53 protein-coding genes, 1 tRNA gene, 1 other RNA gene, 1 pseudogene and 1 riboswitch (1 of these 57 running past the window's edge) are annotated in these 55,662 nt (G+C 63.4%); of the genes and pseudogenes, 35 read left to right on the forward strand and 21 right to left on the reverse strand.

What is annotated here, in order from left to right; genetic code table 11:
- Both B5525_RS13460 and B5525_RS13465 read left to right on the forward strand, forming a co-directional pair.
- On the forward strand, positions 1 to 791 hold the 3' portion of the coding sequence (locus B5525_RS13460; RefSeq protein ID WP_079566440.1) for a DUF4118 domain-containing protein. The gene continues 58 nt to the left of window position 1, outside the view; 791 of the gene's 849 nt are visible here — the last part of the coding sequence; the start codon falls outside the window, past its left edge; it ends in the stop codon at positions 789 to 791.
- Between the two features lie 196 nt (positions 792 to 987).
- Complete coding sequence (locus tag B5525_RS13465) at positions 988 to 2,823, forward strand: ankyrin repeat domain-containing protein (RefSeq protein ID WP_172899868.1); 1,836 nt, start codon at positions 988 to 990, stop codon at positions 2,821 to 2,823.
- Positions 2,824 to 2,935: 112 nt separating this feature from the next.
- Here the strand turns inward: B5525_RS13465 and pobA are convergent, their stop codons facing one another.
- The 4 genes from pobA to B5525_RS13485 form a co-directional block, all read right to left on the reverse strand.
- Positions 2,936 to 4,129 (reverse strand): 4-hydroxybenzoate 3-monooxygenase, encoded by a 1,194-nt coding sequence (pobA, locus tag B5525_RS13470; protein WP_079566442.1) that lies wholly within the window; start codon positions 4,127 to 4,129, stop codon positions 2,936 to 2,938.
- Between the two features lie 38 nt (positions 4,130 to 4,167).
- Positions 4,168 to 5,604 carry a glutamine synthetase family protein gene (locus B5525_RS13475; RefSeq protein ID WP_079566443.1) on the reverse strand — a complete coding sequence of 479 codons (1,437 nt, stop codon included), beginning with the start codon at positions 5,602 to 5,604 and terminating at the stop codon, positions 4,168 to 4,170.
- A 133-nt stretch (positions 5,605 to 5,737) separates the two neighbouring features.
- Positions 5,738 to 7,096, reverse strand: coding sequence for an aromatic ring-hydroxylating dioxygenase subunit alpha (locus tag B5525_RS13480; protein WP_079566444.1), 1,359 nt, complete (start codon positions 7,094 to 7,096; stop codon positions 5,738 to 5,740).
- A gap of 86 nt (positions 7,097 to 7,182) precedes the next feature.
- Complete coding sequence (locus tag B5525_RS13485) at positions 7,183 to 8,091, reverse strand: helix-turn-helix transcriptional regulator (RefSeq protein ID WP_244567892.1); 909 nt, start codon at positions 8,089 to 8,091, stop codon at positions 7,183 to 7,185.
- A 155-nt stretch (positions 8,092 to 8,246) separates the two neighbouring features.
- Between B5525_RS13485 and B5525_RS13490 the strand changes: the two genes are divergently transcribed.
- The 4 genes from B5525_RS13490 to boxB all read left to right on the forward strand — a co-directional run bounded on the left by B5525_RS13490 (position 8,247) and on the right by boxB (position 14,135).
- Positions 8,247 to 9,785 (forward strand): benzoate-CoA ligase family protein, encoded by a 1,539-nt coding sequence (locus B5525_RS13490; RefSeq protein WP_079566446.1) that lies wholly within the window; start codon positions 8,247 to 8,249, stop codon positions 9,783 to 9,785.
- A gap of 147 nt (positions 9,786 to 9,932) precedes the next feature.
- On the forward strand, positions 9,933 to 10,751 hold the full coding sequence (locus tag B5525_RS13495) for an alpha/beta fold hydrolase (RefSeq protein WP_079566447.1): 819 nt from the start codon (positions 9,933 to 9,935) through the stop codon (positions 10,749 to 10,751).
- A gap of 144 nt (positions 10,752 to 10,895) precedes the next feature.
- The gene (gene boxC / locus B5525_RS13500; RefSeq protein ID WP_079566448.1) at positions 10,896 to 12,584 is read left to right on the forward strand and encodes a 2,3-epoxybenzoyl-CoA dihydrolase; all 1,689 of its coding nucleotides are present in this window, start codon (positions 10,896 to 10,898) and stop codon (positions 12,582 to 12,584) included.
- A gap of 99 nt (positions 12,585 to 12,683) precedes the next feature.
- Complete coding sequence (boxB, locus tag B5525_RS13505) at positions 12,684 to 14,135, forward strand: benzoyl-CoA 2,3-epoxidase subunit BoxB (protein WP_079566449.1); 1,452 nt, start codon at positions 12,684 to 12,686, stop codon at positions 14,133 to 14,135.
- Between the two features lie 67 nt (positions 14,136 to 14,202).
- On the opposite strand, the gene B5525_RS13510 is transcribed toward boxB, so the two are convergent.
- Together B5525_RS13510 and B5525_RS13515 are read right to left on the reverse strand one after the other, a co-directional pair.
- On the reverse strand, positions 14,203 to 15,009 hold the full coding sequence (locus B5525_RS13510) for an SDR family oxidoreductase (RefSeq protein ID WP_079566450.1): 807 nt from the start codon (positions 15,007 to 15,009) through the stop codon (positions 14,203 to 14,205).
- Between the two features lie 195 nt (positions 15,010 to 15,204).
- Complete coding sequence (locus B5525_RS13515) at positions 15,205 to 16,263, reverse strand: polysaccharide deacetylase family protein (RefSeq protein WP_079566451.1); 1,059 nt, start codon at positions 16,261 to 16,263, stop codon at positions 15,205 to 15,207.
- A 167-nt stretch (positions 16,264 to 16,430) separates the two neighbouring features.
- On the opposite strand from B5525_RS13515, the gene B5525_RS13520 reads away from it, so the two are divergent.
- The 11 genes from B5525_RS13520 (at position 16,431) to phoB (ending at position 26,748) form a co-directional block, all read left to right on the forward strand.
- Positions 16,431 to 17,825: an OmpA family protein gene (locus B5525_RS13520; protein ID WP_079566452.1), complete on the forward strand. Its 1,395-nt coding sequence runs from the start codon at positions 16,431 to 16,433 to the stop codon at positions 17,823 to 17,825.
- A 4-nt stretch (positions 17,826 to 17,829) separates the two neighbouring features.
- Positions 17,830 to 18,126 (forward strand): hypothetical protein, encoded by a 297-nt coding sequence (locus B5525_RS13525; RefSeq protein WP_079566453.1) that lies wholly within the window; start codon positions 17,830 to 17,832, stop codon positions 18,124 to 18,126.
- A gap of 32 nt (positions 18,127 to 18,158) precedes the next feature.
- Complete coding sequence (locus tag B5525_RS13530) at positions 18,159 to 18,674, forward strand: DinB family protein (protein WP_079566454.1); 516 nt, start codon at positions 18,159 to 18,161, stop codon at positions 18,672 to 18,674.
- Between the two features lie 257 nt (positions 18,675 to 18,931).
- On the forward strand, positions 18,932 to 19,990 hold the full coding sequence (locus tag B5525_RS13535) for a lysylphosphatidylglycerol synthase domain-containing protein (protein ID WP_079566455.1): 1,059 nt from the start codon (positions 18,932 to 18,934) through the stop codon (positions 19,988 to 19,990).
- A gap of 35 nt (positions 19,991 to 20,025) precedes the next feature.
- On the forward strand, positions 20,026 to 21,327 hold the full coding sequence (locus B5525_RS13540; protein WP_079566456.1) for an ATP-binding protein: 1,302 nt from the start codon (positions 20,026 to 20,028) through the stop codon (positions 21,325 to 21,327).
- A 140-nt stretch (positions 21,328 to 21,467) separates the two neighbouring features.
- Entirely contained in the window at positions 21,468 to 22,478 is a 1,011-nt protein-coding gene (gene pstS, locus B5525_RS13545; protein WP_079566457.1) for a phosphate ABC transporter substrate-binding protein PstS, read from the forward strand.
- Between the two features lie 159 nt (positions 22,479 to 22,637).
- Positions 22,638 to 23,627 (forward strand): phosphate ABC transporter permease subunit PstC, encoded by a 990-nt coding sequence (gene pstC / locus B5525_RS13550; protein WP_079566458.1) that lies wholly within the window; start codon positions 22,638 to 22,640, stop codon positions 23,625 to 23,627.
- Positions 23,628 to 23,631: 4 nt separating this feature from the next.
- Positions 23,632 to 24,477, forward strand: a complete 846-nt coding sequence (gene pstA / locus B5525_RS13555; protein WP_079566459.1) for a phosphate ABC transporter permease PstA — start codon at positions 23,632 to 23,634, stop codon at positions 24,475 to 24,477.
- Positions 24,474 to 25,295: a phosphate ABC transporter ATP-binding protein PstB gene (pstB, locus tag B5525_RS13560; RefSeq protein WP_079566460.1), complete on the forward strand. Its 822-nt coding sequence runs from the start codon at positions 24,474 to 24,476 to the stop codon at positions 25,293 to 25,295. The genes pstA and pstB overlap by 4 nt, the downstream gene beginning before the upstream one ends.
- 11 nt (positions 25,296 to 25,306) lie before the next feature.
- Positions 25,307 to 26,023 carry a phosphate signaling complex protein PhoU gene (phoU, locus tag B5525_RS13565; RefSeq protein WP_079566461.1) on the forward strand — a complete coding sequence of 239 codons (717 nt, stop codon included), beginning with the start codon at positions 25,307 to 25,309 and terminating at the stop codon, positions 26,021 to 26,023.
- A 23-nt stretch (positions 26,024 to 26,046) separates the two neighbouring features.
- On the forward strand, positions 26,047 to 26,748 hold the full coding sequence (phoB, locus tag B5525_RS13570) for a phosphate regulon transcriptional regulator PhoB (protein WP_079566462.1): 702 nt from the start codon (positions 26,047 to 26,049) through the stop codon (positions 26,746 to 26,748).
- A gap of 148 nt (positions 26,749 to 26,896) precedes the next feature.
- Here phoB and B5525_RS13575 read toward each other — a convergent pair whose 3' ends face one another.
- The gene (locus B5525_RS13575) at positions 26,897 to 27,406 is read right to left on the reverse strand and encodes a GcrA family cell cycle regulator (protein ID WP_079566463.1); all 510 of its coding nucleotides are present in this window, start codon (positions 27,404 to 27,406) and stop codon (positions 26,897 to 26,899) included.
- A 460-nt stretch (positions 27,407 to 27,866) separates the two neighbouring features.
- Between B5525_RS13575 and B5525_RS13580 the strand changes: the two genes are divergently transcribed.
- The 3 genes from B5525_RS13580 (at position 27,867) to B5525_RS13590 (ending at position 31,240) form a co-directional block, all read left to right on the forward strand.
- Positions 27,867 to 29,078 carry an aspartate aminotransferase family protein gene (locus tag B5525_RS13580; protein WP_079573327.1) on the forward strand — a complete coding sequence of 404 codons (1,212 nt, stop codon included), beginning with the start codon at positions 27,867 to 27,869 and terminating at the stop codon, positions 29,076 to 29,078.
- On the forward strand, positions 29,075 to 30,016 hold the full coding sequence (gene argF, locus B5525_RS13585; protein WP_079566464.1) for an ornithine carbamoyltransferase: 942 nt from the start codon (positions 29,075 to 29,077) through the stop codon (positions 30,014 to 30,016). The genes B5525_RS13580 and argF overlap by 4 nt, the downstream gene beginning before the upstream one ends.
- 219 nt (positions 30,017 to 30,235) lie before the next feature.
- Entirely contained in the window at positions 30,236 to 31,240 is a 1,005-nt protein-coding gene (locus B5525_RS13590) for an Hsp33 family molecular chaperone (RefSeq protein ID WP_079566465.1), read from the forward strand.
- 755 nt (positions 31,241 to 31,995) lie between these two features.
- Here B5525_RS13590 and B5525_RS13595 read toward each other — a convergent pair.
- The gene (locus tag B5525_RS13595; RefSeq protein WP_079573329.1) at positions 31,996 to 32,292 is read right to left on the reverse strand and encodes a hypothetical protein; all 297 of its coding nucleotides are present in this window, start codon (positions 32,290 to 32,292) and stop codon (positions 31,996 to 31,998) included.
- Positions 32,293 to 32,543: 251 nt separating this feature from the next.
- Positions 32,544 to 32,936, reverse strand: coding sequence for a Co2+/Mg2+ efflux protein ApaG (gene apaG, locus B5525_RS13600; protein ID WP_079573331.1), 393 nt, complete (start codon positions 32,934 to 32,936; stop codon positions 32,544 to 32,546).
- Between the two features lie 256 nt (positions 32,937 to 33,192).
- Between apaG and B5525_RS13605 the strand changes: the two genes are divergently transcribed.
- From B5525_RS13605 to B5525_RS13615, 3 genes are read left to right on the forward strand one after another with little or no spacing between them, the layout of a single operon-like run.
- The gene (locus tag B5525_RS13605) at positions 33,193 to 34,461 is read left to right on the forward strand and encodes an OpgC domain-containing protein (RefSeq protein ID WP_079566466.1); all 1,269 of its coding nucleotides are present in this window, start codon (positions 33,193 to 33,195) and stop codon (positions 34,459 to 34,461) included.
- Positions 34,461 to 35,225 (forward strand): SGNH/GDSL hydrolase family protein, encoded by a 765-nt coding sequence (locus B5525_RS13610; RefSeq protein WP_079566467.1) that lies wholly within the window; start codon positions 34,461 to 34,463, stop codon positions 35,223 to 35,225. The genes B5525_RS13605 and B5525_RS13610 overlap by 1 nt, the downstream gene beginning before the upstream one ends.
- A 13-nt stretch (positions 35,226 to 35,238) precedes the next feature.
- The gene (locus B5525_RS13615; RefSeq protein WP_079566468.1) at positions 35,239 to 36,270 is read left to right on the forward strand and encodes an SGNH/GDSL hydrolase family protein; all 1,032 of its coding nucleotides are present in this window, start codon (positions 35,239 to 35,241) and stop codon (positions 36,268 to 36,270) included.
- Positions 36,271 to 36,345: 75 nt separating this feature from the next.
- On the opposite strand, the gene B5525_RS13620 is transcribed toward B5525_RS13615, so the two are convergent.
- Complete coding sequence (locus B5525_RS13620; protein ID WP_079566469.1) at positions 36,346 to 37,551, reverse strand: O-succinylhomoserine sulfhydrylase; 1,206 nt, start codon at positions 37,549 to 37,551, stop codon at positions 36,346 to 36,348.
- Between the two features lie 84 nt (positions 37,552 to 37,635).
- Positions 37,636 to 37,715: riboswitch (SAM riboswitch) on the reverse strand.
- A gap of 112 nt (positions 37,716 to 37,827) precedes the next feature.
- Here B5525_RS13620 and B5525_RS13625 point away from each other — a divergent pair.
- The 3 genes from B5525_RS13625 to B5525_RS13635 all read left to right on the forward strand — a co-directional run bounded on the left by B5525_RS13625 (position 37,828) and on the right by B5525_RS13635 (position 41,706).
- A complete protein-coding gene (locus tag B5525_RS13625) occupies positions 37,828 to 38,934 on the forward strand; it encodes a 2'-deoxycytidine 5'-triphosphate deaminase (RefSeq protein WP_079566470.1) in 1,107 nt (368 codons plus the stop codon).
- A gap of 134 nt (positions 38,935 to 39,068) precedes the next feature.
- Positions 39,069 to 40,121 (forward strand): hypothetical protein, encoded by a 1,053-nt coding sequence (locus tag B5525_RS13630; RefSeq protein ID WP_079573332.1) that lies wholly within the window; start codon positions 39,069 to 39,071, stop codon positions 40,119 to 40,121.
- Between the two features lie 130 nt (positions 40,122 to 40,251).
- Positions 40,252 to 41,706 carry an MATE family efflux transporter gene (locus B5525_RS13635; RefSeq protein ID WP_079566471.1) on the forward strand — a complete coding sequence of 485 codons (1,455 nt, stop codon included), beginning with the start codon at positions 40,252 to 40,254 and terminating at the stop codon, positions 41,704 to 41,706.
- 54 nt (positions 41,707 to 41,760) lie between these two features.
- Here the strand turns inward: B5525_RS13635 and B5525_RS13640 are convergent, their stop codons facing one another.
- The 6 genes from B5525_RS13640 to B5525_RS13665 form a co-directional block, all read right to left on the reverse strand.
- The gene (locus B5525_RS13640; RefSeq protein WP_079566472.1) at positions 41,761 to 42,225 is read right to left on the reverse strand and encodes a hypothetical protein; all 465 of its coding nucleotides are present in this window, start codon (positions 42,223 to 42,225) and stop codon (positions 41,761 to 41,763) included.
- 242 nt (positions 42,226 to 42,467) lie between these two features.
- Positions 42,468 to 42,998, reverse strand: a complete 531-nt coding sequence (locus tag B5525_RS13645) for a hypothetical protein (protein ID WP_079566473.1) — start codon at positions 42,996 to 42,998, stop codon at positions 42,468 to 42,470.
- Positions 42,995 to 43,396, reverse strand: a complete 402-nt coding sequence (locus B5525_RS13650) for an SRPBCC family protein (RefSeq protein ID WP_079566474.1) — start codon at positions 43,394 to 43,396, stop codon at positions 42,995 to 42,997. Before B5525_RS13650 ends, B5525_RS13645 begins: the two co-directional genes overlap by 4 nt.
- 147 nt (positions 43,397 to 43,543) lie before the next feature.
- Positions 43,544 to 43,903, reverse strand: coding sequence for a VOC family protein (locus B5525_RS13655; RefSeq protein WP_079566475.1), 360 nt, complete (start codon positions 43,901 to 43,903; stop codon positions 43,544 to 43,546).
- A 57-nt stretch (positions 43,904 to 43,960) separates the two neighbouring features.
- A complete protein-coding gene (locus tag B5525_RS13660) occupies positions 43,961 to 44,800 on the reverse strand; it encodes a helix-turn-helix transcriptional regulator (protein ID WP_079566476.1) in 840 nt (279 codons plus the stop codon).
- Between the two features lie 9 nt (positions 44,801 to 44,809).
- Complete coding sequence (locus B5525_RS13665) at positions 44,810 to 45,391, reverse strand: methylated-DNA--[protein]-cysteine S-methyltransferase (RefSeq protein WP_079573333.1); 582 nt, start codon at positions 45,389 to 45,391, stop codon at positions 44,810 to 44,812.
- Positions 45,392 to 45,540: 149 nt separating this feature from the next.
- Here B5525_RS13665 and B5525_RS13670 point away from each other — a divergent pair.
- The 4 genes and pseudogenes from B5525_RS13670 to ssrA all read left to right on the forward strand — a co-directional run bounded on the left by B5525_RS13670 (position 45,541) and on the right by ssrA (position 46,643).
- Positions 45,541 to 45,614 (forward strand) — tRNA-Gly (locus B5525_RS13670).
- Between the two features lie 119 nt (positions 45,615 to 45,733).
- Complete coding sequence (locus B5525_RS46255; protein WP_244567893.1) at positions 45,734 to 46,084, forward strand: type II toxin-antitoxin system HicB family antitoxin; 351 nt, start codon at positions 45,734 to 45,736, stop codon at positions 46,082 to 46,084.
- Positions 46,075 to 46,185 (forward strand): annotated as a pseudogene (locus tag B5525_RS46260) (type II toxin-antitoxin system HicA family toxin); the annotation flags it as partial. The gene B5525_RS46255 and the pseudogene B5525_RS46260, both read left to right, overlap by 10 nt.
- Before the next feature lie 97 nt (positions 46,186 to 46,282).
- Positions 46,283 to 46,643: a transfer-messenger RNA gene (ssrA, locus tag B5525_RS13685) on the forward strand.
- Positions 46,644 to 46,804: 161 nt separating this feature from the next.
- On the opposite strand, the gene B5525_RS13690 is transcribed toward ssrA, so the two are convergent.
- Positions 46,805 to 47,653: a 3-hydroxybutyryl-CoA dehydrogenase gene (locus B5525_RS13690; protein ID WP_079566477.1), complete on the reverse strand. Its 849-nt coding sequence runs from the start codon at positions 47,651 to 47,653 to the stop codon at positions 46,805 to 46,807.
- A gap of 182 nt (positions 47,654 to 47,835) precedes the next feature.
- On the opposite strand from B5525_RS13690, the gene B5525_RS13695 reads away from it, so the two are divergent.
- Entirely contained in the window at positions 47,836 to 48,408 is a 573-nt protein-coding gene (locus tag B5525_RS13695; protein ID WP_079566478.1) for a hypothetical protein, read from the forward strand.
- 74 nt (positions 48,409 to 48,482) lie between these two features.
- Here the strand turns inward: B5525_RS13695 and B5525_RS13700 are convergent, their stop codons facing one another.
- From B5525_RS13700 to B5525_RS13715, 4 genes are all read right to left on the reverse strand, one after another.
- The gene (locus tag B5525_RS13700) at positions 48,483 to 48,848 is read right to left on the reverse strand and encodes a nuclear transport factor 2 family protein (RefSeq protein ID WP_079566479.1); all 366 of its coding nucleotides are present in this window, start codon (positions 48,846 to 48,848) and stop codon (positions 48,483 to 48,485) included.
- A gap of 240 nt (positions 48,849 to 49,088) precedes the next feature.
- A complete protein-coding gene (locus B5525_RS13705; RefSeq protein WP_079566480.1) occupies positions 49,089 to 49,439 on the reverse strand; it encodes a RidA family protein in 351 nt (116 codons plus the stop codon).
- Positions 49,440 to 49,542: 103 nt separating this feature from the next.
- Positions 49,543 to 50,790: a serine hydrolase domain-containing protein gene (locus tag B5525_RS13710; protein ID WP_079566481.1), complete on the reverse strand. Its 1,248-nt coding sequence runs from the start codon at positions 50,788 to 50,790 to the stop codon at positions 49,543 to 49,545.
- Between the two features lie 136 nt (positions 50,791 to 50,926).
- Entirely contained in the window at positions 50,927 to 52,585 is a 1,659-nt protein-coding gene (locus tag B5525_RS13715) for an FAD-binding dehydrogenase (protein WP_079566482.1), read from the reverse strand.
- 285 nt (positions 52,586 to 52,870) lie between these two features.
- Between B5525_RS13715 and B5525_RS13720 the strand changes: the two genes are divergently transcribed.
- The 4 genes from B5525_RS13720 (at position 52,871) to B5525_RS13735 (ending at position 55,534) form a co-directional block, all read left to right on the forward strand.
- Positions 52,871 to 53,413, forward strand: coding sequence for a hypothetical protein (locus tag B5525_RS13720; RefSeq protein WP_079573334.1), 543 nt, complete (start codon positions 52,871 to 52,873; stop codon positions 53,411 to 53,413).
- A gap of 72 nt (positions 53,414 to 53,485) precedes the next feature.
- Positions 53,486 to 53,692, forward strand: coding sequence for a hypothetical protein (locus B5525_RS13725; RefSeq protein WP_079566483.1), 207 nt, complete (start codon positions 53,486 to 53,488; stop codon positions 53,690 to 53,692).
- A 26-nt stretch (positions 53,693 to 53,718) separates the two neighbouring features.
- On the forward strand, positions 53,719 to 54,309 hold the full coding sequence (locus B5525_RS13730; protein ID WP_079566484.1) for an SCO family protein: 591 nt from the start codon (positions 53,719 to 53,721) through the stop codon (positions 54,307 to 54,309).
- A gap of 325 nt (positions 54,310 to 54,634) precedes the next feature.
- Positions 54,635 to 55,534 carry a transporter substrate-binding domain-containing protein gene (locus B5525_RS13735; RefSeq protein ID WP_079566485.1) on the forward strand — a complete coding sequence of 300 codons (900 nt, stop codon included), beginning with the start codon at positions 54,635 to 54,637 and terminating at the stop codon, positions 55,532 to 55,534.
- Positions 55,535 to 55,662 lie beyond the last annotated feature (128 nt).

The following is a 55,662-nucleotide window of genomic DNA, read 5'->3' on the forward strand; positions in this document are numbered from 1 at the left end:
CCTTTCAGGTCTTGCGACTGTCAAGCGCTCCGATCGCGGTGCGATATCTTGCTGCAGTTGTCATGACCGCCTTTGCAACAGTTATCGCCGTCGGGTTGGACAGCAAGGTAAGCATACCGAACTTGTCCCTGGTCTATGTCATACCCGTCGTCATCGCTGCCGTCGCTTTCGGGTTGGGACCGTCGCTTTGCTCAGCAGTTGTCGGAGCACTCGCGTACAATTTCTTTTTCACAGAGCCGCGTTATTCACTTATGGTCGATGACCCGGCGAACGTTTGGGCTATTGGGCTGCTTTTCGTTGTCGGATGTATTGCGAGCGGCGTGGCCTCAATCGCCAGGCGCAGGGCGGACGACGCGGCGCTCCTGATGCGGCAGGCAAAAATTCTGCAGCTCTATAGTCACGATGTCGTCGGTGCCGACGATGGAAGGGAAATCGTCTCTCTCGCGGCCAGCACTCTTGAAGCGCTCTTCCACGTTCCTGTTGTCGTGATGCTCATGTCGGAGACTAAAGTAACGTTCATGGAGAGGCGCGGCGAAATCGAGCTCCTCGATGTGGAGATGGAGGCCGCGCAGTCTTCACTGACGACTGGTCGGCCAGTCCCTGCAGGGATTTACCCATTCGACGCCTCGCGCCTCGACTTCTGGCCGGTGTCGACACCTACGGGACAATGGGCCGTCATTGGGTTGGCGTTCGACCCCGATGAGCGTCCATCCAAGCCCGCCACTCTGGTTGAAACCGTGGGAGGCCTCGTCGCTCTCGCGCTCGATCGCCAGCATTTCCGCACCGGGTAGGTGATGACCGCTCCTGGCACGTTTGAGACGTCCTGGAAGGCTCTGAGGATGTCCATTTCGGAGGCAAGACCGGAAGTAGTTGGCGTACGGTCAAACCGACGCGTTTGACGGACATTCTAAAAAATCCGAGCTCAGTCGCTTGAACTCTCTCTGTGGTTGCGATTTATTATCATTATGCTCAATGGCGGGAATACTGATGTCGCAGCTCGTTGACTGTATTTTTGTCTCGACGGAGCCGTATACGGAGCAAGGTCGTCGTGATCGGTCGCCCGAGGAATGCTTTCGCTTTTGCTTAGAGGTGAATGTCTACGCTGAACGCCTCGTGCAATTTGGCTTTAGTGAGCAGGAAATACCCAGGCCACTCATTCACGTGCATCGTGTTACCGAGTTGGTTCTTCGATCGGAGCCGTCTGACGATCTGGAGGACTTTTTGGCCGAGATCGAATGGTCGAGAGCGGTGATGGAAGAAACGATTGATGCGCTGGAAACGGTCGGAGCCGATGCACACGCGCGGTTTCTTGCAGCCGTGCATAATGATCTTGATGGCTTTGAATATAAGGTCAGAAGTTCAAATCTAGGTTCGATACGAGAAGTCATCGCCAAAGCAGTTGAGGAACATCTCTCGGCCGACGCTCTGGCGAAACGCTATGGAGATTTTGGAGTAAGCGAGGGCGACGATTTGGATCGCAGATGGCGCTCTATTTGCTTGCAAGCTGTGAGGTACATGGACGGCTGGACGAATATCAAGAGAGTACCTAACGGTCCCTACAACGATGCTGAACTCAAAAGGTATTTCGACTCCAGGCTGGAATTTGCTCGGCGCCTGGCGGCAGAGGGCGAAGGTAAACGGCCGAATGTCGTCTCGATCAACGACACAAAGGCGTTTGTGATGGCTTCGCTGAACGGTGACGTCGAAGCTGTGCAGGATATGTTGGCCGCCGGCGCGGACATCGATGCTCGGATGACAGGCGGTACAGCTTCACTGACCCACGGCGCGACAGCGTTGATGACAGCCGCCGCGCAGGGGCACATTGAGGTCATCAGGGTTCTGCTCGCTGCAAAGGCCCGTGTTAACACTCGCAGAGCCAAATACGGCGAGACGGCGCTAATCCTGGCTGCTCAGGAGGGGCGCCTCGAGGTAGTTCGGATCCTGCTGAGCGCAAGGGCCAATATCAATGCCAAGACGGCCGGCGGCTATACGGCCTTAATGGCTGCATCGCGTAATCTCCAACTGGAGATGGTGCAAACCCTGATTGCAGCCGGAGCCGATGTGAACGCCAAAACTAAAGACGGCCAAACGGCCCTGTTGTATGCCTGTGGTCGGCCTGTCGATCAAGCGTCCACCAGCGGAGCCCCCGTCAACCAGTCAGGTCACATCGAAGTGGCGCGAGCGTTGCTTGCAGCCGGTGCCGACGTGAATGTATCTAATTCCGAAGGTTGGACTCCGTTGACCCATGCCTCACGGGATGGCCTTTCAGAAGTGGTTAAGGACTTGCTTGCCGCCGGTGCGAATGTGAATGCACGAACCGACTACGGATTCACCGCGTTGATGGTGGCGCTATCCTGGAAACGAGCCGAAATAGGGCGGCTGCTGCTCGCGGCGGGGGCCGACGTGCACGCGGCAACCAAGAGTGGCCAGACAGCTTTGATGGGGGCCGCCGGAAGCGGCTTTTTGGACTTGGTGCAAGCCTTGCTCGACGCTGGCGCGAGCGTGAACGCGAGAGAGGGACACGGCTCCTCGGCGCTGATCATGGCTGCGGGCAGTGGCCATCTCATGGTCGTGGAGGCTTTGCTCGCCGCGAACGCCGACGTCAATGCCAGAATCAAATTCGGCAGAACGGCGCTATGGTTTGCATCAATGAACGGTCACCTGGAAGTTGTCCAAGTGCTTGCGGCGGCGAATGCCGACGTGGACGTGAAGGACGCTGAGGGGACCACAGCATTGATGATCGCCTCAAAAAATGGGCATCATGACGTCGCGCGGTTTCTAGAGTCGTTGCGTCCGCCGTCAGGAACTGCTGGTGCGAGCTAGTTTGCTGCGGATTAATGTCCGTTTCTGGCACGTAACGTCGTTTCGTCGCGATGCAACACTACGTCGGCTATCGGGGGCATAGCGGGCTCTGGCGACCATTCGCCCGGCGCATTTATGGGTTCGCGGCCAAATCTTCGAATGGCAACCCGACATATTGCTCCGCGAGCGCCGCCTGGGCGGCGGCGGACGCCTGCAGGTGATCGAACTCGTTGAGATTGACGCGCCTTGTGAAGTCGTCGTCGTCAGGAAAAACGTGCAGCAGTTTGGTCAATTGCCAGGACAGCCGCTCTGCGCCCCACACCCGGCGAAGCGCCGTTTCCGAATAGCGCTCCAGATAGCGACCGTCGTTCCGCCTGATCTGCGCGACCAACCCCCGATGCAGATAGAAGACGTCGGAAACCGCGAGGTTCAGGCCTTTTGCGCCGGTCGGCGGGACGATATGCGCGGAGTCGCCGGCAAGGAACAGGCGGCCGTAGCTCATCGGCTCGGCGACGAAGCTGCGCAGCGGCGCGATCGATTTTTCGATCGAGGGCCCGGTGACGATCTTGCGCGCGATGTCGGGCGGAAACCGGCGCTTCAGCTCCTCCCAGAACCGGTCGTCCGGCCAATCCTCCAGTTTTGTCGCGAGGTCGCACTGGATGTAATAGCGGCTGAGCATGGCGTTGCGCTGGGAGGCCAGCGCGAAGCCGCGTCTGTGCTGGGCATACATGATGTCGCCGAGCGGCGGCGTCTCGGACATCACGCCGAGCCAGCCGAACGGATAGGCCCGCTCGAAGGTTCGCAGCAGTTCGCCGGGAAGGCTGCCCCGGGACACGCCGTGAAAGCCGTCGCAGCCCGCGACGAATTCACATTCCAGTCTCTGCGCCGCGCCGTCCTTCTCGAAGCCGATCCAGGGCCTGTCACCCGTCAATTCGTGAAGCACGACCTGCCCGGCGTCGTCGATCAGGCGGCCGCCGTCGCGTGCTCTCACCCGATAAAGCTCCTCGGTAATGGCCGTCTGGCCGAACGACCACATCTGCTTGCCGGTATGCCGTTTGGTGTCGATCAGAAACGGCTCGCGGTCTTCCCATGCGATCCAGGTGCCATCGTGGGCATGGCCTTCCCGCGCCATTCGTTCGCCGAGCCCTACGTCCCGCAACAGCTTCACGGTGCCGTGTTCGAGCACGCCGGCGCGGATGCGCTTGAGGACGTGATCCCGCGGCTGGCGCTCCAGCACGACGCTGTCGATGCCGTCCAGATGCAGCATATGGGACAGCAGCATGCCGGCCGGTCCGCCGCCGATGATTGCGACTTGCGTGCGTTCCATGTTGGATTTCCCCAAAGCCGCCGCCGAATCTAACGGACTCAAAACATCTCGAAATATTCGCGCTGTTCCCAGTCCGACACCTCGGCCTGGAAGCGCTCGATTTCGGCGTTCTTGATACGGACGTAGTAGTCGACGAAGCCCGAGCCGAGCGCGTCGCGGAAGAACGGATCGTCCTTGAGCGCGAACACCGCTTCGCGCAGCGTCTTCGGCAACAAGGCGGCCTGCGTCTCATAGGGCGTGTCCGCCGACGGGCCGGGATCGAGCGCGCGGTCGACGCCGTCGAGGCCGGAGAGAATCTGGGAGGCCATGTAGAGATAGGGGTTGGCGGCGGGCTCGCCGATGCGGTTTTCAAGCCGCGTGGCGGCATCGCCGGGAGCCCCGAGCACGCGCACCATCACGCCGCGGTTGTCGCGGCCCCAGATCGCGCGGTCCGGCGCCAGCGAATAGGAACGGTAACGCTTGTAGCCGTTGATGGTCGGCGTGGTGAACACGGTCGAGGCGCGGGCGTGCTCCAGCAGCCCCCCGAGATAGTGGCGGCCGAACGGGCTCAGGACCTCGCCGGTTTCCCTGGCCATGAACGCGTTCTCGCCACTTCCGCGCGCAACGATCGACTGATGCAGATGCCAGCCGGAGGCGAACGCGTTCGGCAGTTTTGGGCGGCACATGAAGGTCGCGTGATAACCGTGGCGGTGGGCGATCTGCTTCACGGCGCTGCGAAACAGGATCATGTTGTCGGCAGGCTCGAGCCCTTTCCTCGGCGCGAACGTGAATTCACACTGGCTCGGGCCGAACTCGACCTCGATCGAGCGCAGCGGCAGTCCGAGCGCGAGGATGTCGCGCCGGATGATTTCCAGCACCGGCTCCATCTGGTCGTAGCGCTGCTCGGTGAGGTATTGATAGCCGTGCGAGAGCAGGCTGACATCGGGCGGGGTGCCCGGCTGCCCGGCATGCTCCGGCGACATTTTTGCGTCTTCGAGTTTGAAGATGTGGAATTCGACTTCAAGGCCGGCGACGAAATCGTAGCCGTGTCTTGCAAGTTTATCGAGTACCGACCGATAGAGATGGCGCGTCGCGAACGGCACCGGCCGCCCGTCGGCGAAGTAGACATCGCACAACAGCCAGCCGGTCGCGGGCGACCACGGCAGCACGCGGAAGCTCAGGGGATCCGGCACCATCAGGACGTCGGCGGCGCCTTCCATTTCGCGCATCCCGAACCCGCCGCCGGAGGTGAACACCGGAAACACCGTCTTGTGCGAAGTGTCCTTGGCGAACATCGTGGTGGTGATGGTGCAGCCGCTCTCCAGCGACGCAATCGCTTCGCTCGCCACCAGCGTCTTGCCGCGAAGGATGCCGTGCTGGTCGGGGAACGACAGCCGGATGACCTCGAGGTTCTGCTCCTCGACGATGCGCTTGAGGCGAGCGGTCGCTTCCTGCTGTTCGTCGGACCAGAGGCCGTGACGTCTGACAAAACTCAACGCATGGCCCCCGCAAAAGATCGACTCGAAGTATGGCCGTCATTGCGAGGAGCGAAGCGACGAAGCAATCCATTCTTTCTTTGCGCGGCGAGATGGATTGCTTCGCTGCGCTCGCAATGACGAGGAAACATCATCACTTGACCGCCTTGAGGTGACGCACCTTGTCGGCGATCTCGGCCGGCACGGGTGCTGCCCATGGCGCGCCGCGGCGACGCTTGACGTCGACTTCCATCCAGAAGGCTTCCCAGCCCCGCGTCGGGCCGATGCCGTCCATGGTCGCCGGTCCCTGGATGCTCTTCGCATGCGCGGCGTCCAGGAACATGAAGGGTTTTGCCCCCGAGGCCGCCTTCTCGATCTCCTGCCGCAGCAGGCGGCGATATTGCACGATGGCCTTGTCGGCAGAGCCGAGATGCTCGCGGGTGCGGTCCTGGATCGGGCCCATCGATTCCACCGCCCACTGGTCGTGCACGTTGATGTCGTTGCCCATGCCGGTGTAGGTCGCGCTCAGTTGCTCCTGCGCATCGAAGCCGTAGTCGTTGGATTTGTTCTTGCGCGAGCGATAATCCGGCAGCTCGTAGAGTTCGAGGCGCTGGTCGCGCATCTTCTTCTTGTCCACCGGCGTCGAATAGCTGGTGAAGATCGCGTACCAGTAGCAGTTCTCGTCGTCGATCGGCACGTGCCACTGCGAAATCGTCATCTCCGTGCTCATCGGAATCACGAAAGCGTGCGGGAACAGTTGGTTGGTGACGCGGACATGCGTCCGCTCCTCGTCGATCTCGCGCAGCGCGATCAGCCGCAGGCCGTATTCGGTCTGCTCGACATTGATGATGGGGCGGTCATATTCGCGCAGGATTTTCGTCATCGGCAGGTCGGTGCCGGCGGACGCGCCGCGGAACTGCTTGCCGTAGGCGCCCGACGTATCCTCGTCCTCGAAGAAGCGATGCAGGAACGAGGCATGCGACGGATCGATGCCGACTTCCAGCGCCTGCAGCCAGTTGCAGCTGATGTGGCCCTTGAATGCAAAGGTGTGGCTGTCGGGGGCGACGAAGCAGTCGATCTCCGGAAACGCCGGCGGCTCGCCTTCGCCGAGAAAGGCCCAGAGGATGCCGCTCTTCTCGATCACGGGATAGGCGCGCTGCCTGATGCCCTTGCAGAGCGGCGAGTCCTTCGGTTCGGCCGGCGTTTCCAGGCACTGGCCGGACGCGTCGAACAGCCAGCCGTGGAAGGCGCAGCGCAGGCCACCATTTTCCAGCCGCCCGAACGCAAGGTCGGCGCCGCGATGCGCGCAATGCCGTTCGATCAGGCCGTACGATCCCGCTTCGTCGCGAAACAGCACCAGATCCTCGCCGAGCAGTTTGACCGGCCGCACCGGACGCGGGCCGGCCAACTCGTCGACCAGCGCCGCCGGCTGCCAGTACATCCGCATCAGTTTTCCGCAGAGGTCTTTGGACCCGGTACGGGTGATCAGGTCGTTCTGTTCCTGGCTCATCATGGCGGGGCGTCCTTCTCGGAACTGTCGCAGCCACTCTATACAAAGCAGCTTGTTGCGGAAGTCGGAATTGCGCGCAACCGAACCCGTTACGAGGCTACGATGCGCAGCCCGAACGCCTGCGCATCCTGCTTCAGCACCGGCGCCACCGCCTCGTTCAAACGCACCGCCGCCGCGTCCACGCTCAGCCCCGCGGTGTCGACCACGGCGTTGGCGCGGGCATAAAGCGGTTCGCGGCTCTTGAGGATGGTGCGCAGTTCCGCCATCGCCGAGCGGTCGTCGGCCATCGGGCGCAGATCGCCCTGGCGACGCACCCGCGCCATATGTTCTTCCGGCTTGGCCTTGACCCAGATGGTATAGAACGACGTCAGGATCAGGTCGAAGGTCAGCGGTTCGGAGACGATGCCGCCGCCGGTCGCCAGCACCATCAGTTCTTTCCGCGCCAGCAAGGCCGTCAGCGCGGCCTGCTCCATGCGCCGAAAACCCTCCTGGCCGTACAGCGCGATGATCTCGGCGACCGAAAGCCCGTTCTGCGCCTCGATCTCCTTGTTCAGTTCGACAAAATCCCAGCCGATCGTCTTCGCCAACATCTTGCCGAGCGTGGATTTGCCGGCGCCGCGCAGGCCGATCAGGGCGATGCCGGAAAACGACATCCGCCGCTGCGCCGAGGCGCCTTGGCCTGAAAGGATATCCTTGACGTGCGCGATCTGGTTCGGCGTGGCTTGGCGCAGGAGGTCGCGGATGACAGGCCAGTCCGGCGACGGTTCGCCGACGGGAATGAGGTCTTCGAGATGTGCGCCCATCGCACCCGACACCCGGCGCAACAGCACGATCGAGACGTTCCCCTTGCCGCTTTCGAGCTGGGCGATATAGCGTTCGGAAATGCCGGAAACTTTTGCGAGCACCTTGCGGGACATGCCGCGCAGTGCGCGCATGGTGCGGACGCGATGGCCGAGTTGCTCGAGAAAAGCGGATTCGGGATCGGGCTGTTCGGTCATATCCGCTGTTCTATTTCCACCGCGACGCGCGCGCATCCGGAAACATAATGCCGAGGAGGATTGACAGCAAGCGCGTGTAGTGCCTTTCTATGAATTATAATTCTTAAAAACCGGAGAGGAGGAGGCGTGACACGCTTGGCTGATGAGGGCGGGGCATGAGCACCTACAACGCGGTGACCTGGCTGCTCGACCGCAATATCGATGAGGGCCGCGGGGCAAAACTCGCCTTCACCGACACCGTTTCCGAACTGACCTATGGCGAACTGCAGACGCAGAGCCGCCGCGTCGCCAACATGCTGCGCCGCCTCGGCGTCCGCCGCGAGGAACGCGTCGCGATGATCATGCTCGACACGGTCGATTTTCCGGCCGTGTTTCTCGGCGCGATCCGCGCCGGCGTGGTGCCGGTGCCGCTCAATACGCTTTTGACCTCGGATCAATACGCCTATGTGCTGGCGGATTGCCGCGCGCGGGTGCTGTTCGTTTCCGAAGCGCTGCTGCCCGTGGTCAAGGACATGATCGGGCGGATGGCCGATCTCGATCACGTCATCGTTTCCGGCAACGACGCGCATGGCTACAAAAAATTGTCCGACGAACTCGCAGGCGAGAGCGATGCTTTCGCCACCGTCGCGACCCATGCCGACGAGCCGGCGTTCTGGCTGTATTCCTCGGGCTCGACCGGGATGCCCAAGGGCGTGCGGCACCTGCATTCCAACCTCGCCGCGACCGCGGACAGCTATGCGAGGCAGGTGCTCGGGATTCGCGAGGACGATGTCGGGCTGTCGGCGGCAAAATTGTTTTTCGCCTATGGCCTCGGCAACGCGCTGACCTTCCCGATGTCGGTCGGCGCCACCACGGTGCTCAATTCCGAGCGTCCAACACCGGCTTCGATGTTCGGGCTGATGAACAAATACAATCCCAGCATCTTTTTCGGCGTACCGACGCTGTTCTCCTCGATGCTGCACGACGACGCCTTGAAGCATGAGCGCGGCGGCTCGCGCTTGCGCATCTGCACCTCCGCCGGCGAGGCGCTGCCGGAATCGGTCGGCAATGCCTGGAAGGCGCGCTTCGGCGTCGATATTCTCGATGGCGTCGGCTCGACCGAACTGTTGCATATCTTCCTGTCGAACTCGCCCGGCGACATCAAATACGGCACTGCGGGCCGCCCCGTTCCGGGCTATCAGGTGCGGCTGGTGAACGAGGCCGGCCAAGAGGTGGCCGACGGCGAAGTCGGAGAAATGCTGGTGCACGCGCCCTCGGCCGGCGAGGGCTACTGGAACCAGCGCAGCAAGACCCGCTCGACCTTCGAAGGCAACTGGACCCGCACCGGCGACAAATACATTCGTGACGCCGACGGCCGCTACACCTTCTGCGGCCGCAGTGACGATATGTTCAAGGTCTCCGGCATCTGGGTGTCGCCGTTCGAAGTCGAGAGTGCGCTGATCACCCATCCCGCGGTGCTGGAAGCCGCCGTAGTGCCTGAAGCCGATCCGGAAGGACTCTTGAAACCGAAGGCCTATGTGGTGCTGCGATCGGGCGCCGACACCGACGGCCTGCACGAGGCGCTGAAGGAGTACGTCAAGCAGAAGATCGGGGTGTGGAAATATCCGCGCTGGATCGATGTCGTCGAATCCCTGCCGAAAACCGCGACGGGGAAGATACAAAGGTTCAAGCTGCGGGAAGGCGCAGGCGGATGATGCTTCGTCATTCCGGGGCGCGCGCCAGCGCGAACCCTGATGTGCAATTGCACATCGGGGAATCTCACGCAACAAAATCATCTCGAGATTCCGGATCAGTTCGCTTCGCGAACTGTCCGGAATGACGACGTACGACGGAAGCACGACATGACCACCCTCTCCCCCACCGGCTTCCTCACCATCGGCGCTTCCGATCTCGAATACCGCATGATCGGCCCCGCGCCCGAGGACGCGCCGACCATCGTCATGCTGCACGAAGGGCTCGGCTCGGCCGGGCTGTGGGGCGATTTTCCGGATAAGCTCCAGGCGGCGACCTCAACCGGCGTGTTCGTCTATTCGCGCGCGGGGTACGGCGCTTCAACGCCGGCAAAACTGCCGCGGCCGCTCGACTACATGCATGTCGAGGCGCTCGAAGTGCTGCCAAGGCTGCTCGACCGGATCGGCTTTCGCCGCGGACTGTTGCTCGGCCATTCCGACGGCGCCTCGATCGCGACGATCTATGCCGGCGGCGTGCCCGATCACCGCGTGCGCGGCGTCGCGATGATCGCGCCGCATTTCGTTGTGGAAGATGTTTCGGTGGATTCGATTGCCGAGATCAAGGTGGCCTACGAGACCACCAACCTGAGGAAAAAACTGGCGCGCTGGCATAGCGATGTCGACAACGCCTTCTACGGCTGGAATGGCGCCTGGCTCGACCCCGGGTTTCGAAATTGGGATATTTCCGAGTATCTCGCCTTTATCCGCGTACCGGTCGCGATCCTGCAAGGCGCTGAGGATCAATACGGGACGACCCGCCAGATCGAGATCGCGCAGCAGGAGTGCTATTGTCCGGTGGATGTGACGATCCTTCCAGGCGCCGGACATTCGCCGCATCGCGAAGCGCCGGAGGCGGCGCTTCATGCGATCTCGGATTTCGCCGACCATATTCTGCACCTGCACGAAGGCTCAAAGGGGCGCGCTGCCTGACGTTCAGGCCGGGTGCCCGTGGAGCGCAGGCCAGATATGAAACAAAATGCAGGTTTAGTGCCCTGAAAGGGCTGGACGCCGCCCCGAACATGAACTATTATGCATATCAACCGAGATAATCTGAGAACAGGTGAGGGTGGCCCGATGGCTGGTGAAGATCGCGTCCTGGCTGGCGGCGCGAAATACATCGATTTCCAGACCGATCCGTCGCGCTACCGCCACTGGAAGCTCCAGGTCGACGGCGACACGGCGACGCTGACCATGGACGTCGACGAGAATGGCGGGCTGTTCGAGGGCTATCAGCTCAAGCTAAATTCCTACGATCTCGGCGTCGACATCGAGCTCGCCGACGCGGTGCAGCGGCTGCGCTTCGAGCATCCCGCAGTGAAGGCGGTGGTGGTGCGGTCCGGCAAGAACCGCGTGTTCTGCGCCGGCGCCAACATCCGGATGCTGGCCGGCGCCACCCACGCCCACAAGGTCAATTTCTGCAAATTCACCAACGAGACCCGCAACGGGCTCGAGGATTCCAGCGAGAATTCCGGCCAGCGTTTCATCACCGTGGTCAACGGCACCGCGGCCGGCGGCGGTTATGAACTCGCGCTCGCCACCGATCACATCATCCTCGCCGATGACGGCTCAGCCGCCGTCGCGCTGCCGGAAGTACCGCTGCTGGCGGTGCTGCCGGGCACCGGCGGGCTGACGCGGGTGGTCGACAAGCGCAAGGTGCGCCGCGACCACGCCGATTATTTCTGCACCATCGAGGAAGGCGTCAAGGGCAAGCGCGCGGTGCAATGGCGCCTGGTCGATGAGATCGTGCCGAACAGCAAACTGGAGACAAAAGTCGCCGAGCGCGCCAAGGAATTCGCCTCGGCGTCGAAGCGCAACGGCAACGGCAAGGGCATTGCGCTGACGCCGTTGAACCGCACCATCGACGACAACAGCGTCCGCTATGGCCTGGTCAGCGTCGATATCGACCGCTCGGCGCGCATCGCCACGATTTCGATCAAGGCGCCGGAAGCAGCACCCCCCGCCGACATCGACGGCATGATCGCGCAGGGGTCGTCGTTCTGGCCGCTGCAGGTGGCGCGCGAACTGGACGACGCGATCCTGCACTTGCGCATCAACGAACTCGAAACCGCAATGCTGGTGTTCAAGTCGCATGGCGAGCGCGCGCAGGTGCTGGCCCATGACGCCTTCCTAGAAGCCAACAAGGCGCACTGGCTGGTCAACGAGATCAGGCAATACTGGAAGCGGGTGCTCAAGCGCATCGACGTCACCTCGCGCACGCTGGTGACGCTGGTCGAGCCCGGCTCGTGTTTCGCGGGCACGCTGGCCGAACTCGTGTTCGCGGCCGACCGCTCCTACATGCTGATCGGGTCGAGGCAGGGCGACAACCGGGCGCCGCCGGCGATCGAACTCTCCGCGATGAATTTCGGTCCCTATCCGATGAGCCACGGCCTCACCCGCCTGCAATCGCGCTTCCAGGCCGACCCGTCCGACGTGGAGCGGGTGGAGCGGAAGATCGGCGAAGCGCTCGATGCCGAGGAAGCCGAGGCGCTCGGTCTCGTGACCTTCGCGCTCGACGACATCGATTGGGATGACGAGATCCGGGTGTTCTTCGAGGAGCGCACCAGCTTCTCGCCCGACAGCCTCACTGGTATGGAAGCAAACTTGCGCTTCGTCGGGCCCGAGACCATGGAATCCAAAATCTTCTCCCGCCTGACGGCGTGGCAGAACTGGATTTTCCAGCGCCCCAACGCGGTCGGCGAGAACGGCGCGCTGCGCCGCTACGGCACCGGTCAGAAGGCGCAGTTCGATATGACGAGAGTGTAGAGGGCGAATGGCGAGTAGCGAATAGCGAATGGTTTTTCCTTCCCTATTCGCCATTCGCTACTCGCTATTCGCCAGATACCAACACGGGAGACATCCGCCATGAACGTCAACATCATGAACGTCGATTACTCGACCAAGATTCCCAACAATGTGAATCTCAGCGAGGACCGGCAGGTGCTGAAAGCCCTGGAGGGCTGGCATCCCGGCTACATGAACTGGTGGAGCGACATGGGGCCCGAGGGTTTCCAGCAGTCGCTGGTGTATTTGCGCACCGCCTATTCGGTCGATCCGCGCGGCTGGGCCAAGTTCGATTATGTGAGGATGCCGGAATATCGCTGGGGCATCCTGCTTGCTCCCCAGGAAGAGAACCGCGTCATTCCCTTCGGGCAGCATTTCGGCGAGCCGGCCTGGCAGGAAGTTCCGGGCGAGTATCGCGCCATGCTGCGCCGCCTCGTCGTGGTCCAGGGCGACACCGAGCCCGCCTCGGTCGAACAGCAGCGCCATCTCGGCAAGACCGCGCCCTCGCTCTACGATCTGCGCAACCTGTTCCAGGTCAATGTCGAGGAAGGCCGTCATCTCTGGGCGATGGTCTATCTCCTGCAGAAATATTTTGGTCGTGACGGGCGCGAGGAAGCCGACGAATTGTTGCGCCGCCGCTCGGGCGATGCTGACAGCCCGCGCATGCTCGGCGCCTTCAACGAGGCAACGCCGGACTGGCTGTCGTTCTTCATGTTCACCTATTTCACCGACCGCGACGGCAAGATGCAGCTGCACTCGCTGGCGCAATCCGGCTTCGATCCGTTGTCGCGCACCTGCCGCTTCATGCTGACCGAAGAGGCGCATCACATGTTCGTCGGCGAGACCGGCATCAGCCGCATCGTGCAGCGGACCTGCGAGGCGATGCGCACCGCCGGGATCAGCGATCCCGCCGATATCGCCAAGGTTCGCGCGCTCGGCGTGATCGATCTTCCGACCATCCAGAAGAAACTGAACCTGCACTACACGCTGTCGCTCGATCTTTTCGGCTCGGAAGTGTCCACCAACGCCGCGAACGCCTTCAATTCGGGCATCAAGGGCCGCTTCCACGAAACACAGATCAAGGACGATCACCGCCTCGAGCACGACACCTATCCGGTGCTCAAGCTCGTCAACGGCGAGATCAAGCGCGTCGACGAGCCGGCGCTGACCGCGCTCAACATGCGGCTGCGCGACGATTACAGCCAGGACTGCGTCAAGGGCATGCTGCGCTGGAACAAGATCATCTCGACCGCCGGCTACGATTTCAAGCTGTCGCTGCCGAACGTCGCGTTCCACCGCCAGATCGGCGAGTTCAAAGACGTCCACGCCACGCCGGACGGCCTCCTGATCGACGACGCCACCTGGAACAAGCGCAAGAGCGACTGGCTGCCCTCCACCGACGACGGCGATTTCATCAGTTCGCTGATGACGCCGGTGACCGAGGTCGGCGGCTACGCCCCGTGGATCTCACCGCCCAAGGTCGGCATCGACAACAAGCCCGGCGATTTCGAATATGTGAAGATCGAGACGTGAGTGGGCGAATGGTGAATAGCGAATGGCGAATGGAAAGGTCTACTCGCTACTCGCTATTCGCCATCCCTCAATCCCACCCGTCGCCCTTGATCCCCGGATTGGCGTAGACGATGCCGCCGTCGACCGCGATGGTGGCGCCGACCACGTAGTCGCCGGCGCGCGAGGCGAGATAGATCGCCGCTCCCGCCATGTCCTCGTCGGTGCCGATGCGCCCCGACGGCACCCGCGTTGCTACTTCGTCGGCGTTGTCGCGCGCGGCCTTGTTCATGTCCGACTTGAACGGCCCCGGCGCGATCGCCGTCACCACGACATGGTCCTTGATCAGTTTTACCGCCATCCGGCGCGTCAGGTGAATCAGCCCTGACTTGCTGGCCGCGTAGGAATACGTCTCCATCGGATTGACGAAAATGCCGTCGATGGAGGCGACGTTGATGACCTTGGCGGGCTTTTCGGCGGTTCCTGAGGCGCGCAATGATGCTGCCAGCGCCTTGGTCAGGAAGAAAGGCGTCTTGAGGTTGAGGTTGACCACCTTGTCCCAGCCGCTCTCCGGAAACTCGTCGAAATCCGCACCCCACGCCGCGCCGGCATTGTTGACCAGGATATCCAGCTTCGGTTCGCGCTTTTTGATCTCGGACGCCAGCATCTCGATGCCGGCCATGGTGGAAATGTCGATCGGCAGCGCGATGCACTCGCCGCCATATTCCGCCGACAGTTCCCTGGCGGTCGCTTCGCACGGTCCGGCCTTGCGCGCGGTGATGTAAACCTTTGCCGCGCCCTGGCTGAGAAAACCGGCCGCGATCATCTTGCCGATGCCGCGCGATCCCCCCGTGACCAGCGCCACGCGGCCCTTCAGCGAAAACAGATCCTTGAACATGCGTTCCTCCGTTGGATTTGCCCACGGTTCTGGGCGCGGCCATGGAGCGTGTCAAGGAATCCTCTTTCGTCGTCCGGCCTTGAGCCGGGAGCGATAACCACCTGTGTTCCTTGGGCGCGAAGCCGCCGAACAGCGTCCTCCAAAACGACGGCCGCGGCGTGTGGGTCACCACGTTCGCGGGGACGACCAAATCAGCTACGCCGCGTCGACGCGCCGAAAACCGTTCCACATCGCTGTCGCAGCACCGGAGGTCAGCACCGGCAGGATGCGCGTGTCCTGGAAATTGCCGTTGAGCGAGACCCGCGGCAGGGCGGTCAAATGATCGGCGTTTTCGGCGAACAGCATGCCAGGCCGAGTGGTCACCGCGGTTTTGAATCCGGCCGCGCGCGCCAGTGCGAATTCGCGCGGGCCGGCGGCATGCCTGTCACCGTAGGGATAGGCGAGATGAAGCACCGGACGCTGCAGCGCGTCTTCGATCCGCGCGCGGCCAATCGCCATCTCCTGGCTCGCGATCTCTTCGCTCTGCCTGGCGAGGTTGCAATGGGTGACGGAATGCGCGCCGATGCTAACCAAAGGATCGTCGGCGAACGCCTTGAGTTCGTCCCAGGACATGCAGAGATCCCGGCCGATCGTCGTCTCGTCGACACCGTGACGGGCGCACAGCGCGGCAACTTCGCGCCGGAGGTCGTGCTCGCCCGGCAAAGTGCGCAGCCAATGGTGCAGGCGGTCGAATGCGCCCTGCTTGGCGGCCGGCGTGGAAGCATCGAGACGGGTCGCGACGCCGCCGATTTTGGCGTCGATCATGTCGGCTTTGGCGATCACCCTCTCCAACGCTATCCACCACAACCGGCCGGTACCTTCGGCGAAATCACTGGCGACATAGACGGTCAAAGGTGCGTCAAATTCCCGCATCACCGGCAGCGCGAAATCCCTGTTGTCGCGATAGCCATCGTCGAGGGTGAAGCAGGCAAAACGCCGCGAGAAGTTGCGTTCGACCATTCGAAGATGCAACTCGTCGATGCTGATGATGTCGATGCCGCGCGAGCGAAGGTGCGACAACGTCGCGCGCAGGAACGTCGGCACCACTTCGAGATGACGATTGGGCTGGAACTCCGGCTCGCGCGCCGGACGGACGTGATGAAGCATGAAAATGGCGCCGACGCCGGAGAGAATCGGCCGCAACAGGTGATGCGCCCCGGTGAAGTACAGCGCACCCAGTCCGGCGCGGATGACGTTGCTGCGAAACTGCTTCATGCTGAACGAGCTGGCCGGTTCGGGTGCAACCGCGAAACTAGCGGGAAACCGCTGAAGAAACAGTTATTCGGGCCGCGGCGCTTTAACCGGACATTCTTGCGTTATTTCGGATTTGACAGCCCCGCAAGGGTTTGTTTTCTCTCTGTTCCAGACCCGCGGGACATCGAATGCACGGACTTTACAGGTGGAGCAGCAAATGGTGGCCGGGCACAATTCCACTGGTCGTCTTTTGGGCTATCGCGGCCTGGACCAGTACCGCACCCCTGGAAGCCGACCTGGCCGCCCGCGCTACGTCGGCTCTTAAGGATACCGTCCTCGACAAGACGCGGATCGAGGTCTCCGGCCGCGACGTCAGCTTCGCCGCCGACGCCTTCTCGGAAGACGGCCGCCGCAGCGCCGTCGCAGCGGTCGAAGCCGTGCCGGGCGTGCGGCTGGTCAACGACGAGACCCGGCTCATTCCCGAAGCCAAGCCGTTCGTGTGGTCGGCCGAGCGCGACGTCGCCCGGGTCACGCTGGGCGGCAGTGCGCCGCTGCCGGCCAGCAAGGCCAAGTTGCTCGAGGCGGCCCGCGCGGCGCTCGGCGGCGTGGAAGTGGCCGATCAGATGCAGATGTCGCGGGGGGCGCCGCCGCGCTTCGACAATGCCGGCTTGCTGCTGGTCGATCAGATCGCCAAATTGAAGGAAGGCAAGATCACGATCTCCGACACCAAGGTCAGCCTTGCCGGCATGGCGCGCGATCTCGGCGGCCGCGAGGCGATCGCCGCCGCACTGAAAAATCTCCCGGAGGGCTTCTCGGTTGCCGCCAATGACATCAAGGCGCCGCCTTATGTGTTCCAGGCCTACAAGGATCCGGTGGCGGTGACGCTGACGCTGACCGGCTATGTGCCGGACAACAACGTCCACGCCGCGATCGCTTCGGCCGCCGGGCGCAAGTTCTTCAGCGAGAAGGTGGTCGACAATCTGAAGGCCTCGATCGGTGCGCCGAGCGGATTCGTCAGCGCGGTGGTGCCGGCGCTGGGCGCGTTGTCGCGGCTCTCGACCGGCACGCTGGTGGCGACCGATCGGGAGATAAAACTCTCCGGCGACGCATTCTACGATGCCGCGGTGACGCAGATCCGCGCCAGCCTTGCCAGGGATTTTCCGGAAGGCTGGCAGGTCAAGGCCGACATTTCGGTCAAGCCCGCCGCAGCACCGGTCGATCCTACCGTATGCCAGCAGCTGTTCTCGGAACTGCTCGGCAGGGGAAAAATCCGCTTCGAACCCCGGCGCGCCAGCATCGATCAGGATTCCGCAGGGCTGCTCGACCGCCTGATCGAAACCGCGATGCGTTGTCCGTCGGCCGACATCGAGATCGCGGGACACACCGACGCCGACGGCGAGGACGCCTTCAACCAGGCGCTGTCCGAAAAGCGCGCGCAGGCCGTGATGGACTACCTTGTCAAAGCGGGCCTGCCCGCGAACCGGTTCACGGCGATAGGCTATGGCAGCTCGCAGCCGGTCGCATCAAACGATACCGACGAAGGCAAGGCGCAGAACCGCCGCATCGATTTCGTGGTGAGGTAGGAGAATGGCATATCTCGTGACATTTCATTGGGGCTGGCTGCTGGCGTCAGCCCTGCTGGGCCTCGGCATGGGCTGGATCGCCGTGGTGCATCGCGGCCAGGGCGTATCGAAGCGGACGGCGCGGTGGCTGGCGGCATTGGCGGCGGCGCTGGTCGCAGCCGCGCTGGCGCAATTGATCCCCGGCCGCCCCGGCTATTGGCTCGATCTCGGTCTCACCATGTTCGCGGTGTATCTGGTCGGCTGCGCGGTGGGATCGTGGCTGCGCGACCGGGTGCTCTCGCGCCATGTGCCGGCGGCCTGAGATTTTGCGAGGGCAGGAGAGGCGAGGTATCCATGACGCCCGCGGAGCATTATCGAATGTTCGCGCACTACAACGCCTGGGCGAACAGCCGCCTCTACGAGACGGCCGCGCGGCTTTCGAGCGAACAATATCGCGCCGATCGCGGCGCCTTCTTCAAGTCGGTTCACGGCACGCTGAATCATCTCCTGGTCACCGACCGGATCTGGATGCATCGCTTTACCGGCCAGGGCGATGCCCCGAACCGGCTGGACGCGATCCTGTTCGAGACCTTCGACGAGCTGCGCGCCGCGCGCGAAGCCGAGGACCGGCGGATCCTGGGTTTCGTGGAAGGGCTGGACGACCGGCGCATCGAAGGCACCATCAAATACCGCCGCGTTTCCTCGCCGGAGGAATTCGAGCAGGCACTGGCGCCCGCGCTGGCGCACTGGTTCAATCACCAGACCCACCACCGCGGGCAAGTTCATGCGTTGCTGACCGGCCTGCTCGGCCAGGCGCCGGAACTCGATCTGTTGTATTTTCAGCGGCTGGCGGCAAAGCCTGTGGCCTGATTTCACGAAAACTTCACCGCCTGCTGCGCAGGCTTTGGGGGCTTCCCGCTTTGCAGCGGCGGGGCGAATGCAGCAAAACTGGGCAGCAGGGTGCCCGTAGTTTCCCCTAATATATTGAAGGAGCGCGTGTTATTCCCATCAAGCGAATTCCACTTCGGCCCAAAACACGCTACCACGTGCCGGGGAGCAAGCCCGGCACGGCCCGCAGCGAAGCTCGCTTTGGTACCGTTGTCGCGGGATCGCAGTTCGAGGTTTAGATGCTGGAAGCAATACGCAGGGCGATCTCGTTTCTGCGCCAGAAGCAAATCCTGCATAAGCTTGGTGTTGGCGTCAGCGTCACGGTCATCGGGATCGCGTGCTACGTGCTCTACCACATGCTGCGCGGTATCGACGTCGACGAGGTCGTCGAGGCGATCAAGCAGACCGAGTACCGCCAGATCGCACTGGCGGCGTTGTTCGTGGCCGCGGGTTATTTCACGCTGACCTTCTACGACTGGTTCGCGGTTCGCGCGATCGGCCGCGGCGACATTCCCTACCGCATCAACGCGCTTGCCGCCTTCACCAGCTATTCGATCGGGCACAATGTCGGCGCCAGCGTCTTCACGGGCGGTGCGGTGCGCTATCGCATCTATTCCGCCTGGGGGTTGAACGCGATCGACGTCGCCAAGATCTGCTTTCTGGCCGGCCTGACATTCTGGCTCGGCAACGCTGCGGTACTCGGGCTCGGGATCGCCTTTCACCCGGAAGCGGCGTCATCGATCGATCAACTGCCGCCCTGGCTGAACCGCATTACCGCGATCCTGATCATTCTGGCGCTGGTGGGCTATGTGGTCTGGGTCTGGACCAGGCCGCGAAGTGTCGGTCGCGGGCCCTGGACGGTGGCGCTGCCGGGCGGCCCGCTGACGCTGCTGCAGATCGTGATCGGCATCGTCGATCTCGGCTTCTGCGCGCTGGCGATGTATGTGCTGGTGCCCGATGAGCCCAATCTCGGCTTTGTCGTGGTCGCGGTGATCTTCGTCTCGGCGACCCTGCTGGGCTTCGCCAGCCACTCCCCCGGCGGCCTTGGGGTGTTTGACGCGGCCATGCTGGTCGGGCTGTGGCAGATGGACCGGGAAAACCTGCTGGCGGGGATGCTGCTGTTCCGGGTCCTTTATTATCTCGCCCCCTTCGTCATATCTGTAATCTTGCTGACGTTTCGGGAGGTTATGATAGGGACCCGGACCAAGCGCCTGCGCCAGGCCAGGACGGCGCTCGAAGCCGGGCCCACCCGCGAAGCCGCCTATGTCAGGGAACGCGGCGACAAGGGCAGCGCCTGACGATTGAATACCCGAACAGGGAGACAGCCGGCCCGATGGCACTCGACGCTCCTTCTGCTTCCTTCTTCTCGCCGTGGCCGGACCGGTTGCGGCATTCGGCCATCATCCTGCTCGCCGCCGGCATTGCGCTCGCCGTGCTGGTCGCGTTCGGCGAATTGTCGCCGTTGCGCGCCGGCGCGGTGTTCGTCTGCATCGCCGCCGCCGCGTTGGTGCCGTGGCGCCTGCACAATGTCGCCACCTCCCGCGAAGACGTCCGCGGCATCACCAGCCCGGTCGAAACCGCCGCCGTCAGCGCCATCGTTGCCGGCATGCCGGATCCCGCGGTGCTGCTCGATCGCGCCGGCCGCGTCATTCACCTCAACGCCGCAGCGGCGCAGCTCGCGCCGGCGCTGCGCAAGAACGAACTCGCCCAGTTCGCGCTGCGCTCGCCCGAGATCATCAGCGCGCTGCGCGAAGCCATTGCCACCACGGAACCCCGCCGCGCCACCTATCTCGATCACGTGCCGGTCGACCGCTGGATGGAACTGATCATCACCCCGGTGCCGGTGCCGACGCTGTTCGGCGGCACCGAAAAATGCATGCTGATGACCTTCCACGATCAGACGCCGCTGCGCCGGGTCGAGGAAATGCGCGCCGACTTCGTCGCCAATGCCAGCCATGAATTGCGCACGCCGCTGGCGGCGCTGTCGGGCTTCATCGATACGCTGCAGGGGCCGGCCAAGGAGGACGCCAAGGCGCGGGAGCGTTTCCTCGGCATCATGCATACCCAGGCGACCCGGATGGCGCGGCTGATCGACGATCTGTTGTCGCTGTCGCGGGTCGAATTGTCAGCCCATGTCCGCCCCGACACGCTGGTCGATATCGTCCCGATCATCCGCCAGGTCGCCGACGGGCTGGAGCCGCTGGCGCGGGAACGCCAGGTCACGATCGACATCCAGTTGCCGGAGAGCCCTGTCGTGATCGCCGGCGACCGCGAGGAACTGCTGCGGCTGTTCGAGAACCTGATCGAGAACGCGCTGAAATACGGCGCCTCCGGCGGCAAGGTTATCGTCTCCCTGGTCGCGGCGGTCTCGGGCGAGGGGGTGCCGGAAGTCCGGGTCATGGTACGCGATTTCGGCCCCGGCATCGCGCCCGAGCATCTGCCGCGGCTCACCGAGCGGTTCTACCGGGTGGACGTCGGCGACAGCCGCGCACAGGGCGGCACGGGGCTGGGTTTATCGCTGGTTAAACATATCGTTAACCGCCATCGCGGCCGGTTATTGATCGAAAGCGTGCCTAAGCACGGGGCGACTTTTACCGCCTGTTTTCCCCAGGCGAAAACCCCTGCTTCCGCTTAAAAACAAGCAATTTCAGCTGCTTGGCTATGTCATCCAGGTGTCACTAAACCTTCGTAAAACGAGCACCGACCGCTCCTACACGAGCGGGCGTGAGCGCAGTCGGGCGCATTTGGCGCTTCGCTCACCAGGGAGACCAGCACATGAATTTCATCAAAGCTATCGTCGCTGCCGGCCTGGTCGCCGCATCGACGTCGGCGTTTGCCGCCGACATTACCGGAGCGGGCGCGACGTTCCCGTTCCCGATCTATTCGAAATGGGCCGATGCCTACAAAAAGGAGACCGGCAACGGTCTGAACTACCAGTCGATCGGCTCCGGCGGCGGCATCAAGCAGATCGAGGCCAAGACCGTGACGTTCGGCGCCTCCGACATGCCGCTCAAGGTCGAGCAGCTCGAGAAGGACGGCCTGATCCAGTGGCCGATGGTCATGGGTGCGATCGTTCCCGTGGTCAATCTCGAGGGTGTGAAGCCCGGTGAAATGGTGTTCGACGGCGATACGCTCGCCAACATCTATCTCGGCAAGATCACCAAGTGGGACGATCCGGCGATCAAGAAGCTCAATCCGAACGTGAAGCTGCCGACCGACGCGATCACGGTGGTGCGCCGTTCCGACGGTTCGGGCACGACCTTCAACTTCACCAACTACCTGTCCAAGGTCAGCGCGGACTGGAAGTCCAAGGTCGGCGAGGGCACCGCGGTTGAGTGGCCGGTCGGCGTCGGCGCCAAGGGCAACGAAGGCGTCTCCGGCAATATCGGCCAGACCAGGAACTCGATCGGCTATGTCGAATACGCCTATGCCAAGCAGAACAAGCTGACCTATACCGCGATGGTCAACAAGGCCGGCAAGACCGTGCAGCCGACCGTCGGCGCGTTCCAGGCCGCCGCCTCGAACGCCGACTGGGCCAAGGCCCCCGGCTACTACGTGATCCTCACCGATCAGCCCGGCGAAAAGTCATGGCCGGTCACGGCCTCGACCTTCATCCTGATGCACAAGGAGCCGGCGGATAAGGCCGCTTCCGCCGAAGCCATCAAGTTCTTCAAATGGGCCTTCGCCAAGGGCGACAAGATGGCCGAAGAACTCGACTACATCCCGATGCCGGAGCCGGTGGTCAAGCTGATCGAGAAGACCTGGTCGGCCGATATCAAGAGCTGAGCGGAGGCATTTCTTTCCCGGACGCGGAGCAGCGCCGTTGGTGCCGCTCCGCGAAACCGGGACCGCCCGCAAAGCCAGCAAGATCGACCCCGGATCGGCGCTGCGCCCATCCGGGCAGACGGCTCAAGTAAAACACTATAGGGGATTGGCGTGGCAGACATGGCCGTTCAGAGCGATGTAATGGAAGCCGCCGGACCTTACGATCGCGCCCGCGCGCTGAACGCTTTCAAACTCGGCGATGTCACCTTCTACTGGATCACGCGCGCCTGCGCGGTTTCGGTCCTCCTGATCCTCGGCGGCATCATCCTTTCCCTGATCGTCGGCGCCTGGCCGGCGATCCAGCAATACGGCATTGCGTTCCTGTACACGTCGCGCTGGGCGCCGTCGGCCGATCCGCCGGTGCTCGGTGCGCTCGGCCCGATGTACGGCACGCTGGTGACCTCGTTCATCGCGATGCTGATCGCCATCCCGGTGGGACTGGGGATCGCGATCTTCCTCACTGAACTCTGCCCGCAATGGCTGCGGCGCCCGATCGGAATAGCCATCGAATTGCTCGCCGGCATCCCCTCGATCATCTACGGCATGTGGGGGTTCTTCGTGCTCGGCCCGTTCCTGGCCTACACGTTCCAGCCCTTCATGATCAAAGTGTTCGACGGCATCCCGATCCTCGGTTCGATCTTCGCAGGCCCGCCTTCCTATCTCAGCCTGTTCAACGCGGCGCTGATCCTGGCCATCATGGTGCTGCCCTTCATCACCGCGATCTCGGTCGACGTGTTCAAGACCGTGCCGCCGGTGCTGAAGGAAGCGGCCTACGGCGTCGGCTGCACCACCTGGGAAGTGGTGCGCAACGTCGTGATCCCCTACACCCGCGTCGGCGTCATCGGCGGCGTCATGCTGGCGCTCGGCCGGGCGCTCGGTGAGACCATGGCGGTCACCTTCATCATCGGCAATTCCTTCCGAATCTCGTCCTCGATCTTTGCACCGGGCACCACGATCTCGGCGGCGATCGCATCCGAATTCGCCGAAAGCGACGGCCTGCACCAGTCCGGCCTGATCCTGCTCGGACTGCTGCTGTTCGTGCTGACCTTCTTCGTGCTGGCGGCGGCGCGGTTGATGCTGATGCGGCTGGAAAAGAAGGCGGGGAACTAGGATCATGAATCCGATCTACACGCGCCGCCGCCGCAACGACATCATCATCCGCGGGCTTTGCTTCGGCGCCGCGCTGTTCGGCGTGACCTGGCTGGCGCTGATCCTGTTCACGCTGCTCTATAATGGTCTGGCCGGCCTCAACCTCGAGATATTCACGCAGAACACGCCGCCGCCCGGATCGACCGACGGCGGCCTGCTCAACGCGATCGTCGGCTCCGTCATCATGACCGTGATCGGGGTCGGCATCGGCGCGCCGCTCGGCCTGTTCGCCGGCACTTATCTGGCCGAATACGGCCGCAACGATCGCCTCACCTCGGTGATCCGGTTCATCAACGACATCCTGCTCAGCGCGCCCTCGATCATCATCGGCCTGTTCGTGTATGGTGCTGTGGTGGTGCCGATGGGCGGGTTCTCGGCTTTGGCGGGTTCGCTGGCGCTCGCGGTGATCGTCATTCCGGTGGTGGTGCGCACCACCGAGGACATGCTGCTGCTGGTACCCAATCCGCTGCGCGAGGCGGCGTCCGCCCTCGGCCTGCCGCGCTCGCTGGTGATCAAGCGCATCGCCTACCGCGCGGCGCGCTCCGGCCTGATCACCGGCGTGCTGCTGGCCACCGCCCGCGTCGCCGGCGAGACCGCGCCGCTGCTGTTTACCGCGCTCTCCAACCAGTTCTTCAGCCTCAGCCTGAACAAGACGATGGCCAATTTGCCGGTGACCATCAACAACTTCGTGCAAAGCCCCTATGCCTACTGGAAGCAGCTCGCCTGGAGCGGGGCCTTGCTCATCACCCTGACCGTGCTTGCCCTGAATATTGGCGCGCGCATTCTTGGCGCCGAGAGGACCGCAAAATGAGTGACCTTTCTGTATCTGTTAGTCAGGCCGGCGGATCCGTTCCCTCGGTTATGTTGCCCGAAGCCCCCGCAAAGGTCACTGCGCGAGGCCTGAACTTCTATTACGGTGAGAACCATGCGCTGAAGAACATCAACATCACGCTGGGCACCAACCGCGTCACCGCCTTCATCGGGCCGTCCGGCTGCGGCAAGTCGACTTTGCTGCGGATTTTCAACCGGATGTACGATCTCTACCCGGGGCAGCGCGCCACCGGCCAGCTGATGCTCGACCAGATCAACATTCTCGACCCCAAGCTCGATCTCAATCTGCTGCGCGCCCGGGTCGGCATGGTGTTCCAGAAGCCGACGCCGTTTCCGATGACGATCTACGAGAACATCGCGTTCGGCATCCGGCTCTACGAGAAGATCTCCAAGTCCGAGATGGACGGCCGGGTGGAAAAGGCGCTGCGCGGCGGCGCGCTGTGGAACGAGGTCAAGGACAAGCTGAACGCCTCGGGGTTGAGCCTGTCCGGCGGCCAGCAGCAGCGGCTCTGCATCGCCCGCACGGTCGCGGTGCGCCCCGAGGTGATCCTGTTCGACGAGCCGTGCTCGGCGCTCGATCCGATTTCGACCGCCAAGGTCGAGGAATTGATCCAGGAACTGGCGGAGGACTACACCATCGCCATCGTCACCCATAACATGCAGCAGGCCGCGCGCGTCTCCGACAAGACCGCCTTCATGTATCTCGGCGAGCTGATCGAATTCGACGAAACCAACAAGATATTCACCTCGCCGAGCGATCGACGCACGCAGGACTACATTACCGGCCGGTTCGGCTAAGGGAGAACAAGATGGTTTCCGAACACACCGCCAAGGCGTTCGACAGCGATCTGCAGGAGCTGACCCGGCTGGTCGCCGAGATGGGCGGCCTCGCCGAACGCATGATCGTCGATTCCGTCGATGCGCTGATCCGCAGGGATGTCGCGCTCGGCCAGCGTGTCGTCGCCGCCGACGCCGAAATCGACAATCTGCAGCGCGTGATCGAAGAGCGCGCGGTATTGACCATCGCCCGGCGCCAGCCGATGGCGGTGGACCTGCGCGAAATCGTTGGCGCCATGCGGGTCGCCACCGATCTGGAGCGGATCGGGGATCTCGCCAAGAACATGGGCAAGCGGGTCGCGGCGCTGGAGAGCGATTTCCAGCCGCTGAAGCTGATCCGCGGCCTCGAGCATATGACCGACCTGGTGCAGTCGCAGGTCAAATCCGTGCTCGACGCCTATGCGGCACACGATTTGCCGGCGGCGATGGCGGTCTGGAAGGGCGACGAGGAAGTCGACGCCATCTGCACCTCGCTGTTCCGCGAACTGCTCACTTATATGATGGAAGATCCGCGCAACATCTCGTTCTGCATCCACCTGATGTTCTGCGCCAAGAATATCGAGCGGATCGGCGATCATGCCACCAATATCGCGGAAACCGTTTTCTACATGATCGAAGGTCAGCAGATCACGGACAAGCGCCCGAAGGGCGACATGACGACTTTTGCGACGACGGTACCTGGAAACTGAGATTAAGATAAAGGCTTGAACATATGAGCGCGCGCATTCTGGTGGTGGAAGACGAAGAAGCGTTGACCACGCTGCTTCGCTACAACCTCGATGCCGAGGGTTACGACGTCGAAACCGTTGCCCGCGGCGACGACGCCGATACCAGGCTGAAGGAACGAATCCCCGACCTGATCGTGCTGGACTGGATGCTGCCGGGCCTGTCCGGCATCGAGCTGTGCCGCCGTTTGCGGGCGCGGCCGGAGACCAAGTCGCTACCGATCATCATGCTGACCGCGCGCGGCGAGGAAAGCGAGCGGGTCCGGGGCCTCGCCACCGGCGCCGACGATTACATCGTCAAGCCGTTCTCGGTGCCGGAGCTTTTGGCGCGGGTGAAGGGCCTGTTGCGCCGTGCCAGCCCCGAGCGGCTCGCGACCGTTCTGGCTTATGGCGACATCGAGCTCGACCGCGAGAAGCGCCGCGTCGCCCGCTCCGGCCGCCCGATCGACCTCGGGCCGACCGAGTACCGGCTGCTGGAATTCTTCCTGGAACATCCGGGCCGCGTGTTCAGCCGCGAGCAGTTGCTCGACAGCGTCTGGGGCCGCGACATCTATATCGACGAGCGTACCGTGGATGTGCACATCGGACGCCTGCGCAAGCTGCTCAATCCCGGCCGCGAGCAGGACCCGATCCGCACCGTCCGCGGCGCCGGCTACGCGCTCGACGACCGGTTTGCCAAGGTGGAATAATTCCAGCGTCGTCCCGGCGAATGCCGGGAGCCATACGCCGTGTCATTGATTTTGAGAGACGGTGTTCGACGACTTTGCCTAACCACGACTATCGGTGGTTACGGGTCCCGGCGTTCGCCGGGACGACGACAGATATGAAGCGCGTCCGTTACCTTGCCGGCTTCGGCTGCTGGCGGCGGCGGTCGGAGGCGGGCTGATAGGCGATCCGCGAGTGATGCGCGCAATAGGGCAGGCTGCTCAGCGCCTTGCCGCCGCAGAAGAAGAATTCCGGGCTCGAGGGATCGCCGACCGGCCAGTGGCAGGTGGCCTCGTTCAGCTCCAGCAGCGACAGCCGCTGGCTCATCGGCACCACGTTGTCATAGGAGATCGGATCCGGCTCCAGCTCGACCTCGAAGGCATGGGCCAGCGCGGTATTGCCGCGCGAGACCGGCCGGGCGACCCGCATCATGTGCTGGGCCGGACGGGCTTTGCGCTGCCGCGGGGCTGCCGAGGAGGGGCTCTTGGCGCGGCCGGAAAGGCCGAGCCGGTGGACTTTGCCGATTACGGCGTTGCGCGTCACATTTCCGAGTTCCGCGGCGATCTGGCTGGCCGAAAGTCCGCCTTCCCAGAGTTTCTTCAGTTGCTCGACGCGATCGTCGGACCAGGTCAATACTGTCATCGCCCTCTTTCCCTCGCGTCGCGCCGGCCGAATTCGGGACAGCGCTGCGATGTCAATCGTCTCAAAAATCCCTGCCGGCAGAATCCCTTAGCCCTCGCCGGGCGCGAAAAGCACGCCCGAACGTTTACGCCGAACAAAAGCGACTTAAAGGGATCAGTACCACCGCACGAGATGTCGTACCCGACAGGAAAGAAGCTACAATATGGCGTGACTCCCGCGCAAGAGTCCGCGCGCGTGCGTCCACATGTTCCGTCACCTAAGCATTGCAATGCGCTCTTTCCGCGACACCGGAGGTTTACGGGAGCGGCGTGCTCCGGCCTGTTGACACGTATCGCCTTGCGCATAGAATAGTTCCCACGTGCCGCCCCGAAAAGGCGGCACGTTTTGTTTTCCGGGCTGGTTGCCGATGCGATCGCGCCAATGCGCGCATCGCGGCCTGTCCTAACCTTCAGTGACCGCCATGACCAACAGCGCGACGTCGCATCTGCTTCCCGTATTCGCCAGGGCCGATCTCGGTTTCGAGCGCGGCGAGGGCTGTTGGCTGATCGCGACCAATGGCGAACGTTATCTCGATTTCACCAGCGGCGTGGCGGTGAATGCGCTCGGCCATTGCCATCCGCATTTGGTCGCAGCGCTGCAGGAGCAGGCCACAAAACTGTGGCACATGTCGAACCTGTTCAAGAGTCCGGACGGCGAAAGACTGGCGGCGCGGCTGTGCGAACAGAGCTTTGCCGACTTTGTCTTTTTCGCCAATTCCGGCGCCGAGGCGATGGAATGCGCCATCAAGGTTACGCGCAAATATCACGCCTCCAAGGGCCATCCCGAGCGTTACCGCATCATCACGTTCGACGGCGCATTTCACGGCCGCACTCTGGCGACGCTGGCCGCGACCGGCTCGCCGAAATATCTCGAAGGTTTTGGACCGCCGGTGGAAGGCTTCGATCAGGTGCCGCTCGGCGATCTCGAAGCAGTCAAGAAGGCGATCGGCCCGCATACCGCGGGCATCCTGATCGAGCCGCTGCAGGGCGAAGGCGGCGTGCGTGCCGCGCCGCACGCCTTCTTCAAGGCGCTGCGCCAGCTCTGCGACGACAAGGGTCTGTTGCTTGTGTTCGATGAAGTGCAGACCGGCATGGGCCGCACCGGCGAGCTGTTCGCCCACAAGCGCGTCGGGGTTACTCCCGATGTCATGTCGCTGGCGAAGGCGCTCGGCGGCGGCTTTCCGATCGGCGCGTGTCTCGCGACCGCGGAAGCTGCCTCCGGCATGACGCCGGGCTCGCACGGCTCGACCTTCGGCGGCAATCCGCTCGCGGTTGCGGCTGCAAACGCGGTGCTGGACGTCATGCTCAAGCCCGGTTTCTTCGAGCATGTGCAGCGGATGTCGCTGCTGCTCAAGCAGAAGCTGGCCTCGGTGGTCGACCGCCATCCGGCTGTGCTCGCCGAGGTACGCGGCGAGGGACTCCTGATCGGCGTCAAGGCGGTGGTGCCGTCGGGCGATCTGGTGACGGCGCTGCGCGAGCAGAACCTGCTCACCGTCGGCGCCGGCGACAATGTCGTCCGGTTCCTGCCGCCCCTGATCGTGACCGAGGCGGAGATCGAGGATTCCGTACAGCGGCTCGAGCGGGCCTGCGCCAGGCTTTCCGGCAGTGAGTTGAAGCGGGCGGCGGGGCAATGAGCAAGGCCCTTCGCCATTTTCTCGATCTCAACGAGCTTCCGACCAGGGAGCTGCGCGACGTGCTCGCCCTGAGCGGCGCCATGAAGGCGAAGCTGAAGGCGTACAAGAGCAATCAGGGCGCGAAGCCGAACCGGCCGCTCGAGGGCAAGACGCTGGCGATGATCTTCGAAAAGCCGTCGACCCGCACCCGGGTATCGTTCGACGTCGGCATGCGCCAGCTCGGCGGTGAAGCGATCATGCTGACGGGCGCGGAAATGCAGCTCGGCCGCGGCGAAACCATCGCCGACACCGCACGGGTGCTGTCGCGTTACGTCGACGCCATCATGATCCGCATCCTCAACCACGATGCGCTGCTGGAACTCGCCGCGCATGCCACGGTGCCCGTGATCAACGGACTGACGCGGCGCTCTCATCCCTGCCAGGTGATGGCGGACCTCATGACGTTCGAGGAACATCGCGGCCCGATCGAGGGCCGCATTGTGGCCTGGAGCGGCGACGACAACAACGTGCTGGCGTCGTGGGCGCATGCGGCGGAGCGGTTCAAGTTCACGTTGAACATCGCGACCCCGCCGGAGCTCGCGCCGTCAAAGCCGATGCGGGACTGGATCAAGGCAACGCAGGCCTCGATCGTGCTCGGCAACGATCCGGAAGCCGCCGTCCGCGGCGCCGATTGCGTGGTCACCGACACCTGGTTCTCGATGGGCGACAAGGATGGCGAGCATCGCCATAATCTGCTCAAGCCCTATCAGGTCAACGCAAGGCTGATGTCGCTGGCAAAACCCGACGCGCTGTTCATGCATTGCCTGCCCGCCCATCGTGGCGACGAGGTCACCGACGAGGTGATCGACGGCCCGCAATCGGTGGTGTTCGACGAGGCCGAAAATCGCCTGCACGTGCAGAAGGGCATTCTGGCCTGGTGCTTCGAGGCGGTGTGCTAATCCCTCCCCCTTGTGGCAGGGCTATCGCATATGACTTTCCAAAGCCCAGTCTGCGCAACTTTAGAATCGCAGGGGCCTTCGCTAGGAAATTTTCGAATCCAATTCGGCCTCTTTGGACGGGAAAAGAATCGAAAAATTCCATATGCGATTCCCCTGCCACAAGGGGGAGGGATAAAGGGCCCCTTTCGTTTTGCGCGTTCCGACCCCAGATAAAGCGCCATGACATCACAATCCCCCGACTTCAAAACCGACAAAACCCCGATCCGGGCGCCGTCGGCGGTTCCGGTCGATGACGCGGTGCTGCCGTTCGACGTCGATGCGCTCGATCTGCGCGGACGGCTGACCCGGCTCGGCCCCGCGCTCGACGATGTGCTGACCAAGCACGATTATCCCGCGCCCGTGGGCAAGCTGCTCGGCGAGGCCATCGTGCTCACGACCCTGCTCGGCTCGGCGCTGAAATTCGACGGCCGCTTCATCCTGCAGACCCAGACCGACGGCCCGGTCTCGTTCCTGATCGTGGATTTCCAGGCGCCGGACCGCCTGCGCGCCTATGCGCGCTACGATGCCGCTCGCCTGAAAGAGGGCCAGGATTCCGGCGCGCTGCTCGGCAAGGGCCATCTCGCGATGACCATCGATCAGGGTCAGGACATGAGCCGCTATCAGGGAATGGTCGCGCTCGACGGCGGCACGCTCGAGGACGCCGCGCATGAATATTTCCTGCGCTCGGAGCAGATCCCGACGCGGGTGCGGCTTGCGGTCGGCGAGGAATGGCGCGGCGGCGAGGGCGAGCGTCCCCGGCATCGCTGGCGCGCCGGCGGCATGCTGCTGCAGTTCCTGCCCAAGGCGCCGGAGCGGGCGCGGCAGGCCGACCTGCATCCCGGCGATGCGCCGGAAGGCGTCGCGACCCATACCGTGGCGGAGGACGATGCCTGGGTCGAAGGCCAGTCGCTGATCGCGACGGTGGAGGATATCGAACTGATCGATCCGGATCTGTCGGGCGAGCGGCTGCTTTACCGTTTGTTTCACGAGCGCGGCGTGCGCGTGTTCGCGCCGCTGCCGCTGCGCGCGCAATGCTCCTGCTCGCGCGAAGCGGTATCCTCGATGCTGAAGAGTTTTTCGCCGCAGGACCGCGCCGACATGGTCAAGGACGGCAAGGTGGTCGTGACCTGCGAATTCTGCTCGTCGGTGTATCAGTTCACCCCGCACGAAGCGGGCGTGGAATAGGCGCGGGCTCGCTTCGACCGGGATAGCCGGCGAAAAATGGCGCCTGGGCTAATTTCGGATTTTCAGAATTCAACTTGACGCCGGGGGCAAATCAGCACTATAGCGATTTGGTCCCGTCCCACAGAGGGGCGTTGCGCAACGTCACGAAACGCGGAGCGGGATGCGGTGGACGCGGGCGGCGCGCTTGACGGGCGATGCCGTTTGCGGACGGAGAAGTCGTGTGGTTCTGACGCCCCGACGCTGGCGTCAAGTTCTTGAGATGCAAATTTCTCAGGGGCGACGGTGGCAAGAAAGCCCGGTCACCGGGAAGAGCGCGAAGGAAGCCGTTAAAACCATTGCGCGGGGAATGCCGGGTGACTCCGGTGTGACCTGACTAACGCGTGTGCGTTCTACCACTACCATTGCACACGCGGCTATCGGGCGCCCGGCATTCCCTGCGCCCTCCGATGAAGAGGGCGGGAATTTAATAGCAAAGCTCGGGCGAAACACGCCGCGAGATCGCGAAGTTGCGCGCGGTGATCTCCCCTCCCTCCACGCGCGCTTGCGCGTGGAGGGAGGGGTCGGGGGTCTATCAGTTTACTTCTCTGGCAAAGAGTTTGCCGAGGCCCCCCACCCCCGACCCCTCCCCGCCGCTTCGGGGGGAGGGGAGCAGAGCAGAGCAGAGCAGTTGTTCGCGATGGCAGGCTGTTTGAAAATTGAAATACGTCACGATCGAGAAGGCACGAACGCGCCACAGAGGCGGCCGTCAGTCTGCGCTACCGCGCGCTGGAAGGGCCGCGATCGTTCCATTTGCTCCAGGGCGCGCTGGCCAGCGTCTGAAAGTCGGTGCTGAGAGGACGGCGGCTTTGCCGCTCATAGGCGGCGACGATCTGCTCGGAATCCCTGATCTTCCGCTTGAGCTCGATCACGATCTCCTGTGTCTGCTCCGTCGCCTTTGGACTCGCAATGGAGCCAAAGGTGAACCTGGATGTTTCGTACTGCTTCAGGGCGTCGCGGTGCTTCCTGATCTGGGCGCGATGCCACGCAATTTGACTGTTACTGTCTGCAGCCATGTGAGTCTCCTGGAACCGAAGCTTGAGCATAGGTGATTCGCCAGGCTTGGGAGGCCCCTGAATTGGCGGGTTGGAACTACAGCTTCCGCGCCCACTCCCACCGGTGTCGTTACCCGCGAATGCGGGTGATCCAGTATTCCAGAGACATCAGTGATTGATCCGAAAGGCCGCGGCGTACTGGATGCCCCGCTGGAGCCTGTCATCGGGCTCGCCAAAGGCGAGACCCGGTGGCGGAGCATGACAAGGGCGCGTCAGTTCAACACCCGCTTGCTGTCGGGGCTGTCGAGCGAGAAGGTCGGCACCTCGATTTCGAACAGCTCGCCGCTCTCGCTGACCATTTGATAGCGCCCGGTCATGAAGCCCGAGGCAGTCTGCAGCGGCACGCCCGAGGTGTATTCGAAGCGCTCGCCCGGCGCGAGCACGGGCTGTTCGCCGATCACGCCTTCGCCGCGCACCTCCTGCTTGCGTCCCGAAGCATCGGTGATGATCCAGTGCCGCGTCCGCAGCTGCACCGTCTCATCACCGGTGTTGGTGATGACGATGGTATAGGACCAGAAATATTCGCGTCTTTCGACCGAAGAGCGCCCGGGAAGGAAGTTCGGCTCCACGGTGACTTCGATCTGGCGGGTAACGGCACGGTACATGCGGACGATTCTTTCCAAATCGGCTGATATCATAGCGAAGAATCCGGCCGGAACCAATCGCCTGCCGGCCAGGCCCAAATCCCGGCCATCCACATTGGCCATCGTCGTTTCAACATAGTTTCGACCTAGATCGCGAACCGCGAAAGGTCGAATATCCCCCTCATTCGCTTGTCCGACTTGTTTGCAACCCGCGTGCCGATACTATCTTTGCTGTGGTGCAAGCGCGCAAGACCGAACCGCCCAACACCGGTGCCAGATGACGTCCATTGCCGATCGAATTGCCGGACCACCGCTCGCGGGCGCACCCGACGCGATCGCGCGCGACGCGGCGCCCGCGCGGGCCGTGCGGGCGCCGACGATTTCGTTTCCGGTGCTCGGCGGCGAGCGTGAATTGCGGCTCGATCTGTTCCGCGGGCTGGCGCTGTGGCTGATCTTCATCGATCATTTGCCGCCCAATCTCCTGACCTGGTTCACGATCCGCAATTACGGCTTCAGCGACGCCACCGAGATTTTCATTTTCATCTCCGGCTATACCGCGGCGTTCGTGTACGGCCGCGCCATGCTGGAGTCCGGTTTCGTGGTCGCGACCGCGCGCATCCTGCGGCGGGTCTGGCAGATCTACGTCGCGCATGTGTTCCTGTTCACGATCTTCCTCGCGGAAATTTCCTACGTGGCGACCAGTTTCGAGAACCCGCTGTACACGGAAGAAATGGGGATCATGGACTTCCTCAAGCAGCCGGACGTCACCATCGTCCAGGCGCTGCTGCTCAGGTTCCGTCCGGTCAACATGGACGTGCTGCCGCTTTATATCGTGCTGATGCTGTTTCTGCCGCTGATCCTGTGGCTGATGAAGTGGCGGGCCGACCTCACGCTGGCGCTGTCGGTCCTGCTCTACGCGGTGACCTGGGAATACGACCTGTATTTGTCGGCCTATCCGAACGGCTACTGGGCCTTCAATCCGCTGGCATGGCAATTGCTGTTCGTATTCGGGGCGTGGTGCGCGCTCGGCGGAGCGCGGCGAATGTCCGGTATCCTGTCGTCGCGGATCACGCTCTGGATTTCGTTCGCCTATCTGCTTGCCGCATTCTGCGTCACGCTGACCTGGTATTTCCCGCAATTGAGCTATCTGATGCCGCGCCGACTCGAGCAATGGATGTATCCGATCGACAAGACCGACCTGGACGTGCTGCGGTTCGCGCATTTCCTGGCGCTGGCGGCTCTCACGGTTCGGTTCCTGCCAAAGGACTGGCCGGGACTGAAATCGCACTGGCTGCGGCCGCTGATCCTGTGCGGGCAGCATTCCCTGGAGATTTTCTGCCTCGGCGTGTTCCTGGCGTTCGCAGGGCACTTTGTGCTGGCCGAGGTCTCCGGCGGTGCTGCAATGCACTTCCTGATCAGTATTTCCGGGATCCTGATCATGTGGGCCGTGGCATGGGTGATTTCGTGGTACAAGCGGGTCGCCGACAAGAGCGCTTCGCGGACGAAAGGCGCCACGGGCAACGCCGATATGGCGGGAGGGGGCTGATGCAGTCCAACTCGGGAGCTATCCTGGGGTTGACGATGCTGGCCGGTCTTTTGACCGCGGTACCGGTGCCCGTTCGCGCGCAAGATGCTCCCCAAAGCTGCGAAGTTCCCGCATACCTGCTGACCACCGAAAGTTCCCTTCCCAAGGTCGCGGAGACCGTGAAAAGTGGCCATCCACTGGATATATTGGTGGTGGGCAGCCGGTCCTCCACCATCAGCACGTCAGAGGCGAGTGCCTACCCGGCGCGGTTGCAGGCGGCGTTGAAAGAGAAACTGCCTTTGACCACGGTAAACCTATCCGTAGAAATACAGACCAAGAAAACAGCCGAGGAAGTCGCCGCCAGCCTCGTTAAGCTGGTGGAAGACAAAAAGCCTACTTTGGTTGTCTGGCAGACCGGCACGGTCGATGCTATGCGCTCCATCGATCCCGATGATTTCCGCGCAGCCGTCGACGAAGGTGTTGTTGCGCTGCAAAATGCGGGAGCCGACGTGGTCTTGATGAATCTGCAATATAGTCCGCGCACCGAGACGATGATTTCGGTACCGCCCTATCTGGATAATATGCGGGTGGTGGCGCAACAGCACGACGTTCCGCTGTTCGACCGCTTCGCCATCATGCATCAGTGGAACGATGCCGGAGACTTCGACCTGTTCACCGCCGTCCATGGCATCGAGCTTGCGAAGCGCGTGCATGATTGCCTCGGCCAGGCGCTGTCGAAATTCGTGATCGACGCCGCCCATCTCGACCCGGCCCAGCAAAATTGAGGATCTAGCGTTAATGAGTCGTGTAAGCCCTTTTCGCCGAATGGCAGCGCTGGCCGGGTCCGCGATCGCGGTCGCGGCGGTTGTATTGCTGACGCCGGCCTGCCTCTCGCTCGCGCGCGCGGAAGCTGCCCAGCCGATCCAGCAGGCCGCCGTATCCGGACCTGTCAAATCCGATAATTCGAAGCCGGCCGCGGCGCCGGCGACCGGTGCGGGCGCAGCAGTCGCAACCGATCAGGCCAACCCGGCGCAGCCGAAGAGCCTTACGGCCAAGGCAATCGACACCGTGAAGGAAGTCGCGAAATCGGCCGGTGACATTTTCAGCCGCGTGCCGTGCCTGCCGCCGAGGGGCGGCGCCAAATCGATGGGATCGCTACCGCATGTCGCAAAGAAGCTGGCTTCGGGCGAGCCGGTCGTGATCGTCGCCTTCGGTTCCTCGTCGACCCAGGGGTTTGGCGTCACGTCGCCCGAATTCACCTATCCCAACCGGCTGGCCAGGCAACTGCGCCGGCAATATCCCACCGCCAACATCACCGTCCTCAATCAGGGCAAGGGCGGCGAGGATGCGCCGGAAATGATGAAGCGGATCCAGACCGAAGTGATCGACATGAAGCCGGATCTCGTGATCTGGCAGGTCGGCACCAACGCTGTGCTGCGCAACCTCGATCCAGCGGAGACCGCGCTGATGGTGGAGGATGGTGTCGCGCGCATCCAGGCCGCCGGCGCCGATCTCGTACTGGTCGATCCGCAATACTCGCCGCAAGTCAACCAGCGCGCCGAGAGCGCGAGCAGGATGATCAAGCTGCTCGGCAAGGTCGCCGAGCTCCGTCATGTCGGCATCTTCCCGCGCTTCGAGGTGATGCGCGAATGGCACGAACAGCAGGCGCTGCCGATCGACAGCTTCGTCATCGCCGACGGCCTGCACATGAACGACTGGGGCTACGCCTGCTTCGCGCAACTGCTCGGCGACGACATCATCAAGTCGGTCGGCCAGATCAAGCTCGGCGTCAATGTGCCGGGTAGCGTGCTGTCCTACCGGCCGATGTGAGGTCGGCGAGTTGCGAATAGCGATTAGTAAAGACATCCATCTACTCACTACTCGCTATTCGCTATTCGCCCCCCCTCAAGCCTTGTCCAGCGCCGCGTACAAATCCTCGATCAGATCGTCGTGGTGTTCGAGCCCGGCGGAGAACCTGACAAAACCTTCGCTGATGCCGAGTTCGGCGCGCGCCTCCGGCGTCAGCCGCTGATGCGTGGTGGTCGCGGGATGGGTGACGAGGCTCTTGGCGTCGCCGAGATTGTTGGAGATCCGCGCGAGCTTCAGCGCGTTGAGCGTGCGGAACGCCGCCGGCTTGCCGCCCTTGACCTCGAAGCCGATCAGCGTCGATCCGGCGCGCATCTGCTTCTTGACCAGAGCCGCCTGCGGGTGATCGGCGCGGCCGGGATAGATCAGCCGCGAGATTTTCGGATGCTGCGCCAGTGCTTCGGCGATCGCCGCCGCCGTTTCGGTCTGCGCGCGCACCCGCACCGCCAGCGTCTCCAGCCCCTTCAGCAACACCCAGGCGTTGAACGGCGACATCGACGGGCCGGTCTGGCGCATGAAGGTGTGGATGTGCTCGGCGATGAACGCTTCCGAGGAAAGGATGACGCCGCCAAGGCAGCGGCCCTGGCCGTCGATGTGCTTGGTCGCGGAATACACCACGACGTCGGCACCCAAGGTCAGCGGGCTCTGCCAGATCGGGGTCGCGAACACATTGTCGACGATCAGCCTGGCGCCGCCCGCATGCGCGATCTCCGCGATGCTGCCGATATCGAGCACGTCGAGGGTCGGATTGGTCGGGCTCTCCAGGAAACAGCTTTTGGTGTTCGGCCGCATCGCCTTGTGCCACTGGTCGAGATCGAGGCCGTCGACCAAAGTGGATGAGATGCCATAGCGCGGCAACAGATCCTCCACCACATAGCGGCAGGATCCGAACATCGCCTTCGCCGCCACCACGTGATCGCCGGCTTTCAGCGGCGCCAGAATGGCTGTTGTCACCGCGGCCATGCCGGTGGCGGTGGCGCGCGCGGCTTCGGCGCCTTCGAGCTCGATCATGCGGCGCTCGAACATCGAGATGTTGGGATTGGAAAAGCGCGAATAGATGAAGCCGGGATCTTCGCCCTTGAACCGCGCCTCGCACTGCTCGGCGGTGTCATAGACGAAGCCCTGGGTCAGGAACAGCGCCTCGGACGTTTCGGCGAATTGCGAGCGCAAGGTGCCGGAATGGACCAGCCGGGTTTCGGGACGGTAGCGGGCGGTGGATGACGCCGGTTTGGTAGCCTCAGACATGTGACCTCCTGAGTGACCACCCCAAGGAAGCCCTCGGGGAAATGGTCACAAAAAAACCGGCCTGGAAAAATTCCACAGGCCGGGATCACACTGTCCCCGGCCTGTTTAGCGACTTATTTAACGTGGCTGCAAGCCGGCCGGCTCAAATCACCACGGGATAAGTCACGCTGATATTCCCTTGCGCCCTTTCCGTCAAGGCGGCCATCGGATAACCGGTAAAAGTCCGTATTTTCAGCGTCTGGATGGCTATAACAGGGTCATCCCGGGGACCCCATCGTGACCTTCACGCTTTCGCCCGACGCCAATGGCATCCTGCCGGACCGCATGATCGCGGCGATGGCGGATGCCGGTCTCATCCTGCCGGCCTATCCCTTCGTCGAAAGCCAGATCCAGCCGGCGAGCCTGGACCTGCGGCTCGGCGACATTGCCTATCGGGTGCGGGCGAGCTTCCTGCCGGGGCCGGGCGCAACGGTTGCCGAACGCATCGACGAATTGAAGCTGCACGAGATCGACCTGACCGATGGCGCGGTGCTGGAGACCAACTGCGTCTACATCGTGCCGCTGCTGGAATCGCTCGCGCTGCCGCCTAACATCGTCGCCGCCGCCAATCCGAAAAGCTCGACCGGGCGGCTCGACGTGTTCACCCGCGTGATCGCCGACGGCACCCGTCGCTTCGACATGATCGGCGCGGGCTATCACGGCCCGCTCTATGCCGAGATCAGCCCGAAGACCTTTCCGGTGCTGCTGCGCGAGGGCTCGCGGCTCAGCCAGGTTCGCTTCCGCACCGGAGATGCCATCCTCAACGCCGATGAGCTCGACGCGCTGCATGCAAAGGAGCGGCTGGTCGATATCGACGACGCCGATCTCGTCAACGGCGTGGCGCTCAGCGTCGACCTTTCGGGCGAAAAGGCCAACGGCTTCGTCGGCTATCGCGCCAAGCGGCACACCGGCGTGGTTGATATCGATCGCCGCGGCGGCTATGCGATCGACGAGTTCTGGGAGGCGATCGCGGCGCGGCCCGACGGCAGCCTCATCCTCGATCCCGGCGAGTTTTACATTCTCGCCTCCAAGGAAGCCGTGCAGGTGCCGCCGGACTACGCCGCCGAGATGGTGCCGTTCGATCCGCTGGTCGGCGAATTCCGCGTGCACTATGCGGGCTTCTTCGATCCCGGCTTCGGCTATGCCGGCGCCGGCGGGCAGGGTTCCCGTGCCGTGCTGGAAGTGCGCTCGCGCGAAGTGCCGTTCATCCTCGAGCACGGCCAGATCGTCGGCCGGCTGGTCTACGAGAAAATGCTGGCGCGGCCCGACGCCATGTACGGCCAGCGCATCGGCTCCAACTACCAGGCCCAGGGCCTGAAGCTGAGCAAGCATTTTCGGGTGTAATCAGCCGTCATTGCGAGGCGCGCCAGCGACGAACCAATCCAGCTTCGCGCCCGGCTCTGGATTGCTTCGCTGGCGCTCGCAATGACGGCTGATATATGCTCGCCGCCAACAACAACGGCGGCAGGGGAGAGAACATGAACGCAGTGCACGGCGCAGCGCAGGAAGCGCAGTGGCTGCGATGGCGCAGCGTCGCCGATCTCTATCACGCTTTCTTCACCGGCCTGATCCTGAGCGTGGTGACGCGGCGCGGCAAGGCCGATGCGGCCGAGTTCGTATTCCGCGTGTTTCGCCGCCAGCAGCAGGAACGTTTTCTGCCGGGGTTGGAAAAGCTCGGTCTCAGTCATTTGCCGCCGGCGGTCGCCGCCGCGCAATATCACTATCTCTCGAACTGGATCGGCGGCGTGTCGGTCGAATACATGTACGAGTCCGATCGCAAGGCCTGGATCCGCTACCCGCCGCCGCGCTGGATCTGGCGCGGCACCGCGATCTGCGGCGTGCCCGGCGAGGTCTCGCGCGCCATGCTGCGCGGCTGGCACGCCAATAATGGCGTGGCGCTCGGCAATTTGAAGCTTGGTTTTGTCTGCACCAAGCAGAGCGTCGACGGCCAGGACGGACTCGAGGGATATTATCGCGAATACGACCATCCGCTCGAACCCGACCAGCGGCTGGTGTTCGCGCGCCATCTCGAAGCGCCCCTGTTCGATCCTGCCACTGCGCCGGCGTTGCCGGTCAAAAGCTGGCCGAAGCCGCGGCTGGAAAAAGCCTATCGCAACTACGCGATGGAATATGTGCGGACCGCAGCACCCGTGATGGTGCAATTGTTCGGCCCCGAAGACGCCTCCTATCTCCTGCACCTCACCGGCAAGCTGATCGGCATGCAGTATTTCGACGAGATCGCGCGCGGGCTTTCCGCAAATAGAGGCGGTGCAAGGGAATTTGCGACCTTCCTGTGCGCGCTGTTCGAGGCGCAGGACGATGCGGTCGGGATCGAGGAATCCGGCGGCAGTTTTGAAATTCGGCAGCAGAGCTGGAAGCTCTTCGCCGATCTCGGCGACTATCATCCGGCCTGTGCCGGCGTGCTGCAGGGAATGTTCGAGGGTCTCGCTGCCGGCTGCGGTCGCCATATCCCGGTTACGATGCGGCCGGCGGCCGGCGGGACTCCGCCGTTCGTGTGGTCCGTCGGCTGATAGCCTGCGCTCGCTCCCGACGGCGACCTGATCGCGCAGGCGGCCCATGCGCCTGACGCAGACAGCCCTTCGCCGGGCCGTGCTAGGAAACCCGCGGCGCGGCAGCAGATCGGGCCTCACGGAGAGAAACTTGCCCGATATCGCCGTCCCCGAGATCCCCGTCGATGAAGCGGAGCGTCCGCTTCCTCCGCCCGAGCCGTCGGCGCGGAATGCGCTGCTCGACGGGCCGATCCTGCGCACGCTGCTGTGCCTGGCCTGGCCGAACGTGGTCGCGCTTTCCGCCGGCACCTGCGTGGTGATCGCCGAGACTTCCTATATCGGCCGGTTGGGGGTGGAATCGCTGGCGGCGATGGCGCTGGTGTTTCCGTTCGTGATCCTGATGATGACGATGTCGGGCGGCGCGATGGGCGGCGGCGTGGCGTCGGCGATCGCGCGGGCGCTCGGCGCCGGCGACACCGACCGCGCCTCGACGCTGGCCACGCACGCGATGCTCAATGCCATCTGCTTCGGACTAGCGTTCATGCTCGGCATGGGGATCTTCGGGCCGCGGCTCCTGGAAATGCTGGGCGGTCGCGGCAACGTGCTAGCCAACGCCGTCGGCTACGCGCAGATTTTTTTCGGCGGCGCCGTGCTGCCCTGGCTGATGAATTCGATGGCGGGAATCCTGCGCGGCACCGGCAACATGAAGCTGCCGTCGCTGATGATTCTCTCTTCTGCGGTGTTTCAGATCATTCTCGGCGGCACGCTCGGGCTCGGGCTCGGGCCGATCCCGCAATTCGGCATGCGCGGCGTCGCGTCGGGATCGCTGATCGCCTATTCGATCAGCATATCGGCGATGGGCTGGTATCTGTTTTCCGGGCGCGGGCGCGTCATTCCCAAGGTCAGGGGACTTCGCATCCAGTGGGCGATGTTCGTCGACATCCTCAAGGTCGGCGCGGTCTCCTGTCTGTCGCCGCTGCAGTCGGTGCTCAGCATCAGCATCTTCACCCACCTTCTGGCGCGGTTCGGAACCGAAATTCTCGCCGGCTACGGCATCGGCGCCCGGCTCGAATTCATGCTGACCTCGATTGCGTTCGCGGTCGGGATCGCGTCGGTGCCGATGATCGGGATGGCGATCGGCGCCGATCGTATCGCGCGGGCGCGCCGGATCGCATGGATCGCGGGCGCGGTCGGCTTCGTGTCGGTGGGCGCTGTCGCTACCGTGATCGCGATTTTCCCCGATCTCTGGGTCGACATCTTCACCCGCGACGCGGGCGTGCGCGCGGCGAGCCGGCAATATCTGGCAACGGCGGCGCCGATGTACGCCTTCATCGGCCTGTCGATCTCGATGTATTTTTCCTCGCAAGGAGCGGCAAAGGTTCTGGGGCCGGTGCTGGCGCAGACCGTGCGGCTTGCCTTCGTGGCCGCCGGTGGCGCGTGGCTGTCGATGCATGATGCGACGGCCGCGCATTTCTTCGCACTCGCCGCGGCGTCGATGGTGGTGCTCGGCCTGTTGTCGGCCGCCAGCGTGGTCCTGACCCGATGGGAACCGAAGCGCGTCAGCGCCCCCGACGTTCGCCCTGTACTGTCTGGAATGCTGGACTAATGCGTATTCCGCGAAAGCGGATGCCGGTTTTGCGAATGGAATACGCGCAAACGATCAACGCCGCCGGTGATGCCGGTGGCCGTGCCCGCCGCCGACATTGGCCATCCGCATCATCTGCGGAATCATGCTCATCAGTTCGCCGCCACCGCCGCCACCGCCGAGCATGCCCATGACATCGCCGCCGCCCATGCCGGCGCCATAGCCGTCGGGCGCGAAACCGGCCCCGCCATAGCCGCCGCCGAACCCGCCGGGAATGCCGCCGCCAAGCATCCCGCCAAAACCGCCACCGCCGCCTTCCATCATCTGGCTCATCATCGGCCCCATGGTCTGCATCAGCATGGCGAAGCGGCGCTTGCCCATCTTCGCCTTCATCATCTCCAGCATCGGCGCCATCTGGGTCATCATGTCGCCGCCGCTTGCGCCGCCCAGCCCAGCGAACTGGGCCCTGGCCGGCATTGTTGTCAGCGTAAACAGCAGCAGCGTGGCTGCCTGGCACACCACCTTGTCAGCTCCAGTCATGGATCGGCTCCCTGAAGCGCCCGCGCCGGGATAGCGGCGCCATCCGGACGCAATCGGGCCGAAGCTAGGAAGCAGCCGCGCCCGTTTCTGTGAGAAAGATCACGTTCCGAGGGAGCCAGATGCATGATCCGGAAAAAGTCGGAACCGGTTTTCCCTCGACAAACGCGAAGCGTTTGCTCGGAGATCATTGCGCAAACAAAAAGCCGGAGCGGGATGACGATTCGAAGAAAAGTCATCCCGCTCTAGGCGATGCGCCTGGCCGCGAAGTCGACCTGGAGACGCCAATTCGCGCCCTCGTCGGCCGAGATTTCCCCGGTCCAGCGAAACGAATTCGGCGCGATCTCCGAGAAGCGCCATCGGATCATGTGCCCGTCAGCCCGGTTGCCGAGCTGAACGATATCCTCGCCTTCGGCCCGGCCGATCATCTGCAGGAAATTCTGCGTCACCGGGTCGGTCCACTGGATCTGCCAGGCATCGATCCTGGGATCGTAGACCCGCAGCGTCGTGCCGTAGGAATTGACGTTGGCGGCGGCATCACCCCGGCGCAATTCGCCGCGCGGCGGAACGATCCAGACGTCCTGGATCGCGCGGCCTTCCAGCGCCCAGCCGAAATGCCATTCGCCCTTGCGACGGCGCCGGGAGCCGTCCCCGGCGATCTGCATGACGTCAAGCTCCCAGGAGCCGACGAAGCGTCCATAAAGATCCATCTTGCCGTGGCGGTCTGGCGCAGGGCCGTCGGCCCCGAGCGCATCGAGAAAGGCCGAAGCGGTCATGCGATCATTCTCCCAAGGGCTTTCTGCATGGCAAGCGCGGCCTGATCCATCTGCGCGTCGATGTAGGGCGCGATCTCGTTCGGCAAGACGTCGACGATCCACACCAGCCGCGTGCGCGCGTCGCCGTCGGGGATGACTTGCACCGACGCGCTGTGCTGCTTCACCCGCTCGCTGATCACGGCATAGACCAGCCGACGCCGCGTCTCGTCGCAATCGACCAACAGCTCGCGCGCTATTGTGCCATTGGCGAAGGTGACGATGCGGGCGTCGTGGTCGAGTTGCGCGTCGAGCACGAAGCCCGGCGCCAGCCGCCGGTGCACCGCGCCAAAATCGCGCACCGCGGCCCAGACGTCGTTCGGATGGGCGTCGATCGAGATGTTTTTGTGGATGGAAGCCATGGTGATTTTCCTGTTGTGGAAATGTGCCGTTACGGCGGGCTCAAGCCGTCATTGCGAGGAGCGTAGCGACGAAGCAATCCAGCTTCGCGCTCGCTGCGCTATGGATTGCTTCGCTTCGCTCGCAATGACGGTGGTCGGCGTGGGCGCCTACGTACACACCGCCTCGACATTGTTGCCGTCGGGATCGATCAGGAACGCGGCAAAATAAGTCGGGCTGTAGTCCGCCCGCGGGCCGGCGCCGCCGTTGTCGCGGCCGCCGGCCTTGACGCCCTCGGCATGGAATTTTTGGATCGCGGCATGGTCGGGGGCGCGGAACGCGATGTGGGCCCCGGCGCCGGAAACCCCCTTGTACAGATAGAGCCACAGCGCCGGTTCGCCCTTGGGCCCGAAGCCGGCGCCGCTCGCGTCGCGCGAGCACAGCACATAACCTAGCGGCGCCAGGGCCGCCGTATAGAAACGCGCGCTGGCGTCGAGATTGCCGACTTTCAGTCCGATATGGTCGTACATGATGATCTCCGTTTCTTGCGCGCACTCGAAAACGCGCGGGTTCGGAGACGACCCTAGTCAGTGCAGGGCAAGACGTTCTTGGAAAATCTTGCGCATCCCGCGCGAGGCCGCGCGGAACTTTCGCGGGCTGACCCCGGCGGCGCGGTGGAAGGTGCGCACGAAATTGGAGAGATCGCCGAAGCCGACGTCGTAGGCGACATCGGTGACCGGCCTTGCGTCGTCGGCCAGCAGGCGCGCCGCATGCCGCAGCCGCGAGCGCAGCAGATATTGGTGCGGGGTGACGCCCAGCACGCCCGAGAACAGCCGCAGGAAGTGGAACGGGCTGAGTTCGGCCTGCGCCGCCGCGCCGTCGAGGTCGATCTGCTGGTGCGAATTGGCGTCGATCCACAGCGCGGTTTCCACCGCGCGGCGCCGATTCCTTACCTTTGCCCGTTCGGGCCGGTGCGTGCGCCCGGACACGACCTCGACGAAGCGATGGGCAAATATCTGCCCGATTTCGTCGAGGCCGATATCGCTGCGGCCGTCCGCCGCAGCCTGCGCCAGTTCGCCCAGCACCATCAATTCCGGCAGCGGTGGTGCGGCTCCGACCCGCCAGGCCTCGGGCCGGTCGCCGATCGCATCCACCAGTTCGGGTGTCAGGAAAAACGACAGGCACTCGTCGCCGCAGACATGGTCGTGGGTGCAGATGAATTCGTCGCCGGGATAACCGACCAGGATCGATCCTGCCACCAGTTCGAAGAAGCGGCCGCGGCAGTGGCAGCCGAACGAGCCCTTGCGCACATAGGAGATCGAGTGGCTGGCATAGCGCTCGGCAAACGGCGTATCGCCCTTCACCGCCGTGCAGCGGAAGTCGGACACCGAGATGGATTTACGCTGCAGCAGGGTCGTTCTGTCCATACCGCAAATTTAGCCCTCCGGGCGCGGCGGGGCAACGGGCAGCAGCACGTCGAACAGGGTCTTGCTCGTGGTCGCGCCGCGCGCGCCTTCGATCGACAGCAGCCGGCGCTTCGAAATCGCCCCGCCATGCGGGGAGATCCTGTCGGCATAGCCGCCGGCTTCCAGCACGCGGTGGCAGGGCACGATGATCACAAAGGGGTTACGGGCCAGCGCCTGTGCCACCGAACGCACCGCGCCGGAAAGCCTGAGTTTTGATGCGATCTCCCCATAGGTGATGGTTTCGCCACGCGGAATATCGCGGGTGAACGCGTAGACCCGCGTGTGGAAGGCGGCGATGCCGCTCAGGTCCAGCGCGACGTCGGAAAGGTCGGCGGGTTCCCCGCGCAGCAGCGCGACGATGCCCTCGATCGCGGTTTCTATGTCGGGCGGCGGGCGTTGCTCGCGGGCGTCGGGATAGAGCATGTATAGGCGCTTGCGGGTTTCGATCTCGCGCGCCTCGGGCAGCTGCACCCCGACGATGCCGGCATCGCTCCAGGCAATGCCGCACCGGCCGACACCCGTATCGAAAATGGCATACCCACGCCCCGCCACGCGACTTCCCCCAACGGGCATCATAACACCGTCACGAAAATCCGCATCGGAAAATTCGGCTCTGGTTAAAGTCCGGGCGCGACGGGGCGGGCGACCGGCCGCAAGGTGCTTGGCGGAACGCGCGGTCTCGGCTAATCAGGGAGGCGCAAGCGGGCGTAGTTCAATGGCAGAACGGCAGCTTCCCAAGCTGCATACGAGGGTTCGATTCCCTTCGCCCGCTCCAGCGCGGCTTCAGTGAAATCAAGGCGCGTCCGCAGCGCTCATTGGTTTGAGCGACGCAGTTGATTTGATACGATAAATGGTCGTTTCAGTTCAATTCGCAGGAACCGCGGGAGCCACATCATGGCGGCAAGCTACAGCTATTCCGTCATTCTCGAGCCGCAAGAAGGCGGTGGTTTTACGGTGCTTGTCCCGGCCTTGCCCGAGGTCGTGACCGAGGGCGAAACCGAACAGGAAGCCCTCGCCAATGTCGAGGAGGCAATCCGTCCTCGAATATCGGCAGGAACAGGGGTTGACGCCTCCGTCCGATGCCCATCCCGAAATTCGTCACGTAACGGTGGTTGCCTGAGTATGGGCGGCGGACGGCTGCCAGTCGTCAACGGTAAACGTGTTGTCCAGGCGCATTCGTCGTCAATCGGACTGTCGAGAGTCATCACGTTCTTGTTTATCCCGGCGACCCGACGCGAACAGTGACTATTCCGGTTCATGCCGGGCGAGACTTGAAACCCGGCACTTTGCGCTCGATCATTCGACAGACCGGCCTGACCGTGGAGGAGTTCGTCGAACTTCTGTAGCGTTGCTTCCCCACCGACGCGCTTGGGTGCGCAGTTCGTAGGGCGGGTTGAGCCGAAGGCGTAACCCGCAGCTTTCCCGCGAGGTCTCGCCGACAGCGGCCTATCTTTCGCCCCCGATCACGCCTATATCGGGGGTGTCGAAAGACGATGGCGCTGAAACTTGGAGCGGACTGCGGGCAGACCCGGGGGCAGTACCCGGCGCCTCCACCTTAGCAGCTTGAGCTTAAAGGTCTCATTCCGGTGAGATCGATTCTGCCGCAAGGCCGAATCCCTGGGCTGCTAAGGCGGGGGCGAAACAGGATCGATGGTCGCAAAGAAGCTCTAAATTGTGCTCGGCATGATACCGCCGTTATCGGGTCAAAAACCTAAATGCAAACGATAACGTTGCATTGAACGAAGTGCGCCTCGCGGCGTAACCTGTTCGGGGTTCGGAGCACCTGGCAACAGAAGCTTCATCGCCGCGTCAACCCTCGGGTTGGCGCGGCTTTGTTTTGGGGGGTGTCAGAGCATGATCCGGAAAAGTGGGAACCGGTTTTCCGAAAAGATCATGCTCAAACAAAAAGAGAGCGCGATGACGACTCGAAGAAGAGTCAGCCCGGTCTCGCACCCGTTCGCTTGCTCAGTATTTGTAAAAACCACGGCCCGACTTTCGCCCGAGATAGCCGGCGTCGACCATTTCCTGCAGCAGCGGCGCGGGACGGTATTTCGGGTCCTTGAAGTCGCTATAGAACACGTTCATCACCGCCAGCAGCGTGTCGAGGCCGACGAGATCGGCCAGTGCGAGCGGTCCGATCGGATGGTTGGCGCCCAGTTTCATGCCGGCGTCGATCTCCTCCATCGAGGCCAGCCCCTCCTGCAGCACGAAGATCGCCTCATTGATCATCGGGCACAGAATGCGGTTGACCACGAAGCCTGGGGCGTTCTTCACCCCGATCGACGTCTTGCCCACGGTTCGCGCCAGTTCTTCCGTCAGCGCCACCGTGGCATCGGTGGTCTGGATGGCGCGGATGATCTCGACCAGCGCCATCACCGGCACCGGGTTGAAGAAGTGCATGCCGACGAAGCGGCCGGGCTGGGCCAGCGTCGCGGCGAGCTTCGTGATCGAGACCGAGGACGTATTGGTTGCGATGATGCAGGACGGTGCTGCGATGGCTTCGACCTCCTGCAGGATCTTCTGCTTGAGGGCGAGGTTTTCCGTGGCGGCCTCGATGATGAAATCGGCGCCCGACAGGTCCTTGATGTCGGTGGTGGTCCGGATCGCCGCCAATGCCGCGGTTTTGGCCTCTTCGGTCAGCTTCTGCTTTGCGACGAGCCTTGCAAGACCGGAGGAAACGGACTCGATGCAGCGCTTCAAGGCAGCCGGATCGATGTCGCGAACGATCACATCAATTCCTGCGGTGGCGCACGCCTGCGCGATACCCGTTCCCATCAGGCCGGAGCCGATGATGCCGACGATCTTGATACTCATATGCCCTGTGCTCCCGCGATAGGAATTTGATACTGCGAGAAATACAGGGCGCGATGCCGGTTCGCAACCGCAAGCCGCGCCGGCCCGCGGACATGCCTTCGCCCGGTCCGCGCGTTGCAGGTCGGCTTCAATTCCGCTCGCCGCCGTGCTAAGTGATCTGCAGGCAGCAAAAGAGGTGAGCGTTGGCCGAAGCGATCATCTCTCCTGACACGTCCCGCAACGATCTATTGAAGGTCGCCAGCGCCGGCGTGATCTCGGGCATCCTCACCCCGTTGATGGTGCCGCTGATCGACAGGATCGCCGGCACGCCCGGCGATTTCCGCATCGCGCTGGTGGCGATCCCGTTTGCCGTCCTGGTTTTCATCCTGATACGGCGGTTGAGTGCCAATCCGTGGTGGGCGGCGTGGATCGGCGCACTCGTCACCATGATTGCGTTCGTCGCCGCGGTGAATGCCGCGATCTTTATCGACGGGCAGGCCGACAATGCGGCCAAGGCGGCACGAAACGTCCTGTCCGGGCTGGCCGGCGGCTTTGTTGGCGCCGGCCTGATGGCGCTCGGGATCGCGCTATTGCCGGCCGGGCCGCGCGACGCCGCGGCGTGGCTGCCGATGCTGGCGACCGGCACCGTCGCCGGTGCGCTGCTGGCAATCGACAATGCGCTCGACCTCGATCTGGCCTCGGTGCTCTATCCGGTCTGGCAGGCCGGCGTCGGGGCCATGCTGGCGCTGGCCCTGCGGCGTGCAAAACTTTCCTGACGCGAATTCGTTTCGGGCCGGCCATGCCCGACCGCCCCGGTATCACCGGGGCGGCGGTCGACGGGCGCCAGCCCTCATGCGCCTTGCGGCACCTGATCGAGAAAGCCGGTGATGCTCTTGATCCGCCCGTCGCGGACGATCGCAAAATCCGTGCCCTTGATCGGAGCGTCGGCGCCGTCGGGGCCGAGGCCCCAGGAGAAGCGGACGTGGTCGCCAAAACCGTCGGCGCGGCCGAGCAGTTGAAACCGGAAATCCGGAAAGCGCTGCTGCACGCCGGCGACCAAGGCGTCGACGCCGTCGTGGCCGTCGCCGCTCATCAAGGGGTCGACATAGCGAGCATCGCTGGCCCAGTTTTCGCTGAGGATGGCGCGGCGGCGGCTCGGCGTCCGCTCGTTCCACAGCTCGATATAGCGGCTGGCAATGGTATTGACGTCAGTCATGTCTGTGCTCCTTCGATTTCAGCCGGATGAACCGGCGGTTTGACTATCGAAGGTTGGCGCGATCCAATCGATTACCTCCGAGGTCAAGGATTGACCTCTAGAGCATGATCCGGAAAAGTGGGAACCGGTTTTCCCTCGACAAACGCGAAGCGTTTGCTCGGAGATCATGCTCAAACAAAAAGATAGAGCGGGATGACGATTCGAAGAAAAGTCATCCTGCTCTAGGTCAGGAATTTCGATTTACCGCGCCGCGGTCACCATGATCTCGACATTGTAGGGGGCTGCCGCGAGCTTGGCCTCGAGGGTGGCGCGCGCCGGCGTATTTCCCGCCGACACCCATCCGTCCCACACCGCGTTCATCTCCGGGAAGGTCTTCATGTCGGTGAGGTAAATCGTCGCCGTCAGCAGCTTCGATTTGTCGCTTCCCGCTTTCGCAAGATGGCTGTCGATGATCGAGAGCACTTCCTGCGTCTGCCTGGTCACGCTTTCGCCCGCCGCCTTGTTGGCGACTACCCCGGCGAGATAGACGGTGTCGCCGTGGACCACGACCTGGCTCATGCGCGGCCCGGTATCGAAACGCTGGATGGTCATATTGTTCTCCGAATAGGTGGGGCCGACTACTTAGCGTGCGGACGCAGCTTCCGCCACCGCGAACTCGCGGGCAGCGGCTGCCGGTCGGCTTTGACCCCGGAATCTATTGCCCGAACGCCTCATAGACCAGCTTCTTGAAGGCGGGCGTGATGCGACTGCGTTCGGCCTGGCTCTGCTCCATCATGATGTAGAGCATGTCCAGTTTCGGATCGACGCCGAAGTAAGTGCCGCTGCCGCTGTCCCATTTTAATTCGCCGATCGAGCCGGGTGCCGGAGGTTTGGCGTTTCCCGGATCGGTCCGGACCGCGATGCCATAGCCATAACCAAAACCGTCGCCGGGAAAATAGAAATAATCCCGCCCGACGCCGGAGCCCGGCCCGATGTGGTCCGACGTCATCAGCTTGAACGCGGCCGGGCTGAGATATTGCCGGCCGTCGAGCTTGCCGCCGTTGAGCAGCATCTGCGCAAAACGCGCATAGTCGGCCACGGTCGAGACCAGCCCGCCGCCGCCCGATTCCCATTCAGGGTGATCGCGCCGGTCCTTCTCCGCCAGCTGCAGAATCGAATCATTCGGCAGCGGCTCCGCCATGCGTTTCCATTCGGCGGGACTGAGCACGAACTTGGTGCTGGTCATGCCGAGCGGATCGAGAATGCGTTCCTTCATGAACTGGTAGAGCGTCTTGCCGGAGACGATCTCGATGATGCGTCCGACGATATCGGTGGAGTGGCCGTAGCGCCAAAGCGTTCCGGGCTGCCGCGCCAATGGCAGGCGGGCGATGCGCTCGGCAAATTCCTGGTTGTCGAAATGCCCGGCGAAAATATGGGCGTCGCGATAGGCTTCCTCGATCAGCTCGCCGCCGATGTAGCCATAGGTGATGCCGGAGGTCTGCCGCAGCAGATCCTCGACCGTTACCGGCCTGTCCGGCGGCACCAGCTTGAGGGTAGGCTTGCCGTCCGCCGTCTTGGAAGCGACGCCGACCTTCACGCCGGCGAAGGCGGGAATGTATTTGGACACCGGATCGGACGGTGCGAGCTTGCCCTCGTCGATCAGCATCATCGCGGCGAGACAGGTGATCGGCTTGGTCATCGAATGCAGCGCAAAGATCGTGTCCAGCGCCATCGGCACCCTGGTGGTGACATCCTGATAGCCCAAGGTCTTGAGATAGACGGGCGATCCGTGTTGCTGGACCAGCACGACCGCCCCGGGAATCCGTCCCGAAGTCACTTCATTGTCGAAAAATGCGGACAGCCGTTCGAGCCCGGCGGCCGAGGGCGCGGGGGGCTCGGTTTGAGCGCGGGCGGGCATGCCGTTTGCAACTGCCAGCATGGCTAGGAATAGGTAAATCCGCATGTTCGTCGTCGACACCAGGGCCACAGCACGAGTGAATTTACTCCCGTCCGGGACACGGCGGCGTTCGAAAAAGCACGGTCACCCGGTTGTGTGGAACGCAAAAGCGCACGGGGCCGCAGAATGGCCGCGCCGATATCTATCCCGCCGCCTTCGCCGCGGCGCGGCCGGCGTTGCGGCCGGAGAACAGGCAGCCGCCAAGAAAAGTACCTTCCAGTGAACGGTAGCCGTGCATGCCGCCGCCGCCGAAACCGGCCGCTTCGCCGGCGGCGTAAAGCCCGGGCATGATCTTGCCGTCGCCGCCGAACACGCGGGAGTCGAGGTCGGTCTCGAAACCGCCCAGCGTCTTGCGGGTCAGGATGTTGAGCTTGACCGCGATCAGCGGGCCGTGGGCGGGATCGAGAATGCGGTGCGGCTTGGCGGTGCGGATCAGCCGGTCGCCGATATAGCGGCGCGCATTGTGGATGTTCATGACCTGCGCATCCTTGACGTAGGCGTTTGCGATCTCGCGGTCGCGCGCCTCGATCTGGGCCTTGAGGTGATCGAGCTTCAACAGATTGTCGCCGGCGAGCGCATTCATGGCGCCGACGAGATCTTCGAGATTGTCGCGCACGACGAAATCGGCGCCCTTGCTCTTGAAGGCTTCCACCGGCGCGGGCGCGCCCTTGTTGGTGGCGCGGCGCGCGGTCATCAGCCAGCTTTTTCCCGTTAGATCCGGATTCTGTTCCGAACCTGACAGCGCAAATTCCTTCTTGATGATGCTCTGGGTCAGCACGAACCACGAATAATCGTAGCCGGTCGCCATGATGTAGTGCAGTTGCCCCAGCGTGTCGGAGCCGGGAAACAGCGGCGAGGGCAGCCGCTTGCCCAACGCGTCGAACCACATCGACGACGGTCCGGGCAGGATGCGGATGCCGTGGCGCGGCCAGATCGGCGACCAGTTCCGGATGCCCTCGACGTAATGCCACATCCGGTCGCGGTTGATCAGCCGCGCGCCGGCGGCTTCCGTGATGCCGATCATGCGGCCGTCGACATGTTCGGGCACGCCGGAGATCATGCTCTTCGGCGCTTGCCCGAGCCGCGCCGGCCAGTTCCGCCGCACCAGGTCGTGATTGCCGCCAATGCCCCCCGATGCGACGATCACGGCCTGCGCGCGCAGCCTGAAATCGCCCGTGACCTTGCGCGAACTGCTTTGGCCGCGCTCCACGGGGTCGGAAGCGAGGACCGCGCCGGTGACGCCGTCGACGGCGCCGCCTGTCATCGTCAGCGCATCGACGCGATGGCGGAATTTGAAGGTCAGCCGGCCGCTGTTCTGAGCCTCGCGCGCGCGCCGTTCGAACGGTTCGACAATCCCGGGACCGGTGCCCCAGGTGACGTGGAACCGCGGCACCGAATTGCCGTGGCCCATCGCGTCATAGCCGCCGCGCTCGGCCCAGCCGACCACGGGAAAGATCCGATGGCCCATCGCGCGCAGCCAGGCGCGCTTCTCGCCGGCGGCGAAGGCGACATAGGCTTCGGCCCACCGCCTGGGCCAGAGATCCTCCTCGCGGTCGAACCCCGCCGATCCCATCCAGTCCTGTAGCGCCAGGTCAAAACTGTCCTTGATGCCGAGCCGGCGCTGCTCAGGGCTGTCGACCAGAAACAAGCCGCCGAACGACCAGAAGGCCTGTCCGCCAAGGCTTTGCTCGCCCTCCTGATCCACCACGATGACGCGTTTGCCGGCGTCAGCGACTTCGCATGCGGCAACAAGACCCGCGAGGCCGCCGCCGACCACAATTACGTCCGCATCGTCAGCCATAGCGTTTCCCCCAAGTCCCCAAATCATAGAAGCCCGCAGCGTTTGCCGCGGTCAACGGCAAACGCTTGCCCTCCGATGTGCACGGTGCGCAAATGAATATTAACTTGTTCCGATTTGGGACCTTTCACCCACAGGGTGCATCCCGCCGGCAACACTCAATTTGAATTTGGGTTGAAGGGCATTCGGGATCTGGACAAAAATCCGATCCCGCAACACGCTGGCTTTCATCTTGCATCACACAAGATCATCAGATTCGGGTTCGACAGTTTGCACTGGGGCTGGGATATGAAGTTCGTGACGGGACTGCTCGCGGTGGTTCTCCTCTTGGCAGGGGTGGGCGCGAGTCATGCGGTGGTCAGGATCGCCGACGATCGCGGCGGCCGGATCGGTACTTATGTCGACAGATATCAGGACCTGCGTACCTCGGGCGAGCAGGTCATCATCGACGGCCTGTGCGCCTCGGCCTGCACCATCGTGCTCGGCGCGGTTCCGCACGACCGGATCTGCGTGACCTCGCACGCCAATCTCGGCTTCCATGCCGCCTGGGATTTCGGCGCCAACGGCCGCGCGGTGACCAATCCCGAGGCGACCCAGATGCTGTATTCGATGTATCCCTCGCAGGTGCGGCACTGGATCGCCGCGCGCGGGGGGCTGACCCCGCACATGATCTTCCTGCGCGGCAAGCAGCTGATGAGCATGTACAAACCCTGCTACCTCGACGCCGAGGCGTCCGCGCCACGGCCGTCAGCCGCCCGTCGGGACCGCGATTCACGTCCGCATGTTGTGATTACGCCTTCCCCGGCCGTGCTTGCCCGGCAACCCGACTAGGCCTATCTGAAGGCGGCAGGCGGTGACCGGCGGCGACGCCGGTCGATCCGCCAAGTCATCAGATGGTCGCCCATGGCCCAGCCGATTTCCACCCAGCAGGATGTGTCCGCCGCAATCAGGCGGCCAGGAATTCGCCTGCCAAGAGCTGTGTCGGCGTTGGCGGTAGCCGGTGCGGGCCTCGGCACGGCGCTGCTGCTCGGTACGCTGGCGTTGTGGTTCCATTACGGCACAGCGGTGTTCTTCGAGACCATCGCCTCCGGCGTCTCCGCCTGCTTCTGATCCGGTAATCACAAGGGAATTTCAGGATGGATCGGACCAAGCGGCCGCTGGTCATTCTCGCAGCCTTCTCGGCCAGCCTAGTGGTCGGCTTGCTGGTGATGCTGTGGGTCGTGGGTGGCCTGAAGCATGTGGCGGTGCCTGCCGCCATCGGCGGCCCGTTTCAGCTGACCGACCAGTCCGGCCAGGCCGTGACGGAAAAGGACATGGATGGCCATCCGACCCTGATTTTCTTCGGCTTCACCCATTGCCCCGACGTCTGTCCGACCTCGCTGTTCGAGATTTCCGAGGTGCTCAAGGCGCTGGGCAAGGACGCCGACCGGCTCAACGCCTATTTCATCTCGGTCGATCCGGAGCGCGACACCGCGGGTGCGATGAAGGATTACCTTTCGAGCTTCGATCCGCATCTGAGGGGCCTGACCGGCACCCCGGAACAGGTGACGAAAGTGACCTCCGCCTACCGGGTTTATGCCAAGAAAGTCCCGCTCAAGGACGGCGACTACACCATGGATCACACCGCGCTGGTCTATCTGATGGACCGCGACGGCAAATTCGTTTCGCCGTTCAACCTCAATCGGAAGCCCGAGGAAGCCGCGGCTGATCTCAAACGTTACCTCTGAGCGGGCCACTTCGTCTTCTCCCCTCCCTCCACGCGCATCGCGCGCGTGGCGGGGTCCGAGGCGAGCGAAGCTCGCTCTCGAGGTAGGGGGTGGGGGGTCTATCCGCTTGCTCCTCTGGCAGAGAGTTTGCTGAACCACCCCCCACCCCTCCCCGCCGCTTTGCGGGGAGAGGGGCGAAGAGTGGCAGACGACATTCGCCTTATCGGCCGGATGGTCTATAAGGCCGTCGAATTCCCAAGAAACCTCCCAAGAAACCTCCCAGGAAAACTCCCAAGAAACCCCTCGGCAAATGCGATCCCTGACAGCCTCATTTCCCGGCGCAACAATGTTTCAAACGCTCCACGCGGCCTCGTCGGCAGCGGTCTTGGCGATAGCCGGCCTGTCGCTCGGCGTTTGGCTGGCGCTGGCCGGCGGCGCCGCGCAGGCGCAAGGCATCGCAAAACCCGGCACCGAGGCGGCGCCGCAGGCCGTTCCCGGTTTCTGGGATCCGAGGCGGCGGCCGGACCGGCCTGATCTGTCCCGCCTGACCGTGATCCGGTTTCTGACCGAAACCGATTATCCGCCGTTCAACTTCACCGGGCCCGACGGCAATCCGGCCGGCTTCAATGTCGATCTGGCCCGGCAGATCTGCGAAGAGATCAAGGTCACCTGCACCATCCAGATGCGCAGGTTCGAGACCCTGCTCGACGCGCTCTCCAGCAACCGGGGCGATGCCATCATCGCGTCGCTGGCGGTGACACCGCAGATGCGCGCCCGGCTCGATTTCAGCGATCCTTATTACCGGGCGCCGGCGCGATTCGTGTCGCGGCGCGATGCCGTGATACCGGAGATTCGCCCCGAATATCTCGAAGGCAAGAAAGTCGGCGTCGTCGCCGGTTCCTCGCACGAGGCCTATCTGAAGGCGATGTTCACCGACGCCGAGCTGCATTCCTATCCCAATGACGACGCACTGCGGCTGGCCTTGCGGCGCGGCGAGGTCGATTTCATTTTCGGCGACGCGATCTCGCTGGCGTTCTGGATCAACGGCACCGATTCCGACGGCTGCTGCGCGTTCTCCGGCGGCCCGTTCGTCGAGAGCCGCTATTTCGGCGAGGGCATCGGCATCGGCGTGCGCAAGGGCAACGATCTCTTGCGGCAGGCGCTGAACTGGGCGCTGTTCCGGGTCTGGGAAAAAGGCCGCTACACCGATTTGTGGCTGCGCTATTTTTCCGTGAGTCCGTTCTAGCGTCGTCCCTCGCGTTCGTCATTGCGAGGAGCGAAGCGACGAAGCAATCCACACTTGCTTTGTTGCCCGATGGATTGCTTCGCTTCGCTCGCAATGACGGCTATATTGCTACCGGCCAGCTTCCTGGC

The organism is Bradyrhizobium erythrophlei (genome assembly GCF_900129505.1).
Classification (GTDB): domain Bacteria; phylum Pseudomonadota; class Alphaproteobacteria; order Rhizobiales; family Xanthobacteraceae; genus Bradyrhizobium; species Bradyrhizobium erythrophlei_D.

Excerpts from the sequence above, each read along its gene's own strand:
- B5525_RS13465 (WP_172899868.1), top strand. The coding sequence starts at position 988 with ATGTCGCAGCTCGTTGACTGTATTTTTGTCTCGACGGAGCCGTATACG.
- pobA (WP_079566442.1), bottom strand. The coding sequence starts at position 4,129 with ATGGAACGCACGCAAGTCGCAATCATCGGCGGCGGACCGGCCGGCATG.
- B5525_RS13480 (WP_079566444.1), bottom strand. The coding sequence starts at position 7,096 with ATGATGAGCCAGGAACAGAACGACCTGATCACCCGTACCGGGTCCAAA.
- B5525_RS13485 (WP_244567892.1), bottom strand. The coding sequence starts at position 8,091 with ATGACCGAACAGCCCGATCCCGAATCCGCTTTTCTCGAGCAACTCGGC.
- B5525_RS13490 (WP_079566446.1), top strand. The coding sequence starts at position 8,247 with ATGAGCACCTACAACGCGGTGACCTGGCTGCTCGACCGCAATATCGAT.
- B5525_RS13495 (WP_079566447.1), top strand. The coding sequence starts at position 9,933 with ATGACCACCCTCTCCCCCACCGGCTTCCTCACCATCGGCGCTTCCGAT.
- boxC (WP_079566448.1), top strand. The coding sequence starts at position 10,896 with ATGGCTGGTGAAGATCGCGTCCTGGCTGGCGGCGCGAAATACATCGAT.
- boxB (WP_079566449.1), top strand. The coding sequence starts at position 12,684 with ATGAACGTCAACATCATGAACGTCGATTACTCGACCAAGATTCCCAAC.
- B5525_RS13510 (WP_079566450.1), bottom strand. The coding sequence starts at position 15,009 with ATGTTCAAGGATCTGTTTTCGCTGAAGGGCCGCGTGGCGCTGGTCACG.
- B5525_RS13515 (WP_079566451.1), bottom strand. The coding sequence starts at position 16,263 with ATGAAGCAGTTTCGCAGCAACGTCATCCGCGCCGGACTGGGTGCGCTG.
- B5525_RS13520 (WP_079566452.1), top strand. The coding sequence starts at position 16,431 with ATGCACGGACTTTACAGGTGGAGCAGCAAATGGTGGCCGGGCACAATT.
- B5525_RS13525 (WP_079566453.1), top strand. The coding sequence starts at position 17,830 with ATGGCATATCTCGTGACATTTCATTGGGGCTGGCTGCTGGCGTCAGCC.
- B5525_RS13530 (WP_079566454.1), top strand. The coding sequence starts at position 18,159 with ATGACGCCCGCGGAGCATTATCGAATGTTCGCGCACTACAACGCCTGG.
- B5525_RS13535 (WP_079566455.1), top strand. The coding sequence starts at position 18,932 with ATGCTGGAAGCAATACGCAGGGCGATCTCGTTTCTGCGCCAGAAGCAA.
- B5525_RS13540 (WP_079566456.1), top strand. The coding sequence starts at position 20,026 with ATGGCACTCGACGCTCCTTCTGCTTCCTTCTTCTCGCCGTGGCCGGAC.
- pstS (WP_079566457.1), top strand. The coding sequence starts at position 21,468 with ATGAATTTCATCAAAGCTATCGTCGCTGCCGGCCTGGTCGCCGCATCG.
- pstC (WP_079566458.1), top strand. The coding sequence starts at position 22,638 with ATGGCCGTTCAGAGCGATGTAATGGAAGCCGCCGGACCTTACGATCGC.
- pstA (WP_079566459.1), top strand. The coding sequence starts at position 23,632 with ATGAATCCGATCTACACGCGCCGCCGCCGCAACGACATCATCATCCGC.
- pstB (WP_079566460.1), top strand. The coding sequence starts at position 24,474 with ATGAGTGACCTTTCTGTATCTGTTAGTCAGGCCGGCGGATCCGTTCCC.
- phoU (WP_079566461.1), top strand. The coding sequence starts at position 25,307 with ATGGTTTCCGAACACACCGCCAAGGCGTTCGACAGCGATCTGCAGGAG.
- phoB (WP_079566462.1), top strand. The coding sequence starts at position 26,047 with ATGAGCGCGCGCATTCTGGTGGTGGAAGACGAAGAAGCGTTGACCACG.
- B5525_RS13575 (WP_079566463.1), bottom strand. The coding sequence starts at position 27,406 with ATGACAGTATTGACCTGGTCCGACGATCGCGTCGAGCAACTGAAGAAA.
- B5525_RS13580 (WP_079573327.1), top strand. The coding sequence starts at position 27,867 with ATGACCAACAGCGCGACGTCGCATCTGCTTCCCGTATTCGCCAGGGCC.
- argF (WP_079566464.1), top strand. The coding sequence starts at position 29,075 with ATGAGCAAGGCCCTTCGCCATTTTCTCGATCTCAACGAGCTTCCGACC.
- B5525_RS13590 (WP_079566465.1), top strand. The coding sequence starts at position 30,236 with ATGACATCACAATCCCCCGACTTCAAAACCGACAAAACCCCGATCCGG.
- B5525_RS13595 (WP_079573329.1), bottom strand. The coding sequence starts at position 32,292 with ATGGCTGCAGACAGTAACAGTCAAATTGCGTGGCATCGCGCCCAGATC.
- apaG (WP_079573331.1), bottom strand. The coding sequence starts at position 32,936 with ATGTACCGTGCCGTTACCCGCCAGATCGAAGTCACCGTGGAGCCGAAC.
- B5525_RS13605 (WP_079566466.1), top strand. The coding sequence starts at position 33,193 with ATGACGTCCATTGCCGATCGAATTGCCGGACCACCGCTCGCGGGCGCA.
- B5525_RS13610 (WP_079566467.1), top strand. The coding sequence starts at position 34,461 with ATGCAGTCCAACTCGGGAGCTATCCTGGGGTTGACGATGCTGGCCGGT.
- B5525_RS13615 (WP_079566468.1), top strand. The coding sequence starts at position 35,239 with ATGAGTCGTGTAAGCCCTTTTCGCCGAATGGCAGCGCTGGCCGGGTCC.
- B5525_RS13620 (WP_079566469.1), bottom strand. The coding sequence starts at position 37,551 with ATGTCTGAGGCTACCAAACCGGCGTCATCCACCGCCCGCTACCGTCCC.
- B5525_RS13630 (WP_079573332.1), top strand. The coding sequence starts at position 39,069 with ATGAACGCAGTGCACGGCGCAGCGCAGGAAGCGCAGTGGCTGCGATGG.
- B5525_RS13640 (WP_079566472.1), bottom strand. The coding sequence starts at position 42,225 with ATGACTGGAGCTGACAAGGTGGTGTGCCAGGCAGCCACGCTGCTGCTG.
- B5525_RS13645 (WP_079566473.1), bottom strand. The coding sequence starts at position 42,998 with ATGACCGCTTCGGCCTTTCTCGATGCGCTCGGGGCCGACGGCCCTGCG.
- B5525_RS13650 (WP_079566474.1), bottom strand. The coding sequence starts at position 43,396 with ATGGCTTCCATCCACAAAAACATCTCGATCGACGCCCATCCGAACGAC.
- B5525_RS13655 (WP_079566475.1), bottom strand. The coding sequence starts at position 43,903 with ATGTACGACCATATCGGACTGAAAGTCGGCAATCTCGACGCCAGCGCG.
- B5525_RS13660 (WP_079566476.1), bottom strand. The coding sequence starts at position 44,800 with ATGGACAGAACGACCCTGCTGCAGCGTAAATCCATCTCGGTGTCCGAC.
- B5525_RS46255 (WP_244567893.1), top strand. The coding sequence starts at position 45,734 with ATGGCGGCAAGCTACAGCTATTCCGTCATTCTCGAGCCGCAAGAAGGC.
- B5525_RS13690 (WP_079566477.1), bottom strand. The coding sequence starts at position 47,653 with ATGAGTATCAAGATCGTCGGCATCATCGGCTCCGGCCTGATGGGAACG.
- B5525_RS13700 (WP_079566479.1), bottom strand. The coding sequence starts at position 48,848 with ATGACTGACGTCAATACCATTGCCAGCCGCTATATCGAGCTGTGGAAC.
- B5525_RS13705 (WP_079566480.1), bottom strand. The coding sequence starts at position 49,439 with ATGACCATCCAGCGTTTCGATACCGGGCCGCGCATGAGCCAGGTCGTG.
- B5525_RS13710 (WP_079566481.1), bottom strand. The coding sequence starts at position 50,790 with ATGCGGATTTACCTATTCCTAGCCATGCTGGCAGTTGCAAACGGCATG.
- B5525_RS13715 (WP_079566482.1), bottom strand. The coding sequence starts at position 52,585 with ATGGCTGACGATGCGGACGTAATTGTGGTCGGCGGCGGCCTCGCGGGT.
- B5525_RS13720 (WP_079573334.1), top strand. The coding sequence starts at position 52,871 with ATGAAGTTCGTGACGGGACTGCTCGCGGTGGTTCTCCTCTTGGCAGGG.
- B5525_RS13725 (WP_079566483.1), top strand. The coding sequence starts at position 53,486 with ATGGCCCAGCCGATTTCCACCCAGCAGGATGTGTCCGCCGCAATCAGG.
- B5525_RS13730 (WP_079566484.1), top strand. The coding sequence starts at position 53,719 with ATGGATCGGACCAAGCGGCCGCTGGTCATTCTCGCAGCCTTCTCGGCC.
- B5525_RS13735 (WP_079566485.1), top strand. The coding sequence starts at position 54,635 with ATGTTTCAAACGCTCCACGCGGCCTCGTCGGCAGCGGTCTTGGCGATA.